The organism is Pseudoalteromonas sp. P1-13-1a, from assembly GCF_001401875.1.
Taxonomy (GTDB): domain Bacteria; phylum Pseudomonadota; class Gammaproteobacteria; order Enterobacterales; family Alteromonadaceae; genus Pseudoalteromonas.
The window spans coordinates 1-46,641 of sequence record NZ_LKDV01000032.1 but is presented as its reverse complement, the minus strand read 5'-3'; the positions used below and the strand labels follow the sequence as shown (position 1 = coordinate 46,641).

Below are 46,641 nucleotides of genomic sequence, written 5' to 3'. Positions count from 1 at the left end.
ATGTAGGCAACAAAGAGTTTATCGCCCCTAGGCAGAACCCGAAGGGCAGCGCATGTTTGGCATTTATGCTGCGTTATCGCCTATTTATGGGGAGTAACCACACTTCATAGGCTCTGGCTTGCCTAAAAACCAAACAACCGCTGAAAATTTAACCACCAAAGTTCAACACGCCCTAATTAAATATGTTACTCCAATCTTGTTTGATCAGTGCGGGAACAGCTTCTTTTGGTACTGGCTTACTAAATAAATAGCCCTGAAAATGCCTACAGCCTAACTGATTTAAAAACTGTAGTTGTTGTGTGTTTTCAATGCCTTCAGCCACACACTCTTTACCTAGGCTATGCGCTAAGGTGAGCGTTGATTGAATAATCGCTTCATCATCAGAGTCCACACCAATATCTTGCACAAAGCTTCTATCTATTTTCAATACATCAATAGGAAAACGTTTTAAATACGTGAGTGAGGCATAGCCTGTACCAAAGTCATCCATGTAGAGTTTACAGCCAAGTTTTTTCAGCATTTCCATACTATGTAGTGCTCGTTTTGAGTCGCGCATTAAAATAGACTCAGTGATTTCAAACACTATCGCGTCTGAAGGTACATCAGCCTTTGTAAGTGCCTTATGGATTTCAGTTACCAGCTCTTCGTATTCAAAATCAAGCGCAGAGAGGTTAATCGACAAGTACAATTGTGGCGATATTTCTCGCCATTGTTTAAGCGCTTGTAACGCACGGGTAAAGGTCTGCAGCATTATTTTTGTTATTAAGCCAATGCTCTCAGCCGCTAAAGAAAATTCTTGCGTTGGCACTAGCGTGTTTTCAGGCCAGCGTAATAACACTTCAAAGCCTTCGGTTTGCTGAGTGCGCGCATTCACTATGGGCTGATAATAATTACAAAACTGTTCTTCTTGGTATGCTTTAGTGAGCAACGACTCTAAATGCAGTGCTTTTTGTACATGTTGGTTCATCTCCTGCTTGTAAAACTTATAACTACTTTCGAGGGACTCTTTTGCATGATACAGCGCGATACTCGCAGCTTTTAAAAGCGCTGCGTGATCGAGAGCGTCATCAGGTGCTATTGCAACACCTATGCTTAAATTAACGTTTACCACCTGGCCATTAAATTCCATATTTTGGCTGACAGAGTCTATCAATTTAGAGCAAATAAGTAGCACTTCTTCAATTTGTTGCACATCTTCCACCAGCACAACAAATTCATCGCCGCCAAAGCGGGCCACACTGGCTGATGGGCGTAATGCGCGTTTAATGCGCTTAGCCACTTGCTTTATTAGCTCATCCGCCGCTTCACGTCCAAATGAATCATTAAAGTATTTAAACCGCTTAATATTTACATGCAGCATAGCGACTTTGCATTGATGATTTTGTGCTTGCTCAATAGCATGCTCAACCCTGTCGTTAAACAGCATGCGATTAGGTAAACCGGTTAAGGAATCGTAATTAGCTAAAATATGTAGCTCATTTTCGGCCAATTTTTGTGCATGAATATCGGTTAAAATAATAACGTAACTGCTTAAGCGATGTTCTGTGTCGGCCACTGCACTGATTTTTACTAATACATGGCGCTGCTCGCCACTGGCGAGGGTAACTAAGTCTTCACACGAAAAGTGCTCACCTACATTAAGTTTTTGCATTATCCGCAGGTAGTCAAAGCGGTTGCTTCGCGATATACCTAAATTAAGGGCACGGCTAGAGCGTGGCTCACTCGGAAAGTTAAAGGCCGTTTGCAATGATTTGTTTGAGGCGCGAACCGTAAAGTTTTTATCAAGAATAAACACCCAATCACGTGTTTGCTCAAACGCTGCGGTAAACAAACGCGCATGCTCTTCAAACACCATCTCGCGGGTCATATTGGTGTAAGTACCCGCTACTTTTTTAGGAGCCTGACCGCTCCACTCCACCACTTTGCCAAAATCTTTATACCAACGCCAATAGCCTTTAGCGTGGCGTAAGCGATAGGTGCAATTAAAGTAGCCTTTGTCGGTTGATAGAAACTCTAACCATTCTAATCTAAAAAGCGCTTTATCTTGCGGGTGAATTTTAGCGAGGTAATCATCTAGGCTTACACTTTCTTGATCATACCCAAGTTCATTACATAAGCGAGGTTGGTAAATACTACTGGATGTTGACTGCCAATCCCACATACCTGATTCACTTCCCTCTAAGGCTAATTTTAAGCGCGCTTCACTTTCTTTACTTTCTTTATTTGCCGCTAATAAGATGCGCTGAACTTTGTTGCGGCGCATTACCCAAAAAGCAATAAATGCTATAAACAAAATAGCATAAAGCACTATAAAATACGGTGCTCGCCACAGTGGATACTTAACACGAATTTTTAATACTGCAGGCGGAGTATACTCGCCTGTAAGCGGGTCTTTAGCCCATACCTTTAATTGGTAATTACCTGGGTTTAATTTTGGAAATAACACCCGATTATTATTACGCGTGTACGTTTTTTGCCCATCATCAAGCTGATACTCATAAATTATGCGCTCTTGATAGCTAAACGCCATTGCTGAAAACGCCACTTCTAAACCGATATCATCATGATTGAGTACTATTTCATTGAGTGGCTGTTTTAAATCGATAGATAAATCACGCGACATTAAATCAACCCGAGTGATATTTACGTGGTCAATTAATGAATGGTAATTTTGATTTTCCATTGGATGAAAATACGTAATGCCCTTTAAGCTACCATAGGCAATTCGGCCATCTTTTAGGTGCGCCATAGCACTGCTGTTAAACTCAGCTGAAAGCAGTCCTTCTGATGTAGAAAACTGCTGAAAATGAAGTGTTTCTGGGTTTAGTCGCCATATACCTTTATGACTACTCATCCAAATCATACCATCATCATCCAGTACCATGTCGTAAAGTAAGGTACCTAGCTTGTTTTTTTCTAAATCAACGGTGTGCACTAACTCATAGCTTTTAGCATCAAGTCCTATCAAGCCAAAGTTAGAAAGCGAAATCCATAAAATACCATTGTTATCTACCACGTAAGAAAGCACATTAATAGCCACATTGTCGTGTTGTTTTGGCACTTTATAAATGGTGTTTAACGTTAATGTGGTTGGATTTACTTGGTACAAAATACCCGCATTAAAAAACAGTGGCATATCGGGCTTGGTTGCCAGCGCTGGCGAAAAACCATGCGCCAAAAACGGTTCTATTTTGCTAAAAGCCCCTTCTAATCGGGTGACTTTCTGGGTGTCGATATTGTATCTAAACATGCCATGATCTGAGTGCACATAGTATAAATCACCGTTTGGCATTAAAGTGACACCATGCACCCAACCCTGTATTAAGTCTCTATTGCTAGGATTACTTAAGGTTGGCTCGTTAATTTGATGGGTTACAGGGTCAAATTCAAATAACCCTCTGTTTGTATGTAACCATAACTTATCTTTGTAGGGAATAGCTTCATAAATGCTAAATTCAGTAGTCAATAAGTCGACTTTATAGTCTTTTAAGTAAACCTTGCTGGTGTGAGTACTCAAGTCAATTTCAGTTAAGCCATTGTGTGTTGCAAGCCACAGACTGTTATCGTACTCCGTAATGCCCCAAACCGAAGGATGAGAAAGGCCATCCCCCCCCAGTTGGCTACCATCTATATTGCTAAAGTGGTAGGTATTATTAGACAGATAAAATGCACCATCGGTTTTTGTAGCTAGCCAATAGCCACCCGATTTATCTTTAACCATGTCTATCATACTGGTATCAGATAGGCTGTATTTACTTTGCGTTATACGGGTGTTTTTTACTAACTCTTTCGTATTTAAATTAAATCTAAAAAGCCCTTTATTGGTCGCTAGATCTAGCTCTTCGCCTTCGTTAATAATGCGCCATACATTTAAATCGGCAATAATGGCTTTGTTTTTAAATGCTAAGTCGGGACGTTCAAACATGCCCGGCAAATCGCTAATATCAACTTGATATAACCCCTTGACGGTACCAACTAGCAACTGGTTGTTTTCTATTACAGAAAACGACTTTACGTTGTTTTGGTAAATATGTTCAGCTTTGCTTTTTAAATGCTGCAACGCTCTAATTTGCTCAGAAGCAATATCAAATACAAACGCGCCATGGCTAGTACCTATAAAAATATACCCATTATGATGAAAAAGCTCTCTTACTAAGGTGTTTTCGTATTCTTTAGGCAACTCAAATAAGCTCGTTATTTTACCTGTTTCGATATCTAATTTAGCAAAATCGCGTCCACGCCCAATCCACAAAGTCTTGTCATCAACAGCGACCATACTAAATACCGATTGGCTTAAAATTTGTTTTTCGCTGGTAGGCTGGGAAATAAACTGCTGGTAGGTATCAGTAGTGGGGTCATATTTGAATAAACCAGCGAGTAAAGAAGCTATCCAAATATTGCCCGCGGGGTCTTGATAAACACAATCAATAATAGCTTCTTCAAGCTCGCCATTAGGGCCGTTAATTGAAACAACTTGGTAGCCATCGTAACGATTTAACCCCCCTTCCGTAGAGAGCCATAAATAACCGTTATTATCAAGCAGCATAGTATTCACATAGCTTTGCGAAAGGCCCTCGCTGGGAGATAAACGCTTTACTTGTGCGCCCACTTGGCAACTAAATATAGCAATTAAAGCTATAAAGCAACTAATGATCCCGTTAACGCCTTTACTCATGGCTTGGTCCGTTGTTTTTGTTATAGGTATTCGAGAGCAACTATATTTCGATGAGCATAAATATCAAAAAGTGCTTTTAAACCAGGAGTATATGTTAATACCTGGTTAAAACCAAGGCCCATATATAAAGCTGTAATACTTTTATAAGCAAAGGTGTAAAGTGGTAGGGGCTGGTGTTTTACTGCAGCACTTACAAGTTGTGTTGCCAGCCCTTTACTACGATGCTGAGGGGCAACAAATACGGTCGATAAAAATAAGAAGTCGTGTTTATTTTGAATCCGACACGCCGCAACTATGTGCATTCCTTTGTAAACAACCCAAACCTGATCTTGCTTATTGGCACGCCCTCTTACGCTATACTGTGCATAAAACTTATTAACTAATGGAGTTTTAAGTGCGTCTAATATTTGTACTGTGTACATACTAGCTTAGCATTAACGCCAAATACTGCTCAAACTGTTGCTTTAAAAATGCTTGCTCAGCCACCGGGCGGCTATGAATGGTGTTGTAAACTTGTTCACGTGTTTTTTTATTACGTTTAATTTGATAAGCCCAAAATGATGCCTCGTAATCTAATTGAATCTGGTATTTTTGCTCTCGAGGTAAAGCACATAAATTAAAACTCACAACCACTCCTAAGTACGGTTAATTATCCGCATTTATTATACGTATATTTGATACTATTTACTGTTTAAAAAGCAACAAACATGGGCAAAAAGCAGACTATTTTGTTATTATTTGCTGCGATCATTTGTCCCTATCCCCATTTTAAACGGAAGTAATCTTGCAGATACAACCCAATGCTTTGTTTTTATTAGTCGTTTTATTTTTTAGTAAAATCACACTCGCCAATCACAATAGCGTTATATTTAACCGCCCCGCCGACTCAGCTCAAGCAAGCTATGCGCTCGCTTTACTCACATTAGCCTATAAAGAACTTAACTACGAAGTACACATAATTGATTTTAATCGCCAAAATGCATTATTAGCAGCCAATAATGGGGTGTTAGACGGCCAACTTGGGCGTGACATAAGCATAGAAGCAGATAATCAAAACCTAATTAGAATTAACTACCCGCTGTTTGACTATAAGCTTTTGCTATTTAAAAACTGCCAACCCAATACTCTCGATAAGCTCGATAGTATTGCGGTTTTGTCGGGTTATCCGGTTCAACACCATTATTTGAAAGAGCAAAAATTTAACGGCAATATTATTGAAGTAAAAAATATTACAACCCAACTTAACCTACTAGCCCAACATAAAGTTGAGGGGGTAATTATGCTCGATTTTGTACTTAAAGCCGATAACTTTGCCCTGCCTGAGACGTGCATGCAAACCCAGCTGCTAAGTACGTTTTCGCTCTATCATTATGTACATAAAAAGCACGCGGCTTTGGTAAGTAAATTATTGAATGCTTTAAATAAATTGCACAATAACGGTACTACTCGCGCGTTGCGTGCAAAGTATAATTTAAAATATTAATAAGTCACACTAGGTTTAAAATTCAAAGCCTTGTTGTTTGTCCAAAGTAGTTTGAGATTGGGCTGCTTGGCGCTTTTGCAAATACCGTTTGTAGCGCTGCTGGCATAAGCTAAGTACTTTCTTTTTTTGCGCGTTGGTTAATGTGTTCCAATTAAAGCGCTCATCCCGGCTTCGGTAGCAACCTTTACAATAGCCTCGGTTATTTACTTGGCAAATACTTTTACAGGGGCTTGGAATATCAAATATTTCAATTTGTTGCATTGTGCCCCCTAAGTAGATTAATTACTTTGTACGAGTATAGCGTTATTTATGTACAAAAAAAAAGCAGCGTTTACGCTGCTTTTTTTACGCCAACGAAGCTGCCTAATGGCTTTCCTTACATGCTTTGTTTGTGATTTCAGCTTTACGTTGAAATGGCTTTGCATACATGGCTAAAACAAGTGGCTTTAGCTCTTCAGGCACCAAGGCTAAACGCTGCTCAAAGGTGGCGGTATCCGGCTCATTAATTACTGCTTGCTTGCAACCACCGGCAATGTAATTACCTGGGTGTAAGTAAAAAGACTCAACAATGTGCTTATCAATTGTTTGCGCTAGCTCATCGGCATCATCGCAGCCGCTTTGCACTGGCTCTCCAAAAGCTAAGTGTACATGCCCTTTGGCAGAGCTAAACCCTTCAACAATACTTGCAATGTCTTCGCCAGCTGATTTTACGTATTCACCATGTTGCTGTTTATGGTAAAGCTCTTTTGCTTTAGAAATTGCACAAGGCTCATACTGGTAAGAAATAGACACCGGAACAATTTTTAACTCTTTAATGTACTCACCAAACTCTTTCTTTTGTTTACGGCCATTCAGTTGCAGCATTTTTAGAAGCGCAGGATCTGTTTGATCAAATCCATCTTTTGCACGGCCTTCTTTTTGGGCAATCCAAATAGAGTTTCCTGCCGCTAACGAGTCATAAATATATGATGATAACTGCGTAAGCGCCTTAAGCATCTCTTTAGGTGCTTTGGCTGAGCGCTTAACGATAAAGCTTTTATTTAAACGCATCAGCTCGGTGATATAGGGTATTTGCAATAAATTATCGCCAATTGCTATGCGCACCGTCTTCATATTGTGCTGATACAACCCCCAGTTCACTAGTGCAGGATCCAGCACTATGTCGCGATGGTTTGATATAAATAAATACGCCTGCTGTGGGTCTAATTTATCTAAACCCGAAAAGGTGACTTTTGAGGTAGTGCGTTTTATAAGTTTATCTAAATACTCTGCAACTTCGTTTTGCACATCTTCAACGCTCGTAAATTTACCCCATTTTTTTCGTAACTGGCTTCTCACCAGTGCGCGAGCAATAAAAGGTATAGCCGATATAAAGCGCGGCAAGTTGTACTTTGCTATTACATCAATAAACGCATTATCGTTAATTAAACGCGCTAGCGAGGCCGCAACTTCGTCGTCGTTGTAAGGTCTTATGTCTGCGTACTTATCTTCTAATTCACTCATTACTGCATCTACAATGTTAAAAAACGGCACGCAAAACGTACCGTTTATATATAATTTTGATTATAACTCAGCCACTCTTAAATAAGAAATAGCCAATTGGTTATGCTTATTTGCGAGCCATTTCAGTTTATGACCACGCAAAAAGAAGTTGGTGCATTGTTTTTTAGTCTTATCAACTTTAATAAGGCTTGCTGACCTTTCATGGGTAAGTAAGTTCAACCTCAAAATAAAAACAGGCCCCAGCGATATAGCCCGCTAAAATATCATGTTATTTATATTTGAGTGGGCAGACCAGCCAATTTAGACTTTTATCAATAGCCTGACTTTTTGTACTAAGCATTTGGTAGTAATAGCATTAACATAAGTGTGTATTCGTAGTACCTTAAACACTCTTGTCATTTTACGGTACGCATTTAGATAGGACACACAATGAAAATCACCATTCTCGATAACGCTACTTTAGCTAAAACCTCGTTAACTTGCATTGAAGAACTAGGTGAGCTAACGACTTACGAACTTACCTCACCTGAGCAAGTTGTTGCTCACAGCCAAGGCGCGGACGTCCTTATTACCAACAAGGTTGTGCTAAATCGCGATACGATAAGCCAACTTAAAACACTTAAGCTTATATGCGTAAGTGCAACAGGCACTAATAATGTTGATTTAAACGCCGCTGAAGAATTTGGTATTGCCGTTACCAACGTAGCAGGCTACTCAACCCCTTCGGTTGTACAGCACACGTTTTCGTTGGTAACTAATTTATTAGGTAATACGCATCGCTATCAACGCGATTGTCAGCAAGGTGCATGGCAAAAAAGCGAAATGTTTTGCAGATTAGACTACAGCTTTAATGATTTACAAGGTAAAACATTTGCCATTATAGGTGGCGGCACGCTGGGTAAAGGTGTAGCCACAGTAGCACAAGCATTTGGCGCAAATGTAGTGGTGGCAGAGCGTAAAGGTGCGCCTTGTAGGAAAGACCGCACACCTTTCGAAGAAGTATTAAAAACCGCTGATATAATTAGCGTGCACTGCCCGCTAACTGATGAGACACGCGATTTAATTTCGTTAGATGAGCTAAAAATGATGAAACCCAGCAGTATTATTATTAATACCGCCCGCGGTGGCATTATAAACGAAGCCGACCTAGTAACAGCGCTTGAGCAAAATTTAATTGCTGGAGCAGGCGTTGATGTACTAACAAAAGAGCCAGCAGAGCTCACCAACCCACTAGCAAATTACACCGGCGAAAACTTGCTGCTTACCCCTCACATAGCCTGGGCAAGCACAGAGTCAATCGTACGCTTAATTAATGAGGTGAGCTTAAACATAGCAGCCTTTACTAACGGTGAATCTCGTAATCGTTTAGTGTAACGTATTTTGGCTATACTATATTTAATTGACCTAAATTAGCCTAATCGTTAAAAAAACTAAAAAGTGGCTGTTTTTACTAATGATTTTTATAATTCATCATTTAAAAATAGTCACAAAATCATAAGCTATTGAATTTTAAATCTTTGTTATATTGGCCTACTACTTGCCTTGAATGAGTAAATAATTAAATTAAAACTCATCAAGGACTATAACAATGAAAAAATCACTTTTAGCTGCAGCACTTATTGCCCCGTTTCTAACCGGTTGTGTTATTGCCGTATCAGATGGCGAAGCAGAAACGCACTGGGCAGGGAATGACTCATCAAGTTGGCAACAGCATCATAAAAAAAACCGCGAAGCAATTGCCGATCTAAAAATGGATAGCAGCTACCAATCTGTTTTAGCACAATTAAAAACGCCAAGCTTTACCGAACTGTTAAAAAAAGACGGTGATGTGTATCAGGTACTTTATTACATGACGCATAGTATTCACTCTGATGGAAAAACAACAAAAGATGAGTGCACACCGTTGGTGTTTAAAAATGATAAACTGGTGGGTATTGGTGAAAGCGCGCTGGGTATGATCACCAAATAACAACGTGCTAGTAAAATATAGTTGCCCCGCTCGGTAATAACATAATGTGTGGGGCCGATTTAAACAAGGCTTTGTGAAAACACAGCCATATTACAAGTTAAGCGCAACCACCTGATCACGACCTGCATCTTTTGCGGCATATAGCCCTAGGTCAGCTTGTTCAAGTAAAGCCTGCTCGGCACTGGCGTTGCCGTTTTCCATACTCGCAATACCAATACTAATTGTAATATGATCTGCATTTAAAGATGCTTTGTGCTCTATATTTAAATTGTTTACCGCTTTTCTTAGCTTTTGTGCAAAGGCTAATGCCTGTTGTTTATTAACATCGGGTAAGACCGCTGCAAACTCTTCCCCCCCGTAACGCGCTATAAAGTCAGTACTACGCTCACATTGCGCTGCTAAGGCTTGCGCAACCTGCTTTAAACACTCATCACCAGCACGATGTCCATAGCAGTCGTTATAGCGTTTAAAGTGATCGATATCCATTAATAAAACAGATAAGCATGAGCCATTACGTTTGCTTCTGCGCCATTCGCGAGAGAGGTTTTCGTCTAAATAACGCCTGTTGGGTATTTCTGTTAAGCCATCAATGGAGGCAAGCATCTCAAGCAAATCATTTTTTTGCTTAATAAGTAATTGATTACGAACTCTCACTTTTACTATAGATGCATTAAAGGGCTTAGTGATGTAATCCATTGCACCTAACTCAAGGCCTTTGGCTTCATCGGTGTGGCTATTATTAGCCGATATAAACACGATAGGGATAGATTGCGTAATAGGGTTTTCTTTAAGCTGCACAAGCACTTCGTAACCATCAATGCCTGGCATTACCACATCTAAAATAATTAAATCGACCTGATTTAATTTAATAAAGGTGAGCGCTTTTTCGCCGCTTTCGACTAAAAATACGTCATGCTCCGTGCCCAGTGTTTTTTCAAGCACAAGCCGATTAAGAGGATCATCATCCACAATCAGTATTTTAGCTTTTTTCGGCATCCCGTCCCCCTAAGGTTTCAATAAATATAATCACTTGTTTTAGCTGTGTGATCAGCTCTTTTAAACTTTGCTGAACAGGCTCGTTAGTTGTTTTAAGATGCGCTTCACATTGTTTTGCACACAGTGAAAGCCTAATAAACCCTAAGTTACCCGCAACCCCTTTTATGCTATGCACTAAGCGTACCACTTCATCCCGCTGGGTATTTTCCTCAATTTGCTGTAATTGGGTGTCACATAACTTTGCAAACTTCCCGACCATAGTTGCCAGTAAAGTTTCATCAAAATTAAACTGGGTAAGCGCAAAGTTTTGGTCGTAAAACTTAGGTTTTGTAAAGTCTACGTCCCTAATTGCATCTATCAAAACCTTAGCTACCACAGGTTTTGTTAAATGCTTATTCATACCACTATTAAGAGAGCGCTCAACATCTGCAGGCTCACAATGTGCTGTTAAAGCAAAAATAGGCAGTTGGCGTGCGTCAAACTGTTGGCGAATTAATTGTGTTGCTTGGCAACCGTCAATATGCGGCATTTGCACATCCATCAAAATTAAATCCGGCTTTAATATTTGTAGCAGCTCTATTGCCTCGGGGGCATTGGTGACTGTAACTACATTAACTTGGGCTTGCTTTAATACACTGCTAATAATGTCTAAGTTAAGTGGGTTATCATCAACCGCCATGATAAGTAAACCCGATATATCTTTTTTTAGCGCTTCATGATTGCTGGCTGATGCAACGTGTTCATCCCCCGCATTCGCGTTTAAGCTCATTAATCGTTGTGCTAACGCTGAGGCTTTAACATGCTGTGCGTTGATTTGGGTAGTACAAGGCAATGCTAATGTGTGCTCATGATTAACGACAACCACAGGGTATGCGTTGGCGCTGAGCGTTTCGTTTATAGATTCAACATTTAATAAATCGTTCAACGTACTTTCATCAATAATCAGTTGCTGGGCGTCAGCAAGCTTTATTGGGTAGCGTATTGCCTCTTCTAAGTGAATAGCAGCCACTTGCGAATAAGCATTAACAACCTCGTTTAGTTGTGCTGTCTCATCGCTCACAACAGCTAATGTATCAGGCATAAATACACTATTTTTAGCCGTATCTACTGCAAGCGATAAAGTAAAGTAAAACTCACAGCCATGGCCTTTATCACTATTAATAGCAATTTCGCCGCCCATCAATGCAACGCCATGCTTTACTATGGCCAAACCAAGCCCTACTCCTTGGTGGATACGTGTAGATGATTCATCCCCTTGAGTAAACGCATCAAACAGTCGCAGTTGGTCTGCTTTGGCAATCCCCACCCCACTGTCTATGACATGAAAAGATATACGCTGCCTATCTAAAGCATCATCTTCTTCAAGTACCAATTTTAAGGTAATACTGCCTTTATTAGTAAACTTAACGGCATTAGTGAGTAAGTTACCTAATATTTGCTGTAAACGGATCGAGTCACCAACGAGCGCGGGAGTTATGAGTGGGTCTACTTCAATATTAAAGCTTAACCCTTTATTTTCACACAGTGGCGCTGTTAAGCTCTCACAAATATCAATCAGTTCAACTAAACAAAAAGGCACCGGTTTAATTTGTGCTTGCGAACTCTCAACACGGGCAAAATCAAGCATCCGGTTTAGCATTAACAATAAGCTTTGCGCCGCGTTTTTAGCTTGCTTAGTTTGTTGCAATTGCTTATTTGTTAATCCCTGTTCCACTATCATATCTAATAGCCCTAACACAGCGTTTAGAGGCGTGCGTATCTCATGGCTTAAGTTAGCGATAAAGCGGCTTTTGGCTATTGTTGCACGCTCTGCATCATGCTTTGCTTTAGTCAGCGCACTGACATCTTGAATATGAATAACGTAATAAGAAGGGTCCCGATTTTCATCCCACACCAACGACACACTTAGCTGCAGCCAATTTGTTAGTTTTCCTTGCGAGAGCGTTAAATGGTAGACCCGCTTTTTATCATCTAATAAATGGCAAAGCGCATTTTTTATTTCTTGCCACTGCGCTTCATCAAATAACATTTTTAGTGGCTCACCAGTTAAAATATCTTGCTGTGAAAACAACTTACGAGCCGCTTTATTAACCTGCAATATGGTGTGTTCAAGCGAGAGCAGCACCACGCTGTTTGCTGCAAATTCTATCGCGCTTCTAAACTTAGATTCTGAGGCTTTTAAAGCCGATAAAGTTTGTTGCTGTTCAGTAATGTCTCGCCCAATCCCCATAGTGCCCAATAAATGTTGGTGCTCATTATAAAATGGCGCAATCGTTAATTGATAAGATTTGTCGGTGCTATCTATGCGTTGTTCAATGCTACTTTTTGTTTGCAAAACTTGCTTTTCAAGTAGGCTTAACTGTAAATCGTCGCTGTCTAAATCTTCAATACGTTTACCGACTAAAATTGCTTGCTCTTTTCCTACATAAGCTTCAAAAGCTTTATTACAGCCTAAAAAAGAACCATCAATATTTTTAAAGTAAATAAGATCAGGCACACTATTTAGCATGGTATTTAATAATGCCAAATGCCGCTCTTTTGCTTCATAACTGCGTTTTAGCTTTTGTGATTGCAGCTGTAATTGCTCATCGAGCTCTTTATTAGCCTCTTGTAACGACTCGACTAACTGTGCATTTTTATCAAATACATATTTAACCCGAGAAAACCAAGGCTGCCAATTTAAAGGAATGGGATAATTAGAAAGGGCGGCTTTAGGGGCATCATTTTGCTCAAAATATTGCATTAAATGCGTCATTGGCCTTACAAAAATACGCTGGCTTAGCCAAAAAAACACAGCAAACATTAAGCTTAAAAATAACGTTAAAAATACAAACTCCAAAAGTACCTCATACTTAATTGGCGTGATGACGTTTATTTGCGGCTCATAAAAGGCGGCATGAATGGGCAAATTCCCCATTGCTTGCATAAAAAACTGTGCGTGTGTGTTATTGGCTAGGTTTATTTTTTCATTATCATGAGCAAGCTCAGGCCAATAGTCTTTTAATGCTGTGGCTTCGTTTAATTGTTTTACTGAGCTGGCTATAACTTGATGCGACTGGTTCATAAATACATATTCGCCTTCGCTTGGTGCTACTTTTTTAAGCCAGTCAGACATAGCTTCTAAATCATAAATTAAAATGATGTAGCTGGACGAGTTAGGCTGCTTTTTACGGCCAATAGCAAAGTAGGCGCTATCGCGTATTTTTACTATGGGGCTGGAGGTAAGCTGATCAGGTGAAAATGCGGGCTTAAAACTACCATTTAAAACTTTATTGAGCATGGTGCTTTGGCTTTTGTTACGCCTCACAACATACGCAAACCCCGCTTCATCGACATAGGCAACGGCTGATAAGGATTGCATAAGCGATAAGGCAGTATTAAAAGTCGGACTAAGGGTTGTAGCTTGCTGCCACTGAATCAACGCACGGTTAGAAAAAGCAAACTGCCCTTTACCCACTATTTCACCTCGGCGTTCGCTAAAATGGCGGTAGTAGTAATTGTCGTATTGATTTATACCTTCAAGTAAGTTTCGATTAAATTGCTCAACACCCAGTTGTTGATACGATATAAAGGCATTGTCGAAAAAGTCATTTACCGAGCTCATGATATGACTAACTTGAGCTGACACTTGCTCAAAATCGGCTTGACGTTTTTCTATGGCGCGATCAACTTTTATATTATACAAATGCAAGCACAATAAAAATGCCACAAATAAGGGAACAAACAACGCTACAGATAAAGAGCGGTAATAGTCTTTTAGAGGTAAAAATTTCAACGTTTTGCCTAAGTTTTGGCCCGATAGTCAGCCACTAGACTATCGGGCCAAATTGTTCTGCGCAAGTTATAAATTTTCTTCTGCAAAGGAGGCCAAACGGCTGCGCACTACGCCATTTAAATTCACCGTCGCACTGCCTTCAAAGTCTTTAAAGCGTTCCACAATATAAGTAAGACCGGAGGTCACAGGGGTTAAATAATTGCTGTCTATTTGTGCTAAATTACCGCTACAGATTAGTTTTGTTCCTTCACCACAACGGGTAATAATGGTTTTAAGCTGAGATGCAGTTAAATTTTGGCTTTCATCCAAAATTACCACCGCGTTTTGAATACTACGGCCACGCATAAAGTTAACCGACTTAAACTGCACATTAGCTTTTTCCATTATGTAGTTACGGCTAGAAATTGGGTTTTCATCGCCTTTGTGTAACACCTCAAGCGTATCGGTAATTGCCGCTAACCATGGCGCCATTTTCTCTTCTTCGGTTCCTGGTAAAAAACCGATAGACTCCGCTATTTCTGGGGTATTTCGCGTAACGATAACCTTGTCATAAATCCCACGTTCAATCACCATTTCAAGCGCACTGGCCAGTGCCAGTAATGTTTTACCGCACCCTGCTGGGCCGGTTAAAATAACCAGCTCAATGCTGGGGTCTAATAAGGCGTCGAGTGCCATACCTTGGTAAATATTTTTAGGTTTAACTCCCCACGCTTGCTGGTGCATTAAACGCTCAACACTAATATCTTTTAATTTAATACGTTCGTTATCGTACGATTTGACCCGCGCAGCAAAGTGCTCACTGCCATCAAGTATATACTCATTGCAAAACACATCTGGGATTAAGTTTTTAGCCACATAATGAAAAGTATCACGGCCATGCTGCAGAGTTTCGCATTGCCCTACATGCTGCCAAAAGTCTCCTTCTATTTTTTTATAGCCACTGGTTAATAAAGCAATATCATCAATGAGCTGGTCGGTACGGTAATCTTCAACATATTTAAGGCCTGCCCCCTTGGCTTTAAGACGCATATTTATATCTTTTGTCACCAATACAATTTTTGAATCGCTGTGCTGCTTTTGTAAATACACGGCACAGTTAATAATGCGGTGGTCGTTTTCATCCCCCGGTAAACCAGAAATAGAATCTGCAAAAAGGTGGTCATTTACAATAATGAGCGTGCCGGTTGAATCAGCCTTTGCCTTTTTATTACTAGGCAACGCAACACCCTGCAACATTTGCTCTGGTGTGGCATTTTTTAATACCTCATCTAAACCACGAATAGCCACTCGTGCATCGCGGCTTACGTCGTGTTTTCTGTCTTTAATGTGATCAAGCTCTTCTAAGACAGTCATGGGAATAACAACGTTATGTTCTTGGAAAGACAAATAAGCGAGGGGTTCGTGGAGTAATACATTGGTGTCTAGCACATACATTTTACTTTCAAGGTTCGAAGCTTTTTCCATAGCACTTTCCTTACGTTTTATGATTTTTATGCTATACCAAAATAACTAAGTAAAACGGGCCTTAATTCAAACCTGCAATACTTAATTGCTAAGGCATAATCTAAGTTTAGTCTATTTGTCATAAAAGTCCGTTTTATTACAAACACAATATAGTTTTTATTTACCTAAAAAAGAGCCATTTGTTAGCACTGTTAATGGGATTAATTCGCACTTATAAAATTAATTAAAAGTGAGCCAAATAGCGCCTTGCAGTGGTGTTATGTAACAGGTAACATAGCCGCCTTTTTCTTCATAGACGAGACATACATGAATTTTTCCTTAGGTCAGCGTTGGATCAGTGATACAGAGTCAGATTTAGGATTAGGCACCGTAGTTGCCATTGAAGGCCGCCAGGTCAGCATTTTATTTCCTGCCAGTGGTGAAAACCGTGTTTATTCTACAGCAGAAGCACCGGTTACCCGTGTGGCATTTAATCCAGGTGATGTGATCAAAAGCGTTGAAGAATGGGAATTAGAAGTAGAGTCTATTGAAGTGCAAGGTGAACTGCTTTGCTACGTGGGTACGCGCGTTGATACCTGCGAAGAAGCAAAGCTAAAAGAGACCTTTTTAGATCATTTTATTAAGTTTAATAAGCCACAAGATCGTTTATTCGCAGGCCAAGTAGATCGTTTTGATCGCTACACCTTACGTTACCAAACTTGGCAACACCAATTTGAACGCCAGCAATCGCCTATAAAGGGCTTAATTGGCCAGCGTGCTAACCTTATTCCGCATCAGCTTTATATTGCACAAGAAGTAGGTAAACGTTTTGCCCCACGTGTACTTCTCTCAGATGAAGTAGGTCTTGGTAAAACCATTGAAGCAGGCATGATACTACACCAACAAATCATTAGCGGCAGAGCAAGCCGTGTACTTATTGTGGTGCCAGAAAACCTGCAACACCAATGGTTAGTAGAAATGCTACGCCGCTTTAATTTACGTTTTTCTATTTTTGATGAAGAGCGTTGCGATGAAGCCTTTGCCGACTCACCAAACGTATTTGATACCGAGCAGTTAGTACTTACCAGCCTTGAGTTTTTAACCAAGAAAAAACGCTGGTTTGAACAAGCCACATTGGCTGATTGGGATTTACTAGTTGTTGATGAAGCGCACCACTTAAGCATTAATAACGGAAAACCAAGCACCGAATATCAACGCATGGCTGAACTTAGCCAAGATATTCCGGGGCTTATTTTATTAACAGCAACGCCTGACCAACTTGGCCACCGTAGCCACTTTGCCCGCTTACAATTACTCGACCCAGATAGATTTTACGACTACGACGTATTCAAAGAAGAAGAAGCAAACTATAAAGACGTTGCCGAAGCGGCTAATCAGCTACTGCAAGCGCAGGCCCTTGATGATGCAGCCAAAGCCACACTCATTGAGCTATTAAAAGAAACCGATATTACCGATGTGCTTGAAAAAGCGCAGCAAGGTGATTTACCGGCGCGTAAAGAAATACTTAACATGCTGCTTGACCGTCACGGCACAGGTCGTATTTTATTTAGAAACAGCCGCAGCGGAATTGATGGCTACCCTAGCCGTAAATTACATGCTTATCCAATGGCACTGCCAAAGCAATATAAAACAGCCATGTCAGTACTTGGCAGCATGAGCGGTATACAAAGTGCAGAGCTAAGCGCACAACGCGCGCTATTCCCTGAAAAAATATTTCAAGAGTTTGAAGGTGAAAGTGCTAGCTGGGGTGCATTTGATCCACGTGTAGATTGGTTAATCGACACACTTAAGACCCTAAAGCACGAAAAAGTACTGCTTATTTGTGCCAAAGCCGAAACCGCTATCAGCCTTGAGCAAATTTTGCGTGAGCGTGAAGCAATAAAAGCCTCTGTGTTCCATGAGGGCATGTCGATTATAGAGCGCGACCGCGCGGCAGCCTTTTTTGCTGATGAATACGACAACGCACAAATACTGCTTTGTTCAGAGATTGGCTCAGAAGGACGTAACTTCCAGTTTTCACATCACTTAGTGTTATTTGATTTACCACTAAACCCTGACTTACTTGAACAACGTATCGGTCGATTAGACCGTATTGGGCAAACAAAAGATGTTAATATTCATGTGCCGTATTTTGAAAATACAGCGCAAGAAGTATTACTGCGTTGGTACAACGAAGGCCTTGATGCATTTGAAAGCACATCAACCACTGGCCAGTTATTGTATAAAGAATTTAGTGAAGACCTACTTGACTACATTGCTGCTCATAATTGTGATGAAGAAGAGCTCGACCCCCTACTTGAGCAAGTAGCCAAACAAAATGCCGTGCTACGCAAGCAAATGGAAAGTGGCCGTGACCGCCTATTAGAGCTACATTCATCTGGCCAAGGTGCAGCTGATTCATTGGTAGAAGAAATTGAAGCACTTGATAACCAATTTGAGTTACCAAGTTACATGATCAACGTATTCGACACATTTGGCGTAAGCCAAGAAGACAAAGGCGAAAACACCATTATTTTAAAGCCAACAGAGCATATGCTAAGTGCATCGTTCCCAAGCTTAAAAGATGATGGCATGACGGTGACATTTGACCGCGACACCGCCCTTTCGCAAGAAGATGTCCACTTTATTAGCTGGGATCACCCTATGGTGCAGGGCACCATGGATATGATTTGTGATGATGACTTTGGTAGCGCATCGGTTGCACTGCTTAAAAATAAAAAATTACCACCAGGTACCTTTTTTGTTGAGCTAATATTTGTAGCCGAAGCAATGGCACCAAAAGCCCTGCAAGTAGGTCGCTTTTTACCGCCAACGCCTATTCGTATATTACTTGATAAAGCCAGTAATAACCTCGGTGAAAATGTGGCATTCGACAGCTTTAACCAACAGCTTTCAGCCGTTGGGCGTCAAACTGCAAGTAAATTAGCAGGTGCTTTACAAGGTGCCGTTCACCCAATGATCAACACCGCAAAAGACATGGCTCAGCAACAGCTTGAGGTTATACGCAGTGAGTCACTTGAAAAAATGCAAAGCACCTTAGGTGAAGAACAAGCTCGCCTTGAAGCGCTTAAGCAAATTAACCCTAATATTCGCCAAGAAGAAATTACCTTCTTCGATAAGCAGCGCAGCGAGCTGACAACGCATATAGAAAAAGCCCAATTAAAACTTGATGCGATACGCTTAATCGTAGTTTCACACTAAGGTTTTTGAGCTATCAGTTTATAGCTATCAGCCGTTAGTTATATCTTGTTCTAACTAAACTACATTTCAAAAAGCACGGTTTACAGGCCGTGCTTTTTACATTCACCTCTACAACCACTCCTCAGTATCTTGGCCACCTAATATAGCCATTATTTCAATACCTATTTCTGTAACTCTATAATAAATGCTGTCCGAGCCACAAACGGCACGTCGATAGCCTGTGCGTATATGATCAACTGATTGGTATGAATAAGGATTTGCTGCTAGTTTTTCAAACATAGAGAAGAAACTATAAAAGTAAATATCTGCTTGCTGTTGTGAAAATGCGTGACAGCCATATTGATAAATGCGACGTAAATCCTCTTTGGCATCGTTTGAAAGCTTAAATGTGCGCACTACTTAATGCTTGCTTTAAATTCTGCTAACATTTGATCAGCAGATTGAGCACTAAAACCGCTTTTTTCTGCGTTAGCAAGCTTACTGTTTATAGCTTCAGCCCTTCTTGCACGGCGAATTAAATCGTTCACCAATTCACTTTTATTAGCATAATCACCTATGTTTTCAACGTGATTACGAAGCCATAAATCATTTTGTTCAGTAAGTGAAATACTTTGCCTTGCCATAATATGTTCCCATAACTTTAGGTTGGTGTAATTTTACACCAGATTAAAAAGCATGCAATTAAACTTTTATCTTTTCCTTGAGCCTTTGCGCTCGCTCCCCTAAAATAGCGCCCTGCAAAATTACTGAGGTCGGCCGTGTTAGTTAATTACAATCCCCCAATGAGTCCGTATTTAACAATACTGCACCAAGATGACGACTTGCTCATCGTTAATAAACCCAGCGAACTTTTAACCGTCCCAGGTAAAGATCCAAAACATGCCGATAGCTTAATTAATCGCGTTAACCGTGTTTTTCCTACAGCTAAAATAGTGCACCGCCTAGATATGGCAACCTCAGGCATACTTTGCCTTGCTATGAATAAGGCTGCGCATCGGCATTTAAGTATGCAGTTTCAAGAGCGTGAAACGGCAAAACGCTATATTGCACGTGTTTACGGCCAACTTGAGCAAGATACTGGGTCGGTTGATTTACCCCTTATATGTGATTGGCCTAATCGCCCTAAGCAAATGGTTGATCATGAAAACGGTAAGCCCTCGCTCACTCACTTTAAAATACTGGCAAAAGAAGCGCACGCAACACGTGTAGAGCTCACGCCAATTACAGGGCGCTCACACCAACTACGCGTGCACATGCTAAGCCTTGGCCACCCAATACTGGGCGATAGACTTTATGCCCATAAAGAGGCCCTAGCCGCGGCACCACGTTTACAACTGCATGCACAAATGTTGCAACTAAAACACCCCGTGACCGAGCAAGTAATGACCTTTGAGGTAGAGCCCGATTTTTAATAGGTAAAGCTCACAAAGTTAGTACTAAACTTTTACCTTAGCGCGCCGATACTTAGTTATTACTTATGTTTTGGGCTTACTATGATATTTGCGCGGCTAATCAAAAAAACACTACACAGTGTATGTTGTTGCTCGGCGTTATGCTTAAGCGCCTATGCCAGTGCTGCAGAGCATATATCACCGCCTGCTTTATCAAGTATCGAAAATAGCGATATAAAACGCCTACTACCCAATGATGAAATTAAACCCATACTTGCTGGTGATACAGAGTTTTTAAGCTTGTATAGCGAATACATGAGCCGCGAGTTTAGAGGCATTGTATTACTCATTCCTGATTGGAACTCGACCCCCACCAGCAATGCTGGCATGAGTTACCTGCGAAAAGCGCTTACTAATTTAGGTTACACAACCTACGCCATGACAGTACCCGATATAGATTGGCAAGCAAGTAACATGGCTGCGCCTGCACAATCAGCGACCCAAGCAACTAAGCCCGCGCAAAATGAAGCCCCTACAGAAACGGCGCAAAATAACAGCGACGATGCAGCCACAGCAGCCCAAGAGCCACATTTTGTTAATGCCATTGATTTGGTAAGTGATGAGGTACTAAGTAACTACAAAACTAATTTAATAATGCGTTATGAGGCGCTCTATCAAAACGCGATGAGCGAGCCAAATAATATTGTCGTTATAGCACAAGGTACCAGTGCGGGAGTATTGCTAGAATACTATGCAAACTTTCCTGACTCGCGAATAGATGCGTTTATAAGTTTAAGTAGTTATTTACCCAATACACAGCGCAATAAGGGTTTAGCGCAAACGTCATCCCTAGTGACCCCCGCTTTGCTTGATATTTACTATGCAAATGATAATACCGATATACTTATGAGCCTTAAAAACCGTCAGCGCTGGGTAAATCGTAATGCTAAATTTGATTACCGTCAGCGCCAACTGTTTGGCCTACGCGATGCGCCAGAGCAGCATGCTCGCTTAAGCAAAATAATAGACGGCTTTTTACGCCGCCTTTTTTAAATACTCGTAAGCCGCTTGAATATCTTGGCTTTTTTTAACAGCTACTTCCATCATGTGCTTAGGCAGCCCTTGAGAGACTAATTTATCAGGATGATGCTGCGCCATTAATTTACGATACGCGACTTTAATATCTCGTTGCGTCGCGTCGCTACTTAACCCTAATAAAGCCAAGGCCTGGGAGCGGTTCATGCTGTTATTAGGGGGCACATGATGGCCAGTTCCTTCACGGTAACTGCTACTTTGACCTTGCTGCTGTTGCTTATACTGTTGTTGTTGCTGTCTAAAACTAAATTCAGCTTGGTAGCGCTTAAGAATAAAAGCAAAATGGGTTTTAGAAATACCCAGTTGTTTACTTACCTCTTGTAACAGCTGTTTTTCTTGCTCTGCGAGTACGCCATCTGAAAATGCCATTTGAATTTGAATTTCTAAGAACAATTGCAGTAAGTCGTAACGTTTTGCAAAACGTTCTTTAAAGTCATGTACCGTTTCTTTAATCGAAAAGTCGCTGTCTTTACCAGATTGAAATGCATGTTGAGCTTCGCGACGTTCGTCGCCTTTTAGCCCCATTTCGTCCATAAACATACTTGCCGCTTTTATGTGCACTTCGCTTACGCGACCGTTCGACTTTGCTATATGCCCCATAACTGCAAAACAGCTCGAAAAAAACAACGCCTGACGCTCATTCACATCATCACCTTTAAACAAACCTGAAAAGCCCCCGGCTTTATCAAAATCGTTTTTTAAGCTTTTATCAAATAAATGGCCGAGGTATAAACCTAAAATGGCACCAAAAATCTTGCCAAACATAAAGCCAAAACAAAAACCGAGTATTTTTCCCCACATCTAATTAACTGCCTCTATTAAAGTGTGCTTTGTATGCGCTCGTTGAGCTGCGCGAGTCGCTGTGGTGTGCCGATATCGTCCCATTGACCTATATAAAGCTCAGTTGAGATAACATGTTGAGCGAGTTTTTCTCGCAATATTGGTCCAAGTGGGCGCACACCTGGCGCTAGCCCTTTGAAAAAATCTGCCTGGTAACGGCTGATTCCCGAAAATGTATACTTTTGACTTTCAGCCGATAAGTGGCTTAACGCAAAATCCCCTTTTTCATTGTGAGGAGGGTTTTCGACTAACACAATGTGGGCCTCGCCATCTTGCAGGTGCAATTGTGTAAGCGCATTCACATCGTAATCTGTGTATACATCACCATTAATTACAATAAATTGCTCGCCAAGCAGTGGCAGCGCCTGAATGATCCCTCCTGCGGTTTCAAGTCCGCCCTCAGCCTCTTGGCTATATTCAATGCTCACACCAAACTCAGCGCCATTTCTAAAGTAGCTTTTTATTTTATCCCCTTGCCAAGCTAGGTTTATAACAATGTCAGTAATGCCAGCGGCTTTGAGGTTATTAATATGATGCTCAATCAGCGGTTTACCCGCCACTTTTAGCATAGGTTTAGGCATAGCTTGAGTAAGCGGCATCATTCGCTGGCCTCGCCCGGCAGCTAAAATCATGGCTTTCATGTGCGCTCCTTTGCAAGTTTTAATGTCACCTTTGGTATTACAGTGCTACTTACCCATTCACTTAATGCTGCAAGCTCAGGGTAGCACTTGGCAACATCAACAATGTAATCCAACGTAGGTAAAATATTATCAAGGTAACCGGTTTTTCCATCGCGTAAATAGAGGCGGCAAAATATTCCCGCCGCCTTTAAATGACGCTGAATACCCGTTAAATCAAACCACTGTTTAAACTGCTCAAAAGAAGTATCTGTTATTAATTTTTGCGCTGTAAATTCTTCATACCCGTACTCAAGCAGCTGATTAAGCTGTGCTTGTGGCAACTTAAAATAGCAATCGCGTAACAGCGACACTAAGTCATAACACAACGGGCCGCGCACGGCATCTTGGTAATCTATAATTGCCCACTGCTCATTGCTATACATAATATTACGGCTATGGTAATCGCGATGAACCGTGACCGTAGGCTGTGCTAGCATAGCGTTCGTTAATAGCTCACAGCTTTGCTGCCAAATTGCTTGCTGCTCTGCACTGAGTGTTAAGCCAATAAAATCTGTCACCAGCCATTGGCTAAAAATATTCAGCTCAAGATGTATAAATTCTTTATTATAATTTTGCATAGCTGCTGATTCAGGCGTGTTGGCCCAGCTTGCCGCTAAACAAATTAATTGCTTGTAATATTCATCTCTATTTGGCTCATCAAGCTTATCGGCTAAGTGGGTATTTCCTAAGTCACTTAACACAAAAAAGCCTTGCTCTTCATCGCTTGCTATTATTTCGGGTAGTAAAAAGCCGTTGTCGGTGAATACTTTATTTAAAGAGATATACGGCGCGTTATTTACTTTTTGTGGGTCGGAGTCCATCACTATAAACGCTTTTCCAGCACAGCTTAAACGATAATAACGGCGAAAGCTGGCATCCCCAGTAATGGCTACTAAGGAGTGTGGTTTAGCATCAAAGTGCGTATTTATAAATAGTTGTAAATTATCAAAGCGTGTCATTATATAAGATGTCTATTTTTATAGGTCAATTACTGTATTTGCCATTGTTTTCCTTTATTATGTCTAGCTTATAATAAACCAAAGAGCATTAAGGTCGATAAATGAGCAAAACCTGGGGCATATTGATGCTAGGCGTAATTAGCGCACCATCGCTTGCCGAAACTGAACTGGCACACAACTTATGTGGCATTTCAATGCAAACCAGAGCTTGGCAACCTCTACCAAACTTAGCGGTAGGATCGGTTGATATACAAGCTGACGATGTAGAGCTCCTAGGCACTCAAAGCGCTGAATTTACCGGCAATGTTGATATTAACACCCTTGATATGAGTTTGTCCGCACAAACTGCGCTTATAGACAAACAGCGCGGTTTACTCAATGCAACAGGCCCAATTACATACCAAGACCGCGTAAGCCAAGTAAACAGCTCAGGTTTAAATGCCGATTTAAATAACTCTCAAATAAGTCTACTCGGTGCCGATTACAGTTTAACCGCGCAACAAGGCAAAGGTGGCGCTGAAAAACTCACTGTTGATGAGTCTGGCTTATTGTTAATGAATGCAAGCTTTACTACCTGCCCTAGTGATAAACCGGTTTGGGAAATAGAAGCCGATGAAATTAACCTCTCTCGCGAAGAAGGCTGGGGCGAAACCTATAACGCCGTGTTACGTATCCTTGATACCCCTGTTTTATATTTGCCTTATTTCACATTTCCGCTGGATGAGCGACGCAAGTCGGGCTTATTAACACCGAGTATTTCAAGCTCCGACCGTTATGGCCTTGAAACTGTTACCCCCTATTATTGGAACATTGCGCCTAATTTTGACGCCACCATTACGCCACGTTATATGTCGCGCAAAGGCTTACAGTTGCAAACTGAGTTTAGATACCTGAGCGAGCAGCATGAAGGGTTAGTCGGTATTGAATATTTAGATAGTGATGATTCGGAGCCAAGCCTTGATGAGCGCTACATGTTTCATTGGCAACAACAAAGCTATTTAAGTGAAGACTGGCGAGCCAATGTGGACGTCACCAACGTCAGTGATGATAACTACATCACCGATTTAAGCTCTAACTACGCCAATAAAACCGATACCCAACTTTATCGTACCGGGTCGGTGACTCACCTTGGTGACACATGGCGTACCGATATTAAGTTTCAAAACTTCGAAGTACTGGGTGATCACTTAGAGTCGTATGCCGCAGTTCCACAAATTAGCTTTACGCAGACCGCACCTTGGCGCTTTGATCACTTTGACTTTAGTTTGTCTGGTGAAGTAAGCCACTTTACTAACGACTCTTCAGAAATTGCTATAGACAGCGCTACCCGCGTACATGTAGAGCCAAAAGCGCGATTTAATTACGCAACGCATGCGTGGTCGTTTCTCTCAGAAGTGAGTTTATTGCAAACAAATTACAAACAAAGCGGTGATTTAACGGGTACGCAATACAGTGATAGCGTTTCGCGTACTTTACCAAAAGTACGTTTGTATTCGCAGCTTAACTTTGAACGCGACACCTCATATTTTTTTGAAGATGGCATTCAAACCCTTGAGCCACAAATACAATATTTATACACACCGAATAAGGATCAATCAGAAATTGGTCTGTTTGATACGACTCGCTTACAAGATGACTTTTTTGGCCTATTTAGAGATACACGATTTTCAGGCGTGGACCGTATAGCTGCAGCTAACCAATTTACGCTAGGTGCAACAACCCGATTATTTGATAGCAAACAAGAAGAAGTATTTAACTTTAGCGCGGGTCAAATCTTTTACCTAAATGATTCGGCTAAACCTACTGAGCAAGGTTTAGACTCGCAAACTAACTACAACGCGCTGTTTGCCGCACAAACAATGTTACATTGGCATCGCCGTTGGTATTTATCTGCGGGTATGCAATACGACTCTGATGGCAAGCAAATGATTCAGTCAAATGTCACTCTTGATTACAAAGGTGACAATAATGAGCTAGTTCAGTTGAACCATCGCTATGCAAATGATGTCTCAGGAAATACAATCGAGCAAACGGGTGTATTTACAAGTATCCCAATTAGTGAACAGTGGCAATTTATTGCAAGCTATCATCGGGACCTTGAAAATAATCGAAGCATCGAATTTTTAAGCGGATTACAGTATGAGTCGTGCTGTTGGGCAATCCAAATTACTGGCCACCGTCAGATTGAAACCGATTTAAATCAATCTATTGGGCAGCAACAAGCCACTTTTGATTCAGGTATTAGTTTAAACTTTGTATTAAAAGGGCTGGGCAGTAAGAGCCGTTACGATGCACAAAAATTATTGCAACAAGGTATTTTTGGCTACCGTAGACCGTATTTTCTTAATAATTAAGGCAAACGAGCAATTAAGGTGATACTTTAAAGCCCTAAAATGCAGTACGCCCTGTTTTAAAGCAGTACTATTAGAAGAGTAGTAAAAAGAATATGAATTTAAAAAAACTATTATCAACAGCTATTTTAAGCTTAAGCTTATGCCATGGCGCATTTGCCGCCCCACAGGAAATCGACAGAGTAATTGGCGTTGTAAACCAAGGTGTTATTTTAAAAAGTGAAGTAGACACCATAATCAATCGTGTTAAAAAGCAAGCCGCAGAACAAGGCCAGCAACTTCCTAAAGACGAAACGCTTCGCATACAAGCAGTAGAACGTTTAGTTAACCAAACGCTTATGATGCAAATGGCTGAGCGTATGGGCCTTGAAATTTCAGACAGCCAGTTAGACCAAACTTTAGCTAATATGGCAAAAGATCAAGGCGGCACGATTGCCGATCTTCGTCGTACAATTGAAGCCGCAGGCGAGAGTTTTCAGGCTTACCGAGAAGAAATTCGTAAAGAGATCACCACACAGCAAGTGACTCGCGCCAATGTAGACCGCCGTATCTATATTAGCCAACAAGAAGTAGATAACCTGTTAAAAATAATGGAAAGCCAAGGTCAAAATGCTGAAGAGTACGATATTGGTCATATCCTTATTGATATTCCAAACGATGCAACGCCCGATGAAATCACCAGCGCAAAAACCCGTGCAGACAAAGTTATTGAGCTATTAAACGATGGCCAAGAGTTTAAACGTATTGCAATTTCTTCATCTGGCGGTTCAAAAGCACTCGAAGGCGGACAACTAGGGTACATGGGTATCAACGAAATGCCTTCATTATTTGCTGAGGCTGTAAAAGGTCAAAAGAAAGGCGCGATTGTTGGCCCTCTTCGCTCAGGTGCTGGCTTTCATATAATTAAAGTGCAAGATGTACGTGGTCGCCAACTGGTAGAAACCACTGAAGTTCGCTCTCGTCATATTCTTATCAAACCTTCAATTATTTTAAGTGAAGAAAAAGCGCGCAGCATGCTTGCAGGGTTTGCCAAAGATTTACGCGCAGGAAAAGCTGACTTTGCAGAACTTGCCAAAGAATACTCAGAAGATCCAGGCTCTGCCCTTAAAGGCGGTGAGTATGATTGGACTGACCCTACAACGTATGTACCCGCGTTTAAAGATACTTTGTTATCACTTGATAAAAATCAAATTAGTGAACCATTTAGAACACAATTTGGTTGGCACATAGTACAACTTTTAGATAAACGTGTAGCAGATAAAACTGAGCTAGCTAAACGTAACCGTGCGCACGGCATGTTGTTTAATCGTAAATTTAAAGAAGAAAGTTTTAACTGGCAGCAAGAAATGCGCGAACAAGCCCATGTTGAAATTTTCCCTATAGACGAGTAATTATGACATTACGAATTGCAATTACCCCGGGGGAACCTGCGGGGATTGGCCCTGACTTACTGCTGCGATTAGCGCAGCAACCATGGCAAGCTCAACTGGTCGCTATCGCCGACAAACAGTTATTAAAAGAACGCGCCCAACACTTAGGCCTTAATATTGAACTAATTGATTTTGATGAAAATGCTCCTGCAGCCATTGCGCCTGCAGGTAGCATTTATATTCACCAAGTTGATTTAGGCACTGAGGTTAAGCTAGGTAAATTAGACGACTTAAACGGCCAATACGTACTTGATACCTTACGTATTGCTAGCGAAAAAAACATGGACGGTACATTTGATGCCGTTGTCACCGGCCCTGTTCACAAAGGGATTATTAATAAAGCCGGTATTTCGTTTAGTGGTCACACTGAGTACTTTGCTCAGCAATCTGGCACCTCAGATGTTGTCATGATGCTAGCGACCGAAGGTTTACGTGTTGCCCTTGTAACAACACATATACCGCTGGCTTATGTATCGCGTGCGATTACCCAAGAGCGCCTAACCAAAGTGATTAGTATTTTAAATCATGACTTACAAACGAAATTTGGTATTGAACAACCAAAAATTTTGGTCTGTGGATTAAACCCCCATGCTGGCGAAGACGGTCATTTAGGTACAGAAGAAATAGAAACGATTTCACCTACGCTTGCGCTTTTAAACAGCCAAGGTATGAATTTAATTGGACCGCTTCCTGCCGATACCCTGTTTCAAGATAAATACCTTTCTCAAGCCGATGCCGTGCTTGCTATGTATCACGATCAGGGTTTACCTGTGCTAAAATACAAGGGATTTGGTAACTCGGTAAATATAACCTTAGGTTTACCATTTATCCGCACTTCGGTTGATCACGGTACTGCGCTTGATTTAGCAGGCACTGGTGACGCTGAAGTTGGCAGTTTTGAATTAGCGATCCGCGAAGCAATTAAGCTCGCCCATGAAAAAGCACAAAATCAATGACCGATAAAGTACATTTAGGACACCGCGCCCGTAAACGTTTTGGGCAAAACTTTTTATTTGATGAATCTATCATTGATAAAATAGTCACTGCAATCGATCCTAAGCCACAAGACAACCTAGTAGAGATTGGCCCAGGTTTAGGCGCTATTACAGAGCCTGTTGCCGATTTAAGCGGCCAACTTACCGTTGTAGAGCTAGATAAAGACTTAGCCCAGCGCTTAATTGAGCACCCATTTTTAGGGCCTAAATTAAACGTAAACCAAGGCGATGCAATGAAGTTTGACTTTGCAAGCCTTGTACGCGATGACAAAAAATTAAAAGTGTTTGGTAACCTGCCTTACAATATTTCTACGCCATTACTGTTTCATCTTTTTGAGTTTGCTGATCATATTGAGCACATGCACTTTATGCTGCAAAAAGAAGTTGTAAAACGTATGGTTGCAGGTCCAGGCAGCAAAACATTTGGCCGCTTAAGTGTGATGACACAATATTACTGCCACGCAATGCCTGTGGTTGAAGTTCCGCCAGAATGTTTTAAACCAGCTCCTAAAGTAGACTCAGCAGTTATTCGTCTTATTCCCAAAAAAGCCGAACAACGAACCGCTAAAAGCGTGAAAATTTTAAACACCGTGTGTTTAGAAGCGTTTAATCAGCGCCGTAAAACACTGCGTAACAGCTTAGGCAATTTACTCACCGCTGATGAGCTTACTAGCATTGGTATAGATATTACCTTGCGCGCTGAAAGCCTAACATTACAACAATTTATTGATATAGCTAATTGGATTTATGACAACAAGCAGTAATATTGGCTCTCCTGTAAAGGTCTCTGTAGAGACTTTTTATGTTGAAGGGCAATCTCAGCCTGAGCTAGATAAATATGTTTTTGCCTACTCAGTGACAATTAAAAACCACAGCCTTTGCAGTGCCACGCTTTTAAGTCGCTATTGGTTAATTACCGATGCCAACGGCAAAGAAGTTGAAGTGGAGGGTGAAGGCGTTGTGGGCGAAACCCCTGTGATAGGTCCTGGCGAAACTTATAAATACACCAGTGGCGCAATATTAGACACCCCCGTAGGTACAATGCAGGGGCACTACACATTGCGCAATGAGTTTGGCTCTGAGTTTGAGGCACCTATAAACGTATTCCGTTTAGCGTGTCCTAATATTTTACATTAGTAAAAAGCACAATGGCTGATTACGCAATTGGTGATTTACAAGGCTGCTTTGAAGAGTTTAGTCGCTTACTAAAACGGGTTGATTTTAACCCAAGTAAAGATCACCTTTATTTAGTTGGCGACATAGTCGCACGTGGCCCTGACTCGCTGGCTTGCCTAGATTACATTTACCGCCATCAAGACAGTATGAGTGTAACGTTAGGCAATCATGATTTACACATGATTGCCTGCCATTACCTTAATAAGCCGATAAATCCAAAAGACAAACTCGATGCTATTTTTAATAGTAAAAAACTGCCTCACTATATCGCCTATTTGCAAACCCAACCGCTTGCACTTTATTTAGCGCAGCACCGCAGCTTTATATCGCATGCAGGATTAAACCCTGACTGGTCTATAAAAACCGCACTTAAGCATGCACAGTTTGCTAAGCGTTGTTATCAATCAGCTAATGCTGCCCACTTTTTTAAAAAAATGTATCAGCCACACCCTGCTCTGTGGGATGACGATTTAAACGACTTTGATAAGTTTAGGTACATAGTTAACTATTTTACCCGTATGCGCTTTTTAACCAGTAACAACACGTTAGAGCTTAATGCGAAAGGTGCAATTAACGACAATAAATCGTTAACAGCTTGGTTTGAACATCCTAATATAAAAGCATTAGAAAAAAACTTGATTTTTGGCCATTGGGCCGCTCTTGAAGGGGTTACTCAGCTGAGTCATGTGCACGCGCTTGATACTGGATGCGTATGGGGCGGGGCTTTAACAATGATGGACTTACAAACTAAGCAAAAAATAGTAGAAAAACCTGCGCATTTACCTAAATAAACTGTAAAAACCCACTACATATGTTAAATTTAAATTAATAGAAATTAATTGCTTAACTTATTGGTTAAAAAGCCGATAAGATGTGATTGAAGTACTTTAATTGGAAATCCGTATGAATCTGACAGTAAGCCAACGTATTTGGTGTGGTTTTATATTTATCACCTTATTACTCATAATCATTGGTGGTAACTCTTTAATAAAAATTGCGAGCATTGACCGCTCTACTCAGCAGGTAAACCAGTTATCACTTCCTGCACTAAATAAAAGCTCAGAGCTACAAGCTGAATTTATTTTAATGAGTAAAGCAGCTCAAGCCAGTTTTTATACCACCTCAAGCGCACAGCTCACCCCTATAAAACAAAAAGTACTTGAGCAAAAAGACAAATTTGATTCACTTCATGCTGAACTGCAACGCGTAGTAAAAAACGATGCATCACTGAGCCAAAAAAGCCAAGCAGTAGAAAAAACCTACCTAAGCTTTTTAAGTACAGTAGAAAACTTATTGGCTGATAAAGACAAGCAACTAGCACTAAATAAAACCCTTATAGCACAACTAGAAACAATAGAGATTGCTGCGGAAGATGCTAATTCAGTTGTGCTCGATATTACTGACATTGATAACTTTGAGCAAAATCACCCCCGCGCTTATCAAGCTGCTAATAACCTAGAAAACAACTTTATGTCGGTAGTTAGCAACAGTACCGATATGCTTACTGTAAAAACAACGAACACCTTAGATATTGTTAAAAATGAACAGGCTTACTATCTGGAAGAGGTCATTCGTACCTTAGCTTTAATAAAGCCTGCTATAGAGCAAGACAACAACGATTTATATAGTGATTTACAAGAGTACGTTGATACGTTAGTAGAAAATATAAGTGGAAATAATAGCCTAGCAGCTAACAAGCAACGTCTTATTGACGCCATTGCACTAACCGAAAAAGAACTTGCGCAGTCAGAGCAGGCAACCACAATGGCCCTGTCGCAAATTGACGATTTAGTCACGCAGACAAGTGCTGTCGCTTACAAATTACAAGAAGGCGTCCGTGAGGATGTTGATTCAGCTACTTTGTGGACGTGGGCAGGAATGATCATCGCGACGTTGATTGCAATTGCAATAGCGATTCTTACCGTTAATAGAATTACCAAGCCACTGGCTGAAGTGAATCGAATTTTAGATATTGTGGCCAGCGGTGATATGACCCAACGCTTAGATGACTCTGCCAAAGATGAATTCGGCGAGCTATCAAGAAGCTGCAACACCTTAATAGATAGCCTACGAAGCTTAATTAAGGGTATTATTTCACGCTCAACTCAATTAGCAGCAGCCTCTGAGCAAACATCGGCTATTACCGGTGAATCAAGCCAAGCTATCCGAAATCAACAAGCCCAAGTAGAACAAGCGGCAACTGCCACAACAGAAATGAGCAGCACGTCACAAACAGTTAGTAATAGCGCACAACAAGCCCTTGATGAAATTAAAAATGCTGACAAAGAAGCTGAGCGCGTAAAAGGTATTTCTCATCAAAACAAAGCGACTATTGAGCAACTTGCTCGCGAGGTTGACGATGCAGCCGGTGTTATTAATAAACTTCATCAAGATAGCGCCTCTATAGGCAGTATTTTAGATGTTATACGCGGTATTGCTGAGCAAACCAACCTATTAGCACTTAACGCTGCAATTGAAGCGGCACGTGCCGGTGAATATGGCCGAGGTTTTGCGGTAGTAGCGGATGAAGTACGCTCACTGGCAAGCAAAACGCAAGAGTCGACCCAAGAGATACAATCGATGATTGAATCGCTTCAAAGTGGCGCAGAAGCGGCTGTAACAGCAATGGATAAAGGTAAGCAGCAAGCGGTATCGTGTGTTGAGCAGAGCGATTTAGCAAGCAGCGCATTAGACTCTATTACACTTGCCGTATCGCAAGCACACGACGTAAGCGAAGAAATATCGACCGCAGCGCAAGAGCAGCAACAAGTATCACAAGAAATTAGTGAACGTTTAGAATCAATTGTTGCTATTGCAGAGCAAACTGCAGAAGGCGCAAACCAAACCAACATTTCAAGCTCAGAAGTGGCTAAACTCGCTGAAGAGTTAAGAATCTCGGTAGAAAACTTTAAGGTGTAATACCAATCGTATTACGCCAAAATCAGAGCAATAAAAAACCCGATACTGAGTAACAGTATCGGGTTTTTTATTTTAACGCTTACCTAGCAGCACGTTGGCGATTCCCGCCCACTTTAGGTTTAGTGTTAGCCTTTTTAAATTGGCTAAAGCCAGTATGGCGCGTTAAGGCTGGGCGCCCTCCTCTACCTTTACCTGCGCCTTTGTGTGCTTTTTCATCGCGGCCTTCTTCTGGCACCAAGCAATTTGGGCCTTTACCAATTAAATTGGCTTTCCCCATACTACGCAATGCCTCGCGGATCATTGGCCAACCCGATGGATCGTGATAGCGCAGTATTGCTTTATGTAAGCGACGCTGACGAGCTCCCTTTGGTACAGGCACTTGCTCTTTGTTATTTTTAATATTACGCAGTGAGTTCATTTCTGTATGATAAATAGTGGTCGCATTAGCCATAGGTGATGGATAAAAGTTTTGCACTTGGTCTAACTTAAAGTCATTAGATTTAAGCCACAGTGCCATGTTAACCATGTCTTCGTCTTTTGTACCTGGGTGAGCAGAAATAAAATACGGGATTAAATACTGCTTTTTACCAGCCTCTTTTGAGTACTTATCAAATAGTTCTTTAAATTGATCGTAAGCCCCCATGCCCGGCTTCATCATTTTAGATAAAGGACCATCCTCCGTATGTTCTGGCGCAATTTTTAAATAGCCCCCCACATGATGTGTCACCAACTCTTTAACGTAGCGCGGATCTTGTACGGCTAAATCGTAACGAACGCCTGAGGCTATTAAAATCTTTTTAATACCTTTCACTTCACGGGCTTTTTTATACAAATCGATAGTAGGTGTATGGTCTGTATCCATGTGTTTACAAATATCAGGATAAACACATGAAAGCCGCCTACAAGTGCTTTCTGCTTTTTTACTCGTACAGCGCAGCTTATACATATTTGCTGTTGGGCCGCCTAAGTCAGAAATAACCCCGGTAAAACCAGGCACTTTATCTCGAATCTGTTCTATTTCATCAATAATCGACTCTTGCGAACGACTTTGAATAATACGCCCTTCATGCTCGGTAATAGAGCAGAACGAACAACCGCCAAAACAACCACGCATAATATTAACTGACGTTTTAATCATATCGTAAGCGGGTATTTTTGCATCCCCATAACTTGGGTGCGGTATACGCTGATAAGGTAAGCCAAATACATCATCCATTTCATGGGTTTCGAGCGGAAATGCAGGCGGGTTTACCCAAATATAGCGATCGCCATGGCGCTGAAATAATGCCCGGGCACAGCCTGGGTTTGTCTCTTGGTGCAAAATTCGTGATGCGTGGGCATACAAAGGCTTATTAACACTGACTTGCTCAAATGCAGGCAGTTTAACGTAGGTTTTTTCCCACGGTTTAGGGCGCGCTGGCTGAATAGTAATAGGTTTAGCAGCCTCAGCTTTTAAATCAATACCGGCTTGTTTAAACTCTGATTTACTACACCCTACATCATCTGCGCCATAAGGATTAGGGATTGGATCTATTTTGCCTATTTTATCAATCGCAGTTGAATCACTGCCACGCCAACCCGGTATTGGCTCTTTACGAATAACGGCTGTGCCACGAATATCCTGAATTGTATCCATAGTTTCGCCAGCGGCTATACGGTGGGCCACTTCTACAAGCGGGCGCTCTGCATTACCATAAATAAGGATATCGGCTTTAGAGTCAAATAAAATACTACGACGCACTTTTTCTTGCCAATAGTCGTAATGAGCAATACGACGCAGGCTTGCTTCAATACCACCAATCACAATGGGCACGCCTTTGTATGCTTCGCGTAAACGCTGAGAGTAAATCATCACCGCACGGTCAGGGCGCTTGCCACCTACATTACCTGGCGTGTAGGCATCGTCATGGCGCATGCGTTTTTCAGCCGTGTAACGGTTGATCATCGAATCCATATTACCGGCGGTTACACCAAAAAATAGATTCGGCTTACCAAGTGCCATAAAGGCATCTTTTGATTGCCAGTCTGGCTGAGCAATAATACCGACTCTAAAGCCTTGTGCTTCAAGTACACGGCCAATCACTGCCATACCAAAACTAGGATGATCCACATAAGCATCACCGCTGATTATAATAATATCGCAGCTATCCCAGCCGAGTGCGTCCATTTCTTCGCGAGTTGTAGGTAAAAATGGTGCAGTGCCATAACACTCTGCCCAATATTTTGGGTATGAGAATAGCGCGCGTTCAGCTTTAAGAGAGCTCATAATTTTGGCCATTGAATAACAAAAGGCGCGAATTATATCCTAATACATTGCTTATTTATACAACATTACCTGCGTATATCGCGCCTTGTTAGTATGTGATCTGTTTATATTAGTCTTTTTTATTTCGCTCTTTTATAAACTCTAACAGTTCTTGCTCGGGCATGGGCTTAGCATACATAAAACCTTGTACTTCATCGCACCCTAAGTTTTTTAAAAACTCTGCCTGTTGCTGTGTTTCTACACCTTCAGCAATTGTTTTCAGACCTAATTTAGCGCCAAGCGACACCACCAAAGCAGCAATAGCGCCGGTGTCGTTATCGGGCAAGTCTTTTACAAAAGCGCGGTCAATTTTAAGTCTATCAAGCGGTAAGCTTTGTAAGTAACTCAACGAAGAAAAGCCCGTTCCAAAGTCATCAATCGCTACTTCAACGCCTAACTCTTTTAACTCTTTTAAGGTATTGATCACGGTTTCTAGTTCATCCATCACCACACTTTCAGTGACTTCTAATTCGATATTACAAGGTTTAACGTCATACTTTTGTAAAGTGTTTTTTACTGTTGTCGCGTAGCCCTTTACCTTAAATTGCGGCACAGATACGTTTACAGCAATGCAAATTTCTTCACCCAACGCTTCTAAACGTTTTTGCTGCTGACATGCTTGCTCTAACACCCATTGGCCAATATCAACAATTAAACCGGCGTCCTCTGCTAATGGCACAAACACAGCTGGCGATATAAACGAGCCATCTTCTGATGGCCAACGCAGTAAGGCTTCGCAACCAATTAACGATAAATTATCGAGGGAAAGTTGCGGCTGATACCAAACCTGTAACTTTTCTCTGGCAAAGTCATGGCGTAACTGCCTAATAATACCTAAGCGCCAGGCCATTTTATCTTGCATATCAACTTCGTAGTAAACCCCTTCTTTGCATTTAAGCTTTTTAGCTTGATTAAGCGCAATATAAGCAACTTTGAGTGTGTCTAAACCTGTGCTTTGAAAGTCTTGCTGCTGACATAAACCAATTCTAAAATCGATGGGCAAAATATGCTCACCAGCTTTAAAAGGTACATTCAGTACATCGTTAAATTGTTCGAGATTAAATTCTGTTTGGCGAATAATAAAGCCGAAAACATCCGCACCAATACGTGATAGTAGCTTTGCGTCGGGGTAAGCGTCTTTAAGCCTTTTTACGATTTCAATGAGTAAATGGTTGCCAATTTCTTGCCCTAAGCCATTATTGATATCTGCAAAACCAATTATATCAATTAATACAAAAACATAGTCATTCACATGTGGTTTTTGATAACGCTCCACCCGCTCAATAAAATTAGTACGGTTAGAAATACCTGTAAGTACATCTTTGTAGGCTGCATCCCTAAGCTTTACAAACAGCCTAACGTTATCAAGGGCTACACTCACATTAGTAAGAAAAATCTCTGCAAATTGTAGCTGTGCTTCACTTGGTTTATGCTCACACGCTAAATAAATGGCAGCCTGACGATGCTTACTTTTTACAATAAAGGTCATGCTTGAGTCGCTTTGTGTATGCTTTGCAGTTTCAAAACATTGCTCAACTTGCTCTAAGGCCATACTGTCTACATTAATAAGCTTTTCACCAAAGTAGCTTTCATAATGACCGCTTCCTCCAAGCACCTGTATATGGTTTTCGCCATCAAGTTTACTGCACACTAGCCCAACCTGCTGGGACTCTAAAATAATGCCTAAGTGTTTAATAATTTCTTTGCACAGTACTTTAATATCGGTGAGACCTAAAATAGACTTTGATGCCGAAACAATAGTGTTCATCGCATCACTTTGATACTCAAGCTTGCATACTTGCTCGTAAGAGCGTATCGCTGTAATGAGCGATGTCACAAGCTTTGAACGGGTCAGCTCGGTTTTTGTTTTATAGTCGTTAATGTCGTATTCGCGAATTACTTTTTCTTCTGGGGTGTTACCCGCTTGGCCTGTACGTAAAATAATTCGTACATGTTGATTATTAAGCTCTTCGCGTACACGCTTAACAACTTGTAAACCCGCATCATCAGATTCCATCACTACATCTAAAAATATGACAGATATTGTATTATTGTTTTTGAGTATTTCGATGGCTTCGCTGCCGGAATATGCATCATGAAAACGTAGCCCTGCTCCCCAAAACTCTACGCCCGACAACGCGAGCTTAGTCACTGAATGTATTTCAGGATCGTCATCAACGATCAAAACATCCCAAAAGTCAGATACCTCTGGGGTTATTTCTTCTTCGCTGTCTGGCGCTAAAAATAAAAAATCGCTTTGTTCTGACGACATTATCTTCCCTTTATCAGTTTTAATGCTTAAATAACCTCATACCTATGTACTAAAAATATATTTTTTGGTTTATAGGCTAATTCATACTATAGTCGATTAATAAAAAGTTGTTATATTTCAAACTAAAAAACTCGTAAAAGGTGTGCATATTAAATTTTTTAAAACCCTAATAAAAACGCTCTCATTGTTAATTTTAGTGGCTATTTTGATTGGTTTAACGCTTCCGCAAAATTACAGCGTCAATAAAAGCATACAAATAAATGCCAAAGTAGAAACTGTTAAATCGCTCGTGTCAGACTTTAGCCTATGGCATACATGGTCACCTTGGGGCAAAGTAGACCCAAGCATTCGTTTTGCGCTCGGCGAGCCCATCAGAGGTATAGGCGCGCATCAATCGTGGCAAAGCGATTGGGGATACGGTGAAATGACCATTACTTCGCTTTCAAAAAATAGAATGACCTTTAATGCGCTTTTAAAAAATGAACATATTATTGAAGGTGAAATTACCTTTAACGAAGTAGAAGATAGGGTAAATGTAACTTGTAAAATTAATGGCCAAACAAACGCCCCGCTAATCTCAGGTTATCTATCGATTTTAAGCGAGTACGTATTAAACAATACGGTGTCGCTTGGCTTAAATAACTTACAAACAGTGGCGCAATTACGCGACCAAAAAACTCAGCTGGATACAAATGACAGTAAAATCAGCCCAAGCGAGAATTAATCTTGCTAATATAATTGAGTCTTTACTTGGCTACCCTGTAAAAAAAATAACCAGCAATACCGGGCAACCAAGTACAAATCAAAGTTACGGTTCGAAAGGCGATCTAAACCCGCTTTATCACATAAATAGTGATAACCCTATTTTAGCGCGCGCCCAAAAGCGCCAAGATTTACTGCTTATAAAACAGCAACAAAACATAGAAACCATTTTAGCTAAAGCCATGGAATTTTGCCCCGACGTGGCAAGTAATAAGCAACCCGATGCCGACTGGATTGAGCGCTTTATTGCCCTATGTGAAGACACCTCTAACGAGTCAATGCAAACATTGTGGGCTAAAATTTTAACTGGTGAGACACTCAACCCAGGTACTTTTTCTATAAAAAGCTTACAAACACTCAAACACATGACCCAACGTGAAGCAGATGCATTACAAAAATGTGTATCGCTGAGCAGCTACAACGCAAAAGATGACAGCCACTTTATTTTATTAGGGTTTTATAAAAAGCCATCGCTTTTTGACTTGTTACGAAAAGGTAATAAGGTGTCGCTTAATTTAGGAAAAACGGGGATCAGCTTTCCTGATATTCTAACGCTTATGGATCTTAATTTACTCTACAGAAAAGAGATAGAATCGGCGGTATTAAAAGCAGGCCAAGAACTCACCCTGTCGTTTTTATCGCAAAAAGTGACATTAAAAGCTAAAAGCAGTGACTTGGTATTAAGCTATTATAAGTTTACGCAAACTGGCGATGAGCTTTCTAAACTCATAAACTACCCTATAAATAAGGTGTATAAGCAATTAATTAATAATGCACTGGAGGGTGAGTTTGATTTAACGTGGCATGCTAATAAATAGCACACCACGTTATAAGCTCACTAATTAAAAGTGAACCTGAATACCCGCAAATGGGCCTGATGCGTCAATATCGGTATTAATATCGTCAACATCATCAAGCTCAAGCGTCATAGAACGGTAACCCGCTTTAACTGCAACATCTACAGCCAGGTTATCAATAAGTTCATACGCTACGCCTACTTGATAGTCTTGTACTTTGCTATCGTCGATAGCTAAAAAGCTGCCTTCAAAAAACACACTTAAACCTGTAAAGGGTAAGCCTGCTTCAGCGCGGCCGTACGCAAGTGGTACAAAACCTGAAAAATCAACAGTTTCAGAGAAGTTAGTACCACCTTGCTGAGTAGTACCAGTGACAACAACGTCACCGTCAAACTGCTTTGCGTTTAAGCCTAAATCAATTGAAATTAAATCGTTATCAAAAATTTCGTAATAAAGAATGTAATCAATATGAGTTAAATCACTTAATGTGTTTGCCGTTGTACCAACCACATAATCTGAGCCATTAAAGCTAAACGTATCAGTAAGGGTTGCAGAACCATTAAGTTCAAGCTCTGTATATTTAAGCTTTAGGTTAGGAACTAATGGCACTGGGTGTTCTAGCGCCGCATAGTAGCTAATAAAAGTTTCGTCTTCAAAATTAAAATCTTGTGGTGCGTTATCTTTGTAAGAAAACTGACCGTCATTATCTGACTGCCAGCCATCAACACCTACATATAAACCTAATAAAGTGTCTGCCTGTGCTGCAGGGGCTAAACATGCCATGGAAAGGGCAGCTGCTAAACAATACTTTTTCATTTTTTATCCTTGAGCTAGTAGTTCGCTAAGTTCGATTAAAGCCGCATTGGCTCTTGAAATATAATTTGCCATTACTAAAGAATGATTTGCTACAAAGCCAAAGCCATTCCCATTTAAAATCATTGGGCTCCACACGGTTTCTTGTGTTGCCTCAAGCTCACGTATAATTTGCTGTAAGCTTACACGGGCGTTTTTCTTTTCAAGTACATCTGCAAAGTCGTATTCAACCGCTTGTAAAAAGTGTAATAACGCCCACGTTGCACCACGCGACTCGTAAAATACATCGTCTATTTCCCACCACGACGTCCTTACTTGTTGCTGAAGTGGTGAATAGGTTGCCTGCGTGTTAGATGAGTTACCTGCTAAATCAGTATTTACCTTGTCTTGGCCAACACTTGCACTTAAACGCTGGCTTAAACTACCTAAACGCTTTTCGGCTTCTTTTAACCAGCTACGTAGGTTATCTGCACGTGAGTAAAATTGACTATCTCGCTCATGCTCGTTAGCAATTTGTGAGCGGTATACTACTAAATAGTCAATTCCCTTTTGGTACTCTCCCTCGGCACTTGGCCAAGCCCATGCCTCAGAGCTAATATTAAACTGCGGCTGCGCTTTTTTAAGCGCTTCATGTTCGGTTGATTGCGACTGCGAACGGCTAAAATCTTTACGCATAGATAGGGCTAAATCACGCACCATTTCAAGCGCGCCATATTCCCATGCAGGCATATCATCCATTATCACACTTGGGGGCATTACATCGTTTGATAAATAGCCACCTTGCTTATCAAGTAAAGTGCTAGCAACAGTAATGAGTGTTGTGGTTGTTGTGTAGCCCGTTACCATTTTTTCACTACGCGCTTGTGCCGTCTCTTTTGCATGAGTAACCACGTTAAAGCGTGCCGGCTCAATACTCCAATAAACAGCAATAGCGTAAAAAATAATAAGCAGCGCAATCAATGCACCAGCTATTTTTCCTTTGTGTTGCGACATTTATCCTCCTAGTGATGAGCGTGTTGTTTTTTAGATGGCTTAGAATTCGCGGCTTGCGCTTCAAGTGAGACCACCTGAGCATTAGTAAACAAGCGATTACCGTCACTAAAATATAGCGTGAGTTTACGTTCTTGCCCTACTTTTAGTGGTTCTTGTGGATCAAATACCATTAAATGGTAACCACCAGGCTGAAAGCTTAAACTTTCATGGCCCTTAATGGTAACAGCGTTAACTTGTTGCATTTTCATCATACCATTGACATGTGTATGCTCATGAATCTCTACTCTGCCTAAACCTTCAATGGTTGCTTTGGTTAATTTAGCAACACCGCCACCGTGGTTAGAAATTGTTAAATAGCCAACACTCGATTTACTGCCAGGCAAAAACGCTCTTACTTGCGCATGGCTTACTTCAAGTTTAGCTTCGTCTGTATCGTGGCTGTGCCCAGCATGTGCAGCAACCGATGACGAAAACACATTAAACATTAACGCCGAGGCCATAAAAAAGCACTGCTTCATCATCGCTTTGTTCCTTGTGAAAGCATAAATTTCACTTTAAATTTAACATAGTTAACTAATAATAGTCAGTTAAATTAAGGCTCAAGAGGTTACTTTTTTGTTATCGAGCACCAACCAACACAGTACAGCTACAAATAATAAAGGCCACGCTATCATTACCGAGCCAAATAACAGCGCCAAAATGGTGCCAACTAATGCAACAACCCCTGCGCCAATTAACCCCATGGTTATTAAAGCCATAACAGCTACTACAGCAATAATGGCAACTAATACGCCGGCCAACTCTAGTCCTACCCAGCTCATATCTGCAATCCACAACGGGAACTGCCATGAATCAAAATGTATTAACGACACCGCATCAGTAAAAAGTAATACATAAACAACAACACATATTGCTAAGGTTTTCATATCCCTCTCCTAATACGCCCGCTCTTCAAGGCAACAATGAGCTATAAAGTAACCAAGCGCCACTGCAAACGGAAAACTGATAAATAATAAAATAGTCACTAAGCGTGTTGACCACACCGGAAAATCAAGGCGACGCGCTAAACCACTACAAACGCCCGATATTTTTTTATTAAGCGAGTCTTTGTACCAACCACGCTGTGTTTTAAAGTTATTCATACTCAACTCCCTAGGCGTTTGGCACTGTTGTATTGATATTATTATGTTTAACACTGGCTTTTAAACGAGCCAGCTCTGCATCTATTTTTTCATTTTTTTCTAAAGACGCTATTTGCTCAGCGGTTGAACGTGCCGTATGTGTAAGTTCATAAGCATCAACTTGTGCCTCTATGCCTTCCACTTTTTGCTCTATCATTTCAAAGCGAGACAAGGCATTGGCAACATTGTCGCTGTGTAATTGCATATTCACTTTTTCACGTGCAACAACAATATCGTGGCGTTTTATTAATTGCGCTTGTTTAGTTTTAGCGTGCGCCATTTTTTGTTGTAAACGTTCACAATCCGCTGTAATTTTCTTTATCGACTCTTTAAGCTCATCTAGCTGCGTGCTTTTTTCAGCAATTTTGTCGTGTACTTGTTGTTTTTCTAACAAGGCAGACTTGGCTAAATCATCACGGTTTTTAGCAACGGCAAGCTCTGCCTTTGTTTGCCATGAGGTTAAATCTTTTTGTTTTTGTGCGATTTGGCGTTTAAGCGTTTTTTCTTCACACAGTAAGGCAGCAGCAGTGCTTCTGCACTCATTTAATGCCTCTTGCATTTCACTTAACATAAGGTTGAGAAGCTTTTCAGGGTCTTCAGCTTTATCTAGCATGGCTGCTATATTTGATTTGATAACGTCATTTACGCGATTAAATACACTCATTGTTTTGTCCCATTGTTTTAATTGATAACAACAAGACGATTCCAAGAGTTATGCCAAACTCTTAAAAAATAAATATTATACTTTCAAAACATACACTTAAAATTTAAAAGGTGTCATTGCAAGTGACCATAAGCTGAACATAGAAAAGTGTAATTAACTAATATTTTGATCTTTTGACTAAATTTTAGGATCAAAAAAGCCACTAAAAAGTGGCTTAATTTAAAATTTATACGGCTTAAGTTTATTCGGGTACAAAACTCAATGCTTTATCCATAACCGACAAATCAGCCTGTTTACCATGGCCATTTTCTGAAAGGTGACGTCTAAATCCGCGCGCCCCAGGCTGCCCCTGAAAAATCCCCAACATATGACGTGCTATATGCCAAAAATTAGCACCTAAACGCATTTCTTCTTCGATGTAATCGTACATAGCACGCACCACATCGTGACGCGTTTGGGTATTAGCCACCTCACCGTAAATTTTTTCATCCACTTCATTAAGCATAAATGGGTTGCTATATGCTTCGCGGCCAATCATAACGCCGTCTATGTGCGCTAAATGCGCAAGGCTTTCTTCAATCGTTTTAACACCGCCGTTAATACTTAAATCGAGCTGTGGGTAGTCTTTTTTTAGCTGATAAACACGTGGGTAATCAAGCGGCGGGACTTCACGGTTTTCTTTAGGACTTAAGCCATTCAACCACGCTTTACGGGCATGAATAATAAAGTCATCACAGCCAACTTTATGGCTAGCTTCAATTAACGCGCATAAAAACTCATACGAGTCTTGTTCATCAATACCAATGCGCGTTTTTACCGTAACCGGAATATCTACTTCGCTTTTCATTGCTGCAACACATTGTGCAACCAGATCAGGCTCAGCCATTAAGCAAGCACCAAAGCGCCCGTTTTGTACCCTATCTGATGGGCAGCCTACATTTAGGTTAATTTCATCGTAGCCACGCTCACCCGCAAGTCTTGCACATTTAGCAAGCGCATCGGGGTCTGAGCCACCCAGTTGCAAAGCAACCGGCCCTTCGTGTTGATTAAAGTGTAAGTAATCGCCACGCCCAAATAAAATAGCCCCTGTGGTGATCATCTCAGTGTATAAAACAGCGTGCTTAGTCATCTTACGATGAAAAGTACGGCAATGACGATCTGTCCAATCTAACATTGGGGCAACTGAAAAGCGCCTGTTTAACGTAGGGTTATCTGATGTGCGTTTTTGCAATGTAAAAGCCTCGGGGATTATAAGTAAATGCGCCCATAAAAAGGCGCTGTATTCTACACAAAAGCCTAATTAGCATCAATGTTAGCTGTATATTTGTAAACCAAAATAATGCGCAATACCATTGAGTATATTTGTCACAGCCACTGAGCTTAAAATTAACCCCATGATTCTACTTATAATGCTTGCGCCACTGTCGCCGATTAACTTATGCACGTGATTTGCGAGTAACAAAAGTACAAGTACAACAACAAGTACAGCCAGCATCATCGACGATGTAGTAACTTGCTCAACCCACGTATATTCTTCGTTGCGCGTCATCAGTACAGCGCCTAGCATAGCACCAGGACTAGCTATAGAGGGAATTGCTAACGGAAAAATAGCGGTTTCTGTGCTGTCACGTACACTTTTAATTTCAGACTCGGGCTTACTTTCACCAAAAATCATTGAAAGCGCAAAAATAAGCAATACAATGCCACCGGCTATTTGAAACGCCGAGAGCGGTATTTCAATTGCATTTAACAGTTGCTCGCCAGCTATAACAAAAAACAGTAAAACCACTGCAGATACGCCTACCGCTTTGAAAACAACTTTTCGTTTAAACTTTTCATCCTCCCCGCGTGTCACAGCAATAAATACAGGCACTGTACCTATCGGGTCTATCACCGCAAAAAAGAAAATAAATATAGCTATTAATTCATGCATTAATGGGCTTCCTAGATAAAAAGTGTTTAATAAAAACGCTGCAAGTACAACACAGTATGTTAGTATATCACGGTAGCGTAAGGATAAGAGAATGATGAATATAGAATCACTCGTAAGTAAAGCAAAACAAGTTTGTGACAACCGCGGCGCGCGTTTTACGCCAATCCGCGAAAAAGTTTTTCGTTTGTTAGCCAGCGCGCAAGGTGGCGTAGGTGCATACGATTTACTCGAGCAATTAAAAATGACAGAGTCAGGCGCAAAACCTGCAACGATTTATCGTGCACTAGACTTTTTATCAGAGCTGGGGTTTATTCACAAAATAGAAAGCACCAATGCATTTATGCTTTGTCATCACTTTGATCATATTCATCCTGTGCAGCTATTAATTTGTGACACTTGTGGTTTTGTAAAAGAGCTGCACTCTACCGTTATTTCTCACGAACTGAACAACTTAGCAGCAGAAAGCGGTTTTGTTGTATCAGGACAAACTATTGAAGCACATGGTAAGTGTGAGTCTTGTAGAAGCTAAACCCAAAGTTTGTTTTAAAGCTATACTCATATACAGATAGCCACTTTAGCACCAATTTTAAGAGTACCGAACATGAATGTTGAGTTCATTAATCCATTTTTATCTTCTTTGATCAATGTGTTATCTACAATGGCACAAACCGAGTTAAAACCAGGTAAACCGCGTATCAAAACAGACGAAGTCGCCTGTGGAGATGTTTCAGGTTTAATTGGCATGGTGGGCGCGCAAACACGTGGCTCATTTTCAATTACCTTTGATGAAAACTTAGCCCTAACCATTATGGAACGCATGCTTGGTGAGCGCCCTGACGGTATTGATGATGAAGTAACTGATATGGTTGGGGAAATTACTAATATGGTAACTGGCGGCGCTAAAAATTTACTCGGCGAAAAAGGCTATGATTTCGATATGGCAACTCCGATTGTTGTCGCTGGTAAAGGCCACATCATCACACATAAAAGTAAAGGCAAAAAAATAATTATGCCATTTAGCTGCGATGCGGGTGATGCGAATATAGAAGTTAGCTTTGATAAATTATGAGCTGGCAACAAACTCAAATAACCTTAAAACCGCGCGCCCGAGGATTTCATCTAATTGACGATGAAATTCTTGCCCAATTAAATGAGCTTACTAACTATAAAGTAGGCCTATTGCATTTATTTATTCAACACACCTCGGCAAGTTTAACCATAAACGAAAACGCCGATCCAACAGTGCGCATGGATATGGAAAGCCACTTCAACCATTTTGTACCTGAGCGCCAGTCTTATTACCGCCATGATTACGAAGGCGACGATGACATGCCAGCCCATATAAAAACCAGCACGCTAGGGTGCGAGCTAAGTATCCCTATCAGCAACGGACGTTTAGCGCTAGGTACATGGCAAGGTATTTACTTAGGCGAGCATCGTGACGCTGGCGGTGCAAGACGTATTATAGCGACCTTGCAAGGCGAAACCTTTTAACCTTGTATTGACCTCCCCTCCCTTACTTTTACCCGCGTCACTTCGCATTATTTAAAATTCTTTATACCGCGCGGCGGCATGTTGCCACGCATATTTAATGGCTTCATAGGACCTTACGTAAAACAACTAAGCTATTTTTAGGTAAAAAGTATATCTATAGCTAGGCTAAAATTTGCTATTTAGTCGTTCTCGGCAATTGTTCCTGCATTGCTCTACCTTCTGCATCCATGCAGCCGTAAATGAGGTCTTTTTAACTTTGGTAGTGGCACGTTTAGCACCGCAAAATGATTAAGTATTATTGCTCATTGTCATTCTTTAATTATTTTTTGTACTGCTAGATTAAAAGCTCAATGCAATATAACCATTATGAATAAATTGCGTAGGTAAGATAAAAATATTGTTTTAAGACGTTTTTGTTTTAGTGGGGTATTTAGAGAGATTGGAGCGGCACACGAGGCTCGAACTCGTGACCTCGACCTTGGCAAGGTCGCGCTCTACCAACTGAGCTAGTGCCGCTTTATAGTT

The 46,641-nt window shown here is 40.9% G+C and carries 41 protein-coding genes and 1 tRNA gene; 18 read left to right on the top strand and 24 right to left on the bottom strand.

The features are described 5' to 3' along the window. Positions 1-172: 172 nt before the first annotated feature. From AN391_RS16560 to AN391_RS16550, 3 genes are read right to left on the bottom strand one after another with little or no spacing between them, the layout of a single operon-like run. Positions 173-4,675: an EAL domain-containing protein gene (locus AN391_RS16560; protein ID WP_055016424.1), complete on the bottom strand. Its 4,503-nt coding sequence runs from the start codon at positions 4,673-4,675 to the stop codon at positions 173-175. A gap of 20 nt (positions 4,676-4,695) precedes the next feature. Next, on the bottom strand, positions 4,696-5,097 hold the full coding sequence (locus AN391_RS16555; protein ID WP_055016423.1) for a GNAT family N-acetyltransferase: 402 nt from the start codon (positions 5,095-5,097) through the stop codon (positions 4,696-4,698). A gap of 1 nt (position 5,098) precedes the next feature. Then, positions 5,099-5,302, bottom strand: a complete 204-nt coding sequence (locus AN391_RS16550; RefSeq protein ID WP_055016422.1) for a DUF3283 family protein — start codon at positions 5,300-5,302, stop codon at positions 5,099-5,101. A 157-nt stretch (positions 5,303-5,459) separates the two neighbouring features. On the opposite strand from AN391_RS16550, the gene AN391_RS16545 reads away from it, so the two are divergent. Further along, complete coding sequence (locus AN391_RS16545) at positions 5,460-6,158, top strand: ABC transporter substrate-binding protein (RefSeq protein ID WP_055016421.1); 699 nt, start codon at positions 5,460-5,462, stop codon at positions 6,156-6,158. Positions 6,159-6,173: 15 nt separating this feature from the next. On the opposite strand, the gene AN391_RS16540 is transcribed toward AN391_RS16545, so the two are convergent. After that, positions 6,174-6,419 carry a DUF1289 domain-containing protein gene (locus AN391_RS16540; RefSeq protein ID WP_055016420.1) on the bottom strand — a complete coding sequence of 82 codons (246 nt, stop codon included), beginning with the start codon at positions 6,417-6,419 and terminating at the stop codon, positions 6,174-6,176. 102 nt (positions 6,420-6,521) lie between these two features. Further along, entirely contained in the window at positions 6,522-7,661 is a 1,140-nt protein-coding gene (locus tag AN391_RS16535; RefSeq protein ID WP_055016430.1) for a 1-acyl-sn-glycerol-3-phosphate acyltransferase, read from the bottom strand. Between the two features lie 429 nt (positions 7,662-8,090). Here AN391_RS16535 and AN391_RS16530 point away from each other — a divergent pair, with 429 nt between their 5' ends. Together AN391_RS16530 and AN391_RS16525 are read left to right on the top strand one after the other, a co-directional pair. Continuing rightward, positions 8,091-9,035: a D-2-hydroxyacid dehydrogenase gene (locus tag AN391_RS16530; protein ID WP_055016419.1), complete on the top strand. Its 945-nt coding sequence runs from the start codon at positions 8,091-8,093 to the stop codon at positions 9,033-9,035. Positions 9,036-9,249: 214 nt separating this feature from the next. Next, a complete protein-coding gene (locus AN391_RS16525; protein ID WP_055016418.1) occupies positions 9,250-9,630 on the top strand; it encodes a DUF3192 domain-containing protein in 381 nt (126 codons plus the stop codon). Positions 9,631-9,720: 90 nt separating this feature from the next. Here the strand turns inward: AN391_RS16525 and AN391_RS16520 are convergent, their stop codons facing one another. From AN391_RS16520 to AN391_RS16510, 3 genes are all read right to left on the bottom strand, one after another. Next, positions 9,721-10,626 (bottom strand): diguanylate cyclase, encoded by a 906-nt coding sequence (locus tag AN391_RS16520; RefSeq protein ID WP_055016417.1) that lies wholly within the window; start codon positions 10,624-10,626, stop codon positions 9,721-9,723. Continuing rightward, a complete protein-coding gene (locus tag AN391_RS16515) occupies positions 10,610-14,401 on the bottom strand; it encodes a PAS domain-containing hybrid sensor histidine kinase/response regulator (RefSeq protein ID WP_055016416.1) in 3,792 nt (1,263 codons plus the stop codon). Before AN391_RS16515 ends, AN391_RS16520 begins: the two co-directional genes overlap by 17 nt. 66 nt (positions 14,402-14,467) lie before the next feature. Then, entirely contained in the window at positions 14,468-15,865 is a 1,398-nt protein-coding gene (locus tag AN391_RS16510; RefSeq protein ID WP_055016415.1) for a PhoH family protein, read from the bottom strand. A 306-nt stretch (positions 15,866-16,171) separates the two neighbouring features. Here AN391_RS16510 and rapA point away from each other — a divergent pair, with 306 nt between their 5' ends. Then, positions 16,172-19,066 (top strand): RNA polymerase-associated protein RapA, encoded by a 2,895-nt coding sequence (rapA, locus tag AN391_RS16505; protein ID WP_055016414.1) that lies wholly within the window; start codon positions 16,172-16,174, stop codon positions 19,064-19,066. Between the two features lie 108 nt (positions 19,067-19,174). Here rapA and AN391_RS16500 read toward each other — a convergent pair whose 3' ends face one another. Further along, positions 19,175-19,462, bottom strand: coding sequence for a type II toxin-antitoxin system RelE/ParE family toxin (locus AN391_RS16500; RefSeq protein WP_055016413.1), 288 nt, complete (start codon positions 19,460-19,462; stop codon positions 19,175-19,177). Further along, positions 19,462-19,689, bottom strand: a complete 228-nt coding sequence (locus tag AN391_RS16495; RefSeq protein ID WP_055016412.1) for a hypothetical protein — start codon at positions 19,687-19,689, stop codon at positions 19,462-19,464. The genes AN391_RS16500 and AN391_RS16495 overlap by 1 nt, the downstream gene beginning before the upstream one ends. A 135-nt stretch (positions 19,690-19,824) precedes the next feature. On the opposite strand from AN391_RS16495, the gene rluA reads away from it, so the two are divergent. Together rluA and AN391_RS16485 are read left to right on the top strand one after the other, a co-directional pair. Then, the gene (gene rluA, locus AN391_RS16490) at positions 19,825-20,478 is read left to right on the top strand and encodes a bifunctional tRNA pseudouridine(32) synthase/23S rRNA pseudouridine(746) synthase RluA (protein WP_055016411.1); all 654 of its coding nucleotides are present in this window, start codon (positions 19,825-19,827) and stop codon (positions 20,476-20,478) included. A gap of 81 nt (positions 20,479-20,559) precedes the next feature. Then, the gene (locus AN391_RS16485) at positions 20,560-21,510 is read left to right on the top strand and encodes a DUF3530 family protein (protein WP_082429345.1); all 951 of its coding nucleotides are present in this window, start codon (positions 20,560-20,562) and stop codon (positions 21,508-21,510) included. On the opposite strand, the gene djlA is transcribed toward AN391_RS16485, so the two are convergent. From djlA to AN391_RS16470, 3 genes are read right to left on the bottom strand one after another with little or no spacing between them, the layout of a single operon-like run. Further along, positions 21,493-22,353, bottom strand: a complete 861-nt coding sequence (gene djlA / locus AN391_RS16480; protein ID WP_055016410.1) for a co-chaperone DjlA — start codon at positions 22,351-22,353, stop codon at positions 21,493-21,495. The two genes, AN391_RS16485 and djlA, sit on opposite strands and share 18 nt — an antisense overlap. 17 nt (positions 22,354-22,370) lie before the next feature. Further along, the gene (gene murU / locus AN391_RS16475; RefSeq protein ID WP_055016409.1) at positions 22,371-23,033 is read right to left on the bottom strand and encodes an N-acetylmuramate alpha-1-phosphate uridylyltransferase MurU; all 663 of its coding nucleotides are present in this window, start codon (positions 23,031-23,033) and stop codon (positions 22,371-22,373) included. Beyond that, positions 23,030-24,031 carry an aminoglycoside phosphotransferase family protein gene (locus AN391_RS16470; protein ID WP_055016408.1) on the bottom strand — a complete coding sequence of 334 codons (1,002 nt, stop codon included), beginning with the start codon at positions 24,029-24,031 and terminating at the stop codon, positions 23,030-23,032. The genes murU and AN391_RS16470 overlap by 4 nt, the downstream gene beginning before the upstream one ends. A gap of 101 nt (positions 24,032-24,132) precedes the next feature. Here AN391_RS16470 and lptD point away from each other — a divergent pair, with 101 nt between their 5' ends. From lptD to AN391_RS16435, 7 genes are all read left to right on the top strand, one after another. Further along, positions 24,133-26,385, top strand: coding sequence for an LPS assembly protein LptD (lptD, locus tag AN391_RS16465; protein ID WP_055016407.1), 2,253 nt, complete (start codon positions 24,133-24,135; stop codon positions 26,383-26,385). A 92-nt stretch (positions 26,386-26,477) separates the two neighbouring features. After that, the gene (surA, locus tag AN391_RS16460) at positions 26,478-27,773 is read left to right on the top strand and encodes a peptidylprolyl isomerase SurA (protein ID WP_055016406.1); all 1,296 of its coding nucleotides are present in this window, start codon (positions 26,478-26,480) and stop codon (positions 27,771-27,773) included. A gap of 2 nt (positions 27,774-27,775) precedes the next feature. Next, positions 27,776-28,768, top strand: a complete 993-nt coding sequence (gene pdxA / locus AN391_RS16455; RefSeq protein WP_055016405.1) for a 4-hydroxythreonine-4-phosphate dehydrogenase PdxA — start codon at positions 27,776-27,778, stop codon at positions 28,766-28,768. Beyond that, positions 28,765-29,571 carry a 16S rRNA (adenine(1518)-N(6)/adenine(1519)-N(6))-dimethyltransferase RsmA gene (gene rsmA, locus AN391_RS16450; RefSeq protein WP_004585856.1) on the top strand — a complete coding sequence of 269 codons (807 nt, stop codon included), beginning with the start codon at positions 28,765-28,767 and terminating at the stop codon, positions 29,569-29,571. Before pdxA ends, rsmA begins: the two co-directional genes overlap by 4 nt. Beyond that, positions 29,555-29,944: a Co2+/Mg2+ efflux protein ApaG gene (gene apaG, locus AN391_RS16445; RefSeq protein WP_055016404.1), complete on the top strand. Its 390-nt coding sequence runs from the start codon at positions 29,555-29,557 to the stop codon at positions 29,942-29,944. The genes rsmA and apaG overlap by 17 nt, the downstream gene beginning before the upstream one ends. 11 nt (positions 29,945-29,955) lie before the next feature. Beyond that, a complete protein-coding gene (locus AN391_RS16440) occupies positions 29,956-30,774 on the top strand; it encodes a symmetrical bis(5'-nucleosyl)-tetraphosphatase (RefSeq protein WP_055016403.1) in 819 nt (272 codons plus the stop codon). 112 nt (positions 30,775-30,886) lie between these two features. Then, entirely contained in the window at positions 30,887-32,902 is a 2,016-nt protein-coding gene (locus tag AN391_RS16435; RefSeq protein WP_055016402.1) for a methyl-accepting chemotaxis protein, read from the top strand. Positions 32,903-32,981: 79 nt separating this feature from the next. Here the strand turns inward: AN391_RS16435 and AN391_RS16430 are convergent, their stop codons facing one another. Beyond that, the gene (locus AN391_RS16430; protein WP_055016428.1) at positions 32,982-35,168 is read right to left on the bottom strand and encodes a YgiQ family radical SAM protein; all 2,187 of its coding nucleotides are present in this window, start codon (positions 35,166-35,168) and stop codon (positions 32,982-32,984) included. 109 nt (positions 35,169-35,277) lie between these two features. Continuing rightward, positions 35,278-37,479 (bottom strand): EAL domain-containing protein, encoded by a 2,202-nt coding sequence (locus AN391_RS16425; protein WP_055016401.1) that lies wholly within the window; start codon positions 37,477-37,479, stop codon positions 35,278-35,280. Between the two features lie 142 nt (positions 37,480-37,621). Here AN391_RS16425 and AN391_RS16420 point away from each other — a divergent pair, with 142 nt between their 5' ends. Beyond that, on the top strand, positions 37,622-38,203 hold the full coding sequence (locus tag AN391_RS16420; RefSeq protein ID WP_082429344.1) for an SRPBCC family protein: 582 nt from the start codon (positions 37,622-37,624) through the stop codon (positions 38,201-38,203). Further along, complete coding sequence (locus AN391_RS16415; RefSeq protein WP_055016400.1) at positions 38,172-39,059, top strand: TIGR03899 family protein; 888 nt, start codon at positions 38,172-38,174, stop codon at positions 39,057-39,059. Before AN391_RS16420 ends, AN391_RS16415 begins: the two co-directional genes overlap by 32 nt. A 24-nt stretch (positions 39,060-39,083) precedes the next feature. On the opposite strand, the gene AN391_RS16410 is transcribed toward AN391_RS16415, so the two are convergent. From AN391_RS16410 to AN391_RS16375, 8 genes are all read right to left on the bottom strand, one after another. Then, positions 39,084-39,854 (bottom strand): TIGR04219 family outer membrane beta-barrel protein, encoded by a 771-nt coding sequence (locus AN391_RS16410; protein WP_055016399.1) that lies wholly within the window; start codon positions 39,852-39,854, stop codon positions 39,084-39,086. A gap of 3 nt (positions 39,855-39,857) precedes the next feature. Beyond that, the gene (locus AN391_RS16405) at positions 39,858-40,844 is read right to left on the bottom strand and encodes a DUF2333 family protein (RefSeq protein ID WP_055016398.1); all 987 of its coding nucleotides are present in this window, start codon (positions 40,842-40,844) and stop codon (positions 39,858-39,860) included. A gap of 8 nt (positions 40,845-40,852) precedes the next feature. Beyond that, positions 40,853-41,365, bottom strand: a complete 513-nt coding sequence (locus tag AN391_RS16400) for a copper chaperone PCu(A)C (RefSeq protein ID WP_055016397.1) — start codon at positions 41,363-41,365, stop codon at positions 40,853-40,855. 78 nt (positions 41,366-41,443) lie between these two features. Beyond that, the gene (locus tag AN391_RS16395; protein ID WP_055016396.1) at positions 41,444-41,770 is read right to left on the bottom strand and encodes a hypothetical protein; all 327 of its coding nucleotides are present in this window, start codon (positions 41,768-41,770) and stop codon (positions 41,444-41,446) included. A gap of 9 nt (positions 41,771-41,779) precedes the next feature. After that, complete coding sequence (locus AN391_RS16390) at positions 41,780-41,986, bottom strand: PspC domain-containing protein (protein ID WP_055016395.1); 207 nt, start codon at positions 41,984-41,986, stop codon at positions 41,780-41,782. A 10-nt stretch (positions 41,987-41,996) separates the two neighbouring features. Then, positions 41,997-42,689, bottom strand: a complete 693-nt coding sequence (locus AN391_RS16385; protein WP_055016394.1) for a PspA/IM30 family protein — start codon at positions 42,687-42,689, stop codon at positions 41,997-41,999. 241 nt (positions 42,690-42,930) lie between these two features. Then, positions 42,931-43,920 (bottom strand): tRNA dihydrouridine(20/20a) synthase DusA, encoded by a 990-nt coding sequence (dusA, locus tag AN391_RS16380; RefSeq protein WP_268795591.1) that lies wholly within the window; start codon positions 43,918-43,920, stop codon positions 42,931-42,933. Positions 43,921-44,001: 81 nt separating this feature from the next. Then, on the bottom strand, positions 44,002-44,622 hold the full coding sequence (locus tag AN391_RS16375; RefSeq protein WP_055016393.1) for a MarC family protein: 621 nt from the start codon (positions 44,620-44,622) through the stop codon (positions 44,002-44,004). A 94-nt stretch (positions 44,623-44,716) separates the two neighbouring features. Between AN391_RS16375 and AN391_RS16370 the strand changes: the two genes are divergently transcribed. From AN391_RS16370 to AN391_RS16360, 3 genes are all read left to right on the top strand, one after another. After that, a complete protein-coding gene (locus AN391_RS16370; RefSeq protein WP_055016425.1) occupies positions 44,717-45,151 on the top strand; it encodes a transcriptional repressor in 435 nt (144 codons plus the stop codon). Positions 45,152-45,223: 72 nt separating this feature from the next. Next, the gene (locus AN391_RS16365) at positions 45,224-45,691 is read left to right on the top strand and encodes a chemotaxis protein CheX (protein WP_055016392.1); all 468 of its coding nucleotides are present in this window, start codon (positions 45,224-45,226) and stop codon (positions 45,689-45,691) included. Then, the gene (locus tag AN391_RS16360) at positions 45,688-46,116 is read left to right on the top strand and encodes a secondary thiamine-phosphate synthase enzyme YjbQ (protein ID WP_055016391.1); all 429 of its coding nucleotides are present in this window, start codon (positions 45,688-45,690) and stop codon (positions 46,114-46,116) included. Before AN391_RS16365 ends, AN391_RS16360 begins: the two co-directional genes overlap by 4 nt. A gap of 440 nt (positions 46,117-46,556) precedes the next feature. Here the strand turns inward: AN391_RS16360 and AN391_RS16355 are convergent. Further along, positions 46,557-46,632 (bottom strand) — tRNA-Gly (locus AN391_RS16355). Between the last annotated feature and the right edge of the window lie 9 nt (positions 46,633-46,641).

What these genes read in the sequence shown, in the direction of transcription:
- AN391_RS16370 (WP_055016425.1), top strand. Translation starts at nt 44,717, where the DNA reads ATGAATATAGAATCACTCGTAAGTAAAGCAAAACAAGTTTGTGACAAC.
- AN391_RS16400 (WP_055016397.1), bottom strand. Translation starts at nt 41,365, where the DNA reads ATGATGAAGCAGTGCTTTTTTATGGCCTCGGCGTTAATGTTTAATGTG.
- AN391_RS16435 (WP_055016402.1), top strand. Translation starts at nt 30,887, where the DNA reads ATGAATCTGACAGTAAGCCAACGTATTTGGTGTGGTTTTATATTTATC.
- pdxA (WP_055016405.1), top strand. Translation starts at nt 27,776, where the DNA reads ATGACATTACGAATTGCAATTACCCCGGGGGAACCTGCGGGGATTGGC.
- lptD (WP_055016407.1), top strand. Translation starts at nt 24,133, where the DNA reads ATGAGCAAAACCTGGGGCATATTGATGCTAGGCGTAATTAGCGCACCA.
- AN391_RS16560 (WP_055016424.1), bottom strand. Translation starts at nt 4,675, where the DNA reads ATGAGTAAAGGCGTTAACGGGATCATTAGTTGCTTTATAGCTTTAATT.
- AN391_RS16520 (WP_055016417.1), bottom strand. Translation starts at nt 10,626, where the DNA reads ATGCCGAAAAAAGCTAAAATACTGATTGTGGATGATGATCCTCTTAAT.
- AN391_RS16540 (WP_055016420.1), bottom strand. Translation starts at nt 6,419, where the DNA reads ATGCAACAAATTGAAATATTTGATATTCCAAGCCCCTGTAAAAGTATT.
- AN391_RS16485 (WP_082429345.1), top strand. Translation starts at nt 20,560, where the DNA reads ATGATATTTGCGCGGCTAATCAAAAAAACACTACACAGTGTATGTTGT.
- surA (WP_055016406.1), top strand. Translation starts at nt 26,478, where the DNA reads ATGAATTTAAAAAAACTATTATCAACAGCTATTTTAAGCTTAAGCTTA.
- AN391_RS16530 (WP_055016419.1), top strand. Translation starts at nt 8,091, where the DNA reads ATGAAAATCACCATTCTCGATAACGCTACTTTAGCTAAAACCTCGTTA.
- AN391_RS16395 (WP_055016396.1), bottom strand. Translation starts at nt 41,770, where the DNA reads ATGAAAACCTTAGCAATATGTGTTGTTGTTTATGTATTACTTTTTACT.
- AN391_RS16425 (WP_055016401.1), bottom strand. Translation starts at nt 37,479, where the DNA reads ATGTCGTCAGAACAAAGCGATTTTTTATTTTTAGCGCCAGACAGCGAA.
- rapA (WP_055016414.1), top strand. Translation starts at nt 16,172, where the DNA reads ATGAATTTTTCCTTAGGTCAGCGTTGGATCAGTGATACAGAGTCAGAT.
- AN391_RS16495 (WP_055016412.1), bottom strand. Translation starts at nt 19,689, where the DNA reads ATGGCAAGGCAAAGTATTTCACTTACTGAACAAAATGATTTATGGCTT.
- AN391_RS16410 (WP_055016399.1), bottom strand. Translation starts at nt 39,854, where the DNA reads ATGAAAAAGTATTGTTTAGCAGCTGCCCTTTCCATGGCATGTTTAGCC.
- murU (WP_055016409.1), bottom strand. Translation starts at nt 23,033, where the DNA reads ATGAAAGCCATGATTTTAGCTGCCGGGCGAGGCCAGCGAATGATGCCG.
- AN391_RS16535 (WP_055016430.1), bottom strand. Translation starts at nt 7,661, where the DNA reads ATGAGTGAATTAGAAGATAAGTACGCAGACATAAGACCTTACAACGAC.
- AN391_RS16555 (WP_055016423.1), bottom strand. Translation starts at nt 5,097, where the DNA reads ATGTACACAGTACAAATATTAGACGCACTTAAAACTCCATTAGTTAAT.
- AN391_RS16510 (WP_055016415.1), bottom strand. Translation starts at nt 15,865, where the DNA reads ATGGAAAAAGCTTCGAACCTTGAAAGTAAAATGTATGTGCTAGACACC.
- AN391_RS16360 (WP_055016391.1), top strand. Translation starts at nt 45,688, where the DNA reads ATGAGCTGGCAACAAACTCAAATAACCTTAAAACCGCGCGCCCGAGGA.
- AN391_RS16525 (WP_055016418.1), top strand. Translation starts at nt 9,250, where the DNA reads ATGAAAAAATCACTTTTAGCTGCAGCACTTATTGCCCCGTTTCTAACC.
- AN391_RS16440 (WP_055016403.1), top strand. Translation starts at nt 29,956, where the DNA reads ATGGCTGATTACGCAATTGGTGATTTACAAGGCTGCTTTGAAGAGTTT.
- djlA (WP_055016410.1), bottom strand. Translation starts at nt 22,353, where the DNA reads ATGTGGGGAAAAATACTCGGTTTTTGTTTTGGCTTTATGTTTGGCAAG.
- AN391_RS16390 (WP_055016395.1), bottom strand. Translation starts at nt 41,986, where the DNA reads ATGAATAACTTTAAAACACAGCGTGGTTGGTACAAAGACTCGCTTAAT.
- AN391_RS16415 (WP_055016400.1), top strand. Translation starts at nt 38,172, where the DNA reads ATGACAGTAAAATCAGCCCAAGCGAGAATTAATCTTGCTAATATAATT.
- apaG (WP_055016404.1), top strand. Translation starts at nt 29,555, where the DNA reads ATGACAACAAGCAGTAATATTGGCTCTCCTGTAAAGGTCTCTGTAGAG.
- AN391_RS16365 (WP_055016392.1), top strand. Translation starts at nt 45,224, where the DNA reads ATGAATGTTGAGTTCATTAATCCATTTTTATCTTCTTTGATCAATGTG.
- AN391_RS16405 (WP_055016398.1), bottom strand. Translation starts at nt 40,844, where the DNA reads ATGTCGCAACACAAAGGAAAAATAGCTGGTGCATTGATTGCGCTGCTT.
- AN391_RS16470 (WP_055016408.1), bottom strand. Translation starts at nt 24,031, where the DNA reads ATGACACGCTTTGATAATTTACAACTATTTATAAATACGCACTTTGAT.
- rsmA (WP_004585856.1), top strand. Translation starts at nt 28,765, where the DNA reads ATGACCGATAAAGTACATTTAGGACACCGCGCCCGTAAACGTTTTGGG.
- AN391_RS16385 (WP_055016394.1), bottom strand. Translation starts at nt 42,689, where the DNA reads ATGAGTGTATTTAATCGCGTAAATGACGTTATCAAATCAAATATAGCA.
- AN391_RS16375 (WP_055016393.1), bottom strand. Translation starts at nt 44,622, where the DNA reads ATGCATGAATTAATAGCTATATTTATTTTCTTTTTTGCGGTGATAGAC.
- AN391_RS16430 (WP_055016428.1), bottom strand. Translation starts at nt 35,168, where the DNA reads ATGAGCTCTCTTAAAGCTGAACGCGCGCTATTCTCATACCCAAAATAT.